56 protein-coding genes are annotated in these 57,127 nt (G+C 44.4%); 35 read left to right on the top strand and 21 right to left on the bottom strand.

Features of this window, described 5'->3' with window-relative positions:
* The first annotated feature begins 105 nt into the window (after window positions 1-105).
* Entirely contained in the window at window positions 106-525 is a 420-nt protein-coding gene (locus MARME_RS18860) for a VOC family protein (RefSeq protein WP_013662867.1), read from the top strand.
* A gap of 52 nt (window positions 526-577) precedes the next feature.
* Here MARME_RS18860 and MARME_RS18855 read toward each other — a convergent pair whose 3' ends face one another.
* The 3 genes from MARME_RS18855 to rpiA form a co-directional block, all read right to left on the bottom strand.
* A complete protein-coding gene (locus MARME_RS18855) occupies window positions 578-1,132 on the bottom strand; it encodes an outer membrane beta-barrel protein (protein WP_013662866.1) in 555 nt (184 codons plus the stop codon).
* 182 nt (window positions 1,133-1,314) lie between these two features.
* Window positions 1,315-2,274 carry a class 1 fructose-bisphosphatase gene (locus tag MARME_RS18850; RefSeq protein ID WP_013662865.1) on the bottom strand — a complete coding sequence of 320 codons (960 nt, stop codon included), beginning with the start codon at window positions 2,272-2,274 and terminating at the stop codon, window positions 1,315-1,317.
* Window positions 2,275-2,446: 172 nt separating this feature from the next.
* A complete protein-coding gene (gene rpiA / locus MARME_RS18845) occupies window positions 2,447-3,118 on the bottom strand; it encodes a ribose-5-phosphate isomerase RpiA (protein WP_013662864.1) in 672 nt (223 codons plus the stop codon).
* A 297-nt stretch (window positions 3,119-3,415) separates the two neighbouring features.
* Here rpiA and ilvA point away from each other — a divergent pair, with 297 nt between their 5' ends.
* Together ilvA and MARME_RS18835 are read left to right on the top strand one after the other, a co-directional pair.
* Window positions 3,416-4,921, top strand: coding sequence for a threonine ammonia-lyase, biosynthetic (gene ilvA, locus MARME_RS18840; RefSeq protein WP_013662863.1), 1,506 nt, complete (start codon window positions 3,416-3,418; stop codon window positions 4,919-4,921).
* Between the two features lie 315 nt (window positions 4,922-5,236).
* The gene (locus MARME_RS18835) at window positions 5,237-5,554 is read left to right on the top strand and encodes an antibiotic biosynthesis monooxygenase family protein (RefSeq protein ID WP_013662862.1); all 318 of its coding nucleotides are present in this window, start codon (window positions 5,237-5,239) and stop codon (window positions 5,552-5,554) included.
* Between the two features lie 75 nt (window positions 5,555-5,629).
* On the opposite strand, the gene MARME_RS18830 is transcribed toward MARME_RS18835, so the two are convergent.
* The 6 genes from MARME_RS18830 to MARME_RS18805 all read right to left on the bottom strand — a co-directional run bounded on the left by MARME_RS18830 (window position 5,630) and on the right by MARME_RS18805 (window position 9,485).
* Window positions 5,630-6,091 carry a hypothetical protein gene (locus tag MARME_RS18830; protein WP_013662861.1) on the bottom strand — a complete coding sequence of 154 codons (462 nt, stop codon included), beginning with the start codon at window positions 6,089-6,091 and terminating at the stop codon, window positions 5,630-5,632.
* Between the two features lie 165 nt (window positions 6,092-6,256).
* Complete coding sequence (locus MARME_RS18825; protein WP_013662860.1) at window positions 6,257-6,454, bottom strand: hypothetical protein; 198 nt, start codon at window positions 6,452-6,454, stop codon at window positions 6,257-6,259.
* Window positions 6,455-6,564: 110 nt separating this feature from the next.
* Window positions 6,565-7,344 (bottom strand): hypothetical protein, encoded by a 780-nt coding sequence (locus MARME_RS18820; RefSeq protein WP_013662859.1) that lies wholly within the window; start codon window positions 7,342-7,344, stop codon window positions 6,565-6,567.
* Window positions 7,345-7,427: 83 nt separating this feature from the next.
* Entirely contained in the window at window positions 7,428-8,207 is a 780-nt protein-coding gene (locus tag MARME_RS21655) for a toll/interleukin-1 receptor domain-containing protein (protein WP_013662858.1), read from the bottom strand.
* 57 nt (window positions 8,208-8,264) lie between these two features.
* A complete protein-coding gene (locus tag MARME_RS18810) occupies window positions 8,265-8,969 on the bottom strand; it encodes a hypothetical protein (protein ID WP_013662857.1) in 705 nt (234 codons plus the stop codon).
* Between the two features lie 33 nt (window positions 8,970-9,002).
* Window positions 9,003-9,485: a hypothetical protein gene (locus MARME_RS18805; protein WP_013662856.1), complete on the bottom strand. Its 483-nt coding sequence runs from the start codon at window positions 9,483-9,485 to the stop codon at window positions 9,003-9,005.
* A gap of 938 nt (window positions 9,486-10,423) precedes the next feature.
* Between MARME_RS18805 and argS the strand changes: the two genes are divergently transcribed.
* The 4 genes from argS (at window position 10,424) to lhgO (ending at window position 15,583) form a co-directional block, all read left to right on the top strand.
* Window positions 10,424-12,157, top strand: a complete 1,734-nt coding sequence (argS, locus tag MARME_RS18800; RefSeq protein WP_013662854.1) for an arginine--tRNA ligase — start codon at window positions 10,424-10,426, stop codon at window positions 12,155-12,157.
* Window positions 12,158-12,317: 160 nt separating this feature from the next.
* Complete coding sequence (locus tag MARME_RS18795) at window positions 12,318-13,214, top strand: DMT family transporter (protein WP_013662853.1); 897 nt, start codon at window positions 12,318-12,320, stop codon at window positions 13,212-13,214.
* Window positions 13,215-13,333: 119 nt separating this feature from the next.
* Entirely contained in the window at window positions 13,334-14,311 is a 978-nt protein-coding gene (locus MARME_RS18790) for an asparaginase domain-containing protein (RefSeq protein WP_013662852.1), read from the top strand.
* Between the two features lie 63 nt (window positions 14,312-14,374).
* Window positions 14,375-15,583, top strand: coding sequence for an L-2-hydroxyglutarate oxidase (gene lhgO, locus MARME_RS18785; protein WP_013662851.1), 1,209 nt, complete (start codon window positions 14,375-14,377; stop codon window positions 15,581-15,583).
* On the opposite strand, the gene MARME_RS18780 is transcribed toward lhgO, so the two are convergent.
* From MARME_RS18780 to MARME_RS18755, 6 genes are all read right to left on the bottom strand, one after another.
* A complete protein-coding gene (locus MARME_RS18780) occupies window positions 15,580-16,206 on the bottom strand; it encodes a ubiquinone biosynthesis accessory factor UbiJ (RefSeq protein ID WP_013662850.1) in 627 nt (208 codons plus the stop codon). The genes lhgO and MARME_RS18780 overlap by 4 nt on opposite strands.
* Window positions 16,207-16,223: 17 nt before the next feature.
* Complete coding sequence (locus tag MARME_RS18775; protein WP_013662849.1) at window positions 16,224-16,601, bottom strand: gamma-butyrobetaine hydroxylase-like domain-containing protein; 378 nt, start codon at window positions 16,599-16,601, stop codon at window positions 16,224-16,226.
* A gap of 229 nt (window positions 16,602-16,830) precedes the next feature.
* A complete protein-coding gene (gene hslU / locus MARME_RS18770; protein ID WP_013662848.1) occupies window positions 16,831-18,156 on the bottom strand; it encodes an ATP-dependent protease ATPase subunit HslU in 1,326 nt (441 codons plus the stop codon).
* Between the two features lie 31 nt (window positions 18,157-18,187).
* Window positions 18,188-18,739 carry an ATP-dependent protease subunit HslV gene (gene hslV / locus MARME_RS18765; protein WP_013662847.1) on the bottom strand — a complete coding sequence of 184 codons (552 nt, stop codon included), beginning with the start codon at window positions 18,737-18,739 and terminating at the stop codon, window positions 18,188-18,190.
* Between the two features lie 139 nt (window positions 18,740-18,878).
* Window positions 18,879-19,511, bottom strand: a complete 633-nt coding sequence (locus tag MARME_RS18760) for an SPOR domain-containing protein (protein ID WP_013662846.1) — start codon at window positions 19,509-19,511, stop codon at window positions 18,879-18,881.
* A 58-nt stretch (window positions 19,512-19,569) separates the two neighbouring features.
* Window positions 19,570-21,801 (bottom strand): primosomal protein N', encoded by a 2,232-nt coding sequence (locus MARME_RS18755; protein WP_013662845.1) that lies wholly within the window; start codon window positions 21,799-21,801, stop codon window positions 19,570-19,572.
* A 255-nt stretch (window positions 21,802-22,056) separates the two neighbouring features.
* Between MARME_RS18755 and rpmE the strand changes: the two genes are divergently transcribed.
* The 5 genes from rpmE to cqsA all read left to right on the top strand — a co-directional run bounded on the left by rpmE (window position 22,057) and on the right by cqsA (window position 27,171).
* The gene (gene rpmE / locus MARME_RS18750) at window positions 22,057-22,272 is read left to right on the top strand and encodes a 50S ribosomal protein L31 (RefSeq protein WP_013662844.1); all 216 of its coding nucleotides are present in this window, start codon (window positions 22,057-22,059) and stop codon (window positions 22,270-22,272) included.
* An 8-nt stretch (window positions 22,273-22,280) separates the two neighbouring features.
* Complete coding sequence (locus MARME_RS18745) at window positions 22,281-23,075, top strand: thermonuclease family protein (protein WP_013662843.1); 795 nt, start codon at window positions 22,281-22,283, stop codon at window positions 23,073-23,075.
* A 237-nt stretch (window positions 23,076-23,312) separates the two neighbouring features.
* Window positions 23,313-24,581, top strand: a complete 1,269-nt coding sequence (locus MARME_RS18740) for a malic enzyme-like NAD(P)-binding protein (protein ID WP_013662842.1) — start codon at window positions 23,313-23,315, stop codon at window positions 24,579-24,581.
* A 236-nt stretch (window positions 24,582-24,817) separates the two neighbouring features.
* Window positions 24,818-25,381: an LOG family protein gene (locus MARME_RS18735; protein WP_013662841.1), complete on the top strand. Its 564-nt coding sequence runs from the start codon at window positions 24,818-24,820 to the stop codon at window positions 25,379-25,381.
* Between the two features lie 566 nt (window positions 25,382-25,947).
* Window positions 25,948-27,171 (top strand): alpha-hydroxyketone-type quorum-sensing autoinducer synthase, encoded by a 1,224-nt coding sequence (gene cqsA, locus MARME_RS18730; RefSeq protein ID WP_013662838.1) that lies wholly within the window; start codon window positions 25,948-25,950, stop codon window positions 27,169-27,171.
* Between the two features lie 67 nt (window positions 27,172-27,238).
* On the opposite strand, the gene MARME_RS18725 is transcribed toward cqsA, so the two are convergent.
* From MARME_RS18725 to MARME_RS18715, 3 genes are all read right to left on the bottom strand, one after another.
* Complete coding sequence (locus MARME_RS18725) at window positions 27,239-28,273, bottom strand: response regulator transcription factor (protein WP_013662837.1); 1,035 nt, start codon at window positions 28,271-28,273, stop codon at window positions 27,239-27,241.
* 23 nt (window positions 28,274-28,296) lie between these two features.
* Window positions 28,297-29,622: a sensor histidine kinase gene (locus tag MARME_RS18720; protein WP_013662836.1), complete on the bottom strand. Its 1,326-nt coding sequence runs from the start codon at window positions 29,620-29,622 to the stop codon at window positions 28,297-28,299.
* Between the two features lie 157 nt (window positions 29,623-29,779).
* On the bottom strand, window positions 29,780-32,254 hold the full coding sequence (locus MARME_RS18715; RefSeq protein WP_013662835.1) for a penicillin-binding protein 1A: 2,475 nt from the start codon (window positions 32,252-32,254) through the stop codon (window positions 29,780-29,782).
* A 256-nt stretch (window positions 32,255-32,510) separates the two neighbouring features.
* On the opposite strand from MARME_RS18715, the gene MARME_RS18710 reads away from it, so the two are divergent.
* The 8 genes from MARME_RS18710 (at window position 32,511) to MARME_RS18675 (ending at window position 40,960) form a co-directional block, all read left to right on the top strand.
* Window positions 32,511-33,467, top strand: a complete 957-nt coding sequence (locus MARME_RS18710; RefSeq protein WP_013662834.1) for a hypothetical protein — start codon at window positions 32,511-32,513, stop codon at window positions 33,465-33,467.
* Window positions 33,442-34,161: a hypothetical protein gene (locus MARME_RS18705; protein ID WP_013662833.1), complete on the top strand. Its 720-nt coding sequence runs from the start codon at window positions 33,442-33,444 to the stop codon at window positions 34,159-34,161. Before MARME_RS18710 ends, MARME_RS18705 begins: the two co-directional genes overlap by 26 nt.
* Window positions 34,158-35,354, top strand: coding sequence for a type II and III secretion system protein (locus MARME_RS18700; protein ID WP_013662832.1), 1,197 nt, complete (start codon window positions 34,158-34,160; stop codon window positions 35,352-35,354). Before MARME_RS18705 ends, MARME_RS18700 begins: the two co-directional genes overlap by 4 nt.
* 95 nt (window positions 35,355-35,449) lie before the next feature.
* Window positions 35,450-35,998 carry a shikimate kinase AroK gene (gene aroK / locus MARME_RS18695; protein WP_013662831.1) on the top strand — a complete coding sequence of 183 codons (549 nt, stop codon included), beginning with the start codon at window positions 35,450-35,452 and terminating at the stop codon, window positions 35,996-35,998.
* Window positions 35,999-36,000: 2 nt separating this feature from the next.
* Complete coding sequence (gene aroB, locus MARME_RS18690; protein WP_013662830.1) at window positions 36,001-37,098, top strand: 3-dehydroquinate synthase; 1,098 nt, start codon at window positions 36,001-36,003, stop codon at window positions 37,096-37,098.
* 66 nt (window positions 37,099-37,164) lie between these two features.
* Complete coding sequence (locus MARME_RS18685) at window positions 37,165-38,730, top strand: SPOR domain-containing protein (protein ID WP_013662829.1); 1,566 nt, start codon at window positions 37,165-37,167, stop codon at window positions 38,728-38,730.
* A 350-nt stretch (window positions 38,731-39,080) separates the two neighbouring features.
* Window positions 39,081-40,025, top strand: coding sequence for a SphA family protein (locus MARME_RS18680; protein WP_013662828.1), 945 nt, complete (start codon window positions 39,081-39,083; stop codon window positions 40,023-40,025).
* Window positions 40,026-40,090: 65 nt separating this feature from the next.
* Window positions 40,091-40,960: an alpha/beta fold hydrolase gene (locus MARME_RS18675; RefSeq protein WP_013662827.1), complete on the top strand. Its 870-nt coding sequence runs from the start codon at window positions 40,091-40,093 to the stop codon at window positions 40,958-40,960.
* Here MARME_RS18675 and MARME_RS18670 read toward each other — a convergent pair.
* The gene (locus MARME_RS18670; RefSeq protein WP_013662826.1) at window positions 40,953-42,773 is read right to left on the bottom strand and encodes a sigma-54-dependent Fis family transcriptional regulator; all 1,821 of its coding nucleotides are present in this window, start codon (window positions 42,771-42,773) and stop codon (window positions 40,953-40,955) included. The two genes, MARME_RS18675 and MARME_RS18670, sit on opposite strands and share 8 nt — an antisense overlap.
* A 260-nt stretch (window positions 42,774-43,033) precedes the next feature.
* Between MARME_RS18670 and MARME_RS18665 the strand changes: the two genes are divergently transcribed.
* From MARME_RS18665 to MARME_RS18645, 5 genes are read left to right on the top strand one after another with little or no spacing between them, the layout of a single operon-like run.
* Window positions 43,034-44,407, top strand: coding sequence for an ABC transporter substrate-binding protein (locus MARME_RS18665; RefSeq protein WP_013662825.1), 1,374 nt, complete (start codon window positions 43,034-43,036; stop codon window positions 44,405-44,407).
* Between the two features lie 3 nt (window positions 44,408-44,410).
* Complete coding sequence (locus MARME_RS18660) at window positions 44,411-45,151, top strand: ABC transporter ATP-binding protein (protein WP_013662824.1); 741 nt, start codon at window positions 44,411-44,413, stop codon at window positions 45,149-45,151.
* Window positions 45,148-45,867 (top strand): ABC transporter ATP-binding protein, encoded by a 720-nt coding sequence (locus tag MARME_RS18655; RefSeq protein WP_013662823.1) that lies wholly within the window; start codon window positions 45,148-45,150, stop codon window positions 45,865-45,867. Before MARME_RS18660 ends, MARME_RS18655 begins: the two co-directional genes overlap by 4 nt.
* Entirely contained in the window at window positions 45,860-46,816 is a 957-nt protein-coding gene (locus MARME_RS18650) for a branched-chain amino acid ABC transporter permease (RefSeq protein ID WP_013662822.1), read from the top strand. The genes MARME_RS18655 and MARME_RS18650 overlap by 8 nt, the downstream gene beginning before the upstream one ends.
* Window positions 46,813-47,817: a branched-chain amino acid ABC transporter permease gene (locus MARME_RS18645; protein ID WP_013662821.1), complete on the top strand. Its 1,005-nt coding sequence runs from the start codon at window positions 46,813-46,815 to the stop codon at window positions 47,815-47,817. The genes MARME_RS18650 and MARME_RS18645 overlap by 4 nt, the downstream gene beginning before the upstream one ends.
* 207 nt (window positions 47,818-48,024) lie before the next feature.
* Here the strand turns inward: MARME_RS18645 and MARME_RS18640 are convergent, their stop codons facing one another.
* Together MARME_RS18640 and MARME_RS22345 are read right to left on the bottom strand one after the other, a co-directional pair.
* Window positions 48,025-48,864, bottom strand: a complete 840-nt coding sequence (locus MARME_RS18640) for a 2OG-Fe(II) oxygenase family protein (protein WP_013662820.1) — start codon at window positions 48,862-48,864, stop codon at window positions 48,025-48,027.
* Between the two features lie 80 nt (window positions 48,865-48,944).
* A complete protein-coding gene (locus tag MARME_RS22345; protein ID WP_013662819.1) occupies window positions 48,945-49,103 on the bottom strand; it encodes a hypothetical protein in 159 nt (52 codons plus the stop codon).
* Window positions 49,104-49,388: 285 nt separating this feature from the next.
* Here MARME_RS22345 and MARME_RS18635 point away from each other — a divergent pair, with 285 nt between their 5' ends.
* The 10 genes from MARME_RS18635 to MARME_RS18595 all read left to right on the top strand — a co-directional run bounded on the left by MARME_RS18635 (window position 49,389) and on the right by MARME_RS18595 (window position 57,008).
* Window positions 49,389-49,955 carry a YqgE/AlgH family protein gene (locus MARME_RS18635; protein WP_013662818.1) on the top strand — a complete coding sequence of 189 codons (567 nt, stop codon included), beginning with the start codon at window positions 49,389-49,391 and terminating at the stop codon, window positions 49,953-49,955.
* A 2-nt stretch (window positions 49,956-49,957) separates the two neighbouring features.
* Entirely contained in the window at window positions 49,958-50,437 is a 480-nt protein-coding gene (ruvX, locus tag MARME_RS18630) for a Holliday junction resolvase RuvX (RefSeq protein ID WP_013662817.1), read from the top strand.
* Between the two features lie 55 nt (window positions 50,438-50,492).
* Window positions 50,493-50,990: a bifunctional pyr operon transcriptional regulator/uracil phosphoribosyltransferase PyrR gene (gene pyrR, locus MARME_RS18625; protein ID WP_013662816.1), complete on the top strand. Its 498-nt coding sequence runs from the start codon at window positions 50,493-50,495 to the stop codon at window positions 50,988-50,990.
* An 83-nt stretch (window positions 50,991-51,073) separates the two neighbouring features.
* Window positions 51,074-51,211: a hypothetical protein gene (locus MARME_RS22340; RefSeq protein ID WP_190273410.1), complete on the top strand. Its 138-nt coding sequence runs from the start codon at window positions 51,074-51,076 to the stop codon at window positions 51,209-51,211.
* The gene (locus MARME_RS18620) at window positions 51,208-52,209 is read left to right on the top strand and encodes an aspartate carbamoyltransferase catalytic subunit (RefSeq protein WP_013662815.1); all 1,002 of its coding nucleotides are present in this window, start codon (window positions 51,208-51,210) and stop codon (window positions 52,207-52,209) included. The genes MARME_RS22340 and MARME_RS18620 overlap by 4 nt, the downstream gene beginning before the upstream one ends.
* Before the next feature lies 1 nt (window position 52,210).
* On the top strand, window positions 52,211-53,491 hold the full coding sequence (locus tag MARME_RS18615) for a dihydroorotase (protein WP_013662814.1): 1,281 nt from the start codon (window positions 52,211-52,213) through the stop codon (window positions 53,489-53,491).
* A gap of 251 nt (window positions 53,492-53,742) precedes the next feature.
* Entirely contained in the window at window positions 53,743-54,855 is a 1,113-nt protein-coding gene (locus MARME_RS18610) for a GGDEF domain-containing protein (protein ID WP_013662813.1), read from the top strand.
* A 37-nt stretch (window positions 54,856-54,892) separates the two neighbouring features.
* Complete coding sequence (locus MARME_RS18605) at window positions 54,893-55,594, top strand: YggS family pyridoxal phosphate-dependent enzyme (RefSeq protein ID WP_013662812.1); 702 nt, start codon at window positions 54,893-54,895, stop codon at window positions 55,592-55,594.
* 40 nt (window positions 55,595-55,634) lie between these two features.
* Window positions 55,635-56,456, top strand: coding sequence for a pyrroline-5-carboxylate reductase (gene proC, locus MARME_RS18600; protein WP_013662811.1), 822 nt, complete (start codon window positions 55,635-55,637; stop codon window positions 56,454-56,456).
* A gap of 9 nt (window positions 56,457-56,465) precedes the next feature.
* Window positions 56,466-57,008 (top strand): YggT family protein, encoded by a 543-nt coding sequence (locus MARME_RS18595; RefSeq protein ID WP_013662810.1) that lies wholly within the window; start codon window positions 56,466-56,468, stop codon window positions 57,006-57,008.
* Window positions 57,009-57,127: the final 119 nt, after the last annotated feature.

Here is a 57,127-nt window from a genome sequence, read left to right as displayed (position 1 = left end):
AACCTCTTACGCTAATCTTCTTTAGAAATAAATACGATTCATTTTGTTTTTAGGAAGCCTGTGTACATGTGTATAAATTTATAGAAATGTATTTGGAGACCTTAAATGAGGCAGTCGATTGTTCATATCGCACTTGTCGTAAAAGACTATGATGAAGCAATCGACTTTTACGTAAACAAACTTAAATTTGAGTTGATAGAAGACACTTATCAACCAGAACAAGATAAACGATGGGTTGTGGTATCACCACCTGGTGCGAAGGGCGTGACTTTATTGCTTGCAAGAGCATCTAAACCCGAGCAGTTCGATTTTGTGGGCAATCAAGCTGGCGGAAGAGTCTTTCTATTTCTTAATACCGATGATTTTTGGCGGGACTATAATCGTATGGTGACCGATGGAGTCAAATTTGTTCGAGAGCCAAAACAAGCGGACTACGGCATTGTCGCCGTGTTCGAAGACTTATATGGAAATCGTTGGGACTTACTTCAACTCGATCCAGACCACCCTATGGCGACCAGAGTTTAGAGTGGATGTGAGAGTAAGGTGATTTACTCTCACATCCGAATCAGAATCAGAATCAGAAATGGTAGTGGATGCCTGCTTCAAATGTTTGAATATCTGACGAGTATGCAGATGCGCCAGCAAACATAGCCCAATCTTGATTAAACTTGTAGTCTGCGCCTATACCATAAATTAACTTGGTTTCAGTTTCTTCGTTTTCGAAATAGGAAGAAGATTGTGAGCTTCCTGACGGGTAACTGATCTCCCTTTTTCCAGTGACTGTAATAAGCCCTACTCCTGCTTTTCCAAAGACAGAAAAGTTGTCCGATAAGTAATGGCTGTATTTTGCTACAGCGTAGAGAGCCGTTGCGGACACAGTGCTTATATCAAATCTATTTGGATCGTCTGCTGGTTCTGACACTTCGCCAAAAATGTGGTAGCCAGTCTCAATGCTTATTGCTTTATTAATTGGGAACCCAATGCCAACATTTATGTCTGAACTGCTAGGACTATAGCCATCATAAGAAGAGCTCGAAAGCCCTACAATAAGGTAATTGTCTAAATTTTCCCCTGCGGCAAAAAGGCTGCCACTTACTCCAATTAATATAGAGCTAGCTATTAGCTTTTTCATTTCCTGTGTCCCAATATGATAAGTTTTCTTAATGGACTGCATCGTATCAGCCCCGCAGGTAGAACAAAAGGGGAGACCTCCAAAATATAAAAGCATGGTTAATATAGCAAAAAAACGGAGCTCTTCAGCTCCGTTTTCGGTTATCCCCACTAGTCAGAAACGACATAGCTATTATTTCAATGTTAATAACTTAGGCACTTATCCACTTCGTTAGCGGCACCAAGAATAACTGGAACACGTTGGTGAATGCCTTCTGGCTGGATATCCAGAATACGTTGCGTATGAGTATGTGCTTTACCGCCTGACTGCTCGACTAGCATCGCCATTGGGTTTGCTTCATACATTAAGCGAAGTTTACCTGGCTTGCTTGGGTCTTTGCTGTCCCAAGGGTACATAAAGATGCCGCCGCGACATAGAATGCGATGTACATCGCCCACCATGGCTGCAACCCAACGCATATTAAAGTTTTTCTCACGAGGGCCTTCTTTACCTGCGACAAGGTCTTCAACATAGCTTTGCATGTTGCTAGACCAGAAACGTTGGTTAGACATGTTGATCGCAAACTCTTGAGTGTCTTTTGCTACTGCAATACCAGTTTGAGTTTCAACAAACTCGCCTTTTTCAGGATCAAGAGTGAACATGTTTACACCTTCTCCAGTGGATAAGACCAACATGCAAGAGGGGCCATAAAGCACGTAACCCGCGGCAGCTTGTTCTGAGCCTGGTTTTAGAAAGTCGGCTTCAGTTGCAGGCTGTGTACTTTGATCGTGATAGATAGAAAAAATGGTACCAACCATTGCATTAATATCAATGTTGGAAGAACCGTCTAATGGATCGAATGCGATCAAATACTCGCCGTCGGTATTTGCAGGCACTATGTCGTCTTCTTCTTCCGATGCAACAGCGCGAACCGCTGGGCAGTTCATGAGGTCGGATTTCAACATATCATTGGAAATAACATCGAGTTTCTTTTGTTCTTCTCCCTGAACATTCTCATTACCTGCAACGCCTAATATGCCAGCCAACGAACCTTTATGAAGTGCTTCGCATATATCGATGCACGTATTCGTTGTCGTGGTCAGTACGTCTTGTAGAGCAGCAGGAGCATTTGATGCTTTCAAAACTTGTGCGAGGGTTTGCATGCTGAGCATTTCCTTTTTATGAGTTGATATAGAAATTATGCCACTGCATTTAGGTAGAGTCAGCTAGAGTTCGAGATATCGGGCGGGTTTTTAAGAGAATTTTCAGCTTAATCAATTAAGTATAAGTGCTCACTGCCTACCTTTTAGCAGGCAGCGAGTAAAAACAGAGGTATTAGGCTTTCAGTGTTTTCACACCTTCTTGCGTACCTAGCAATAAAACATCCGCTGGGCGTGAAGCAAATAAGCCATTAGTAACCACACCAACAATTGAGTTGATTTGGTTCTCAAGCTTGATTGGGTCGACAATTTCTAAATTGTAAACGTCAAGAATATGGTTGCCGTTATCAGTGACAACGCCTTCACGGTAAACTGGGTCGCCTCCCAACTTAACAAGCTCACGAGCCACATAACTGCGTGCCATTGGAATGACTTCAACAGGAAGAGGGAAGTCGCCTAGAACGTTTACAAGTTTTGATTCGTCAGCAATACAGACAAACTCTTCTGCGCATGCCGCTACAATTTTTTCACGAGTCAATGCAGCACCACCACCTTTTATAAGGTGTAAATAGTGGTTAGATTCGTCTGCCCCGTCGATGTAAACGCGCATACCCGCAACGCTGTTTAGATCGTATACCGGAATACCATGACCTTTTAAACGCTCAGCAGACGCATCAGAGCTTGCGACCGTGCCGTCGAAAAGGTGTTTATGTTGTGCTAGTTCATCGATAAACAAGTTCGCGGTGGAGCCGGTGCCGATACCAACAATAGTGTCTTCTTCAAGAAGGGGAAGGATGTACTCGACAGCCGCTTGCGCAACGGCTTTTTTGAGTTCGTCTTGAGTCATGCTAAGCAGAACCTATTCATTAAGTTTGTTTAAAGAAGCACAGAGCTTCGATGGTTACCTATGGAGGTGGCGATATTATAGCCACTTAACGAGCGTAATGTTACCGCTTTGTAGAGGAAAAAAGAGGTTAATAAAGTAGGATAAAATTGCGGCATAAGCCCTGCTTCTCTTGGCCTAAAGAGCTGGAAAGAGTATATTTCTTGTTCCGTTTTTCAAGGTCAGCTTATCTCTTTAAAAAGGCAGACTGAAAAACAGCGCTATTAGGTGCAATACGTACATAATTTGTTAGGAACCCTTATGCCCCACACAATCATAAAGAAAATTCTACAGGCGCGCGTTTATGACGTCGCTGTGGAAACACCCGCATCCCGTGCCAATCAATTGTCAAAGCGATTGGGTAACGAGATTATTTTGAAAAGAGAGGACCTTCAACCTGTTTTCTCTTTCAAAATTCGTGGGGCATATAACAAAATTTGTCAGTTATCGCAGGAAGAGTTAGACCGAGGCGTTATTGCCGCATCAGCGGGGAATCATGCTCAAGGCTTAGCGCTTGCGGCGAAAAAATTAGGTGTGAAAGCAACGATTGTCATGCCAGCGACCACGCCTGATGTAAAGGTATCCGCTGTCCGTAATCACGGTGCCGAAGTGGTACTGTTTGGCGATGCGTTCGATGAAGCATCTGTCAAATCGAAAGAAATCATGGCTCAGACAGGCCAAACCTACGTTCATCCGTTTGATGACCTCGATACCATCGCAGGTCAAGGCACAATCGGCATGGAAATCTTGCACCAAATTGAAGGTGATATCGACGCGATTTTCGTTCCCGTCGGTGGCGGCGGTCTAATAGCCGGAGTCGCAGCCTACATAAAATACCTTCGTCCTGAAATCAAAGTCATTGGCGTTGAGCCAGAAGACGCAGCCTGTTTGAAGGCCGCGATGAAAGCTGGCAAACCAACCCGTCTTGATCAAGTGGGTATATTTGCCGAAGGTGTTGCCGTAGCGGAAATCGGAGAGCACACGTTTAAGATTGCAAAAGACAATGTCGATGACGTGATTACCGTGACGACAGATGAAATGTGCGCGGCCATTAAAGACATTTACGATGATACACGCTCGATAACAGAGCCTGCCGGAGCGTGTGCGCTTGCAGGTCTTAAGAAGTACGTGGAATCGACGGGCGCCAAAGATAAAAAGCTCATCGCGATCAACAGCGGTGCAAACGTGAACTTCGACCGTTTACGTCATGTTTCCGAGCGTGCTGAGTTAGGTGAAAAACGCGAAGCGATTATCGCAGTAAAAATTCCAGAAGAACCGGGCGCATTCAAAGGTTTCTGCCAGGCACTAGTCGGACGAAATATTACCGAATTCAACTACCGTTATGGTGACGCCGAGCAAGCCGTTATCTTTGTTGGTGTCGCGATAGGGAACAGCCCAGACAGTCGTCAGGAATTATTGAACGACCTTAAAGACTACGAAATTGTCGATCTGACCGACGATGAAACCACCAAAGTGCACGTACGTCACATGATTGGCGGCCACTTGCGCAGTGAAAAAGGGGAACTGTTATACAGCTTTGAATTCCCCGAACGTCCGGGAGCCTTGCTTAAATTCCTAAATACATTAGGCGGACAGTGGAACATCTCCATGTTCCACTACAGAAATCACGGCGACGCCTACGGTCGCGTGCTAGTCGGTTTGCAAGCCGTTGGTGAGGAAACAGACGTGACTCGCTACCTTGACGAACTTGGCTATCCGTACCAAGACGAAAACGACAACGCCGCGTGTGAGTTGTTCTTTAAATAAAAAGTGGGCTCTTATCTCCTTGCTCCTCACTGGGGCAACGAGCTTGAGCTCTTCGCTCCTCCCCCTTACCGAGGGTCGAGAGCTTAAGTTCTATGCTTTTCCTCCTTACCAAGGATCGAGGGTTTGAGTTCTATGCTTTCCCGCTTACCAAGGGTTGAGGGTCTGAGTTCTATGCTCCTCCCTCTTACCAAGGGGGAGGTTGGGAGGGGGTCGTACTCGCCAGAATATCTCTCCATTAAACGACAAAACCAAAGGCACCCTCCAAAACAATGAATACGCGTATTAACAAAATATAAGCTATCCAAAGGAGCAAAGATGACCCTAATAGCTAACACACCAAAGCCCCCTTACTACGCGGTTATTTTTACCTCTCTTCGAACGGAAGAGGAGAGCGGTTATGGCCAAATGGCAGATCGAATGCTCGAACTTGCTTCAAAACAAACGGGTTTTTTAGGCGTAGAGTCAGCAAGAGAAGAGGTTGGTGTTACCGTTTCATACTGGTCTGATCTGGAATCCATAAAACAGTGGAAAGCTAATGTTGAGCATCAAAATGCTCAAAAGCTTGGTCATGAAAAATGGTATTCATCCTTCAAAACTCGTATATCAAAGGTAGAGCGAGACTACGGTATTTAATCAATCCACTTATGGGAATCTAATGCCGCAAGCAAAGGCGTGCGTCAGCGTGTCCAATGGAGCGTAGCGGAACGATTATGCACTTGGACATTTAACACCACTACAATACTCTTTAATGCTCGACGTAAGGTTATTAACACCGCATTGATTTTGGAGCTTGCTTTCCATTTGAATTATAAATGGATAAATTGTGTCGATGACTTCTTGAGATGAGTAGCAATTCAGGCAACCATACCCATGCCGAAACTCTACTTTGCCATTGTACGATTCGACAAAGTAAAAATTGTTTTTTATATCTTTGTAGGTATACCAATATCGGTGAACCACGTTTGCCTTTTCAATACCATGAAGAGTTAATGGCCTACCTCCACTCTCTGTTGAGTGTTCTATTTCTGTGAGACCTTCAATAGTCTGGGCAGTAGCGATAACACATTCTTTATTTGGCACAGGCTCAAAATAAGCGACTCTGGTAACTCCCCGCAAGGTGTCACACCCTGTGACAAAGAAAATTGGAATCAAGATAAGCAGTTTCTTCATTTCTCTATTTGTCCGTTTGAGCCGTTTGTTATATGGGTACATTTTATCAATGCACATGCTCATTTATCTTGTCTGATTATTTCTTCTTTTACTAACCTACTGAACTAGAATTACTTTCCAGCCCTTTCGAAAAAACAGGTGTTCGAATCAATCTTGAATGCTTCGTTATGATTCTGTCGGTATGACCGAATGCCCCGCTTTTTCTAGCAAAAGCGTCGCCTTTTGCCCAATAAGAGCTCCTTGTAGTTTAGCTAGCTCTCTTTTAACTTTCTCAAACATTTCATCACTGGGTTGGTTATTTTCATCTAATTGATAATCCACTCCTAGTTTATTAAATAAGCTAGGAACCTTTTGCCTAATCATGGTTTCTCTATTACTTGACTAATTACACTATTATTGGCATTTAATGCCGCCAACACAGGTGAGCTTTAGCGAGTCCAGCGTAATTTGTTGAGCATTTGTGCTTGGTCTTGTTAAAGCTCTGCATCAGAATACGCTTGCTCTATTAATGATAAAATCCGCCTATAACTAAGCGGAAAAGTAACTAGCTTTAGTGTAACCTGCGCCGTACCATCCTGATCAATGTGTCGTTCACTATCCTCATGGTAACTAAAAGTTGATTGCTGTATTCGAGTGGTTAATACACCCAAGCTTTTTAGCTTTTGAACACCACTGCCAAACTCTTCATATAAACTATCTGTGCTTAGATTAACTTCCTTTGAGTTTGCCATATATGAGATATCCTCAATCACACTATGATCTAACACATATTTCAGTTCGTCGTCTTCAATATAGGCAGAGCCAGCCAGATATCCTTTACATTTACCATGCTTTGATAAGCTGAGCCAATGCTTGATTGTGCTTACTGAATCAGCCATTTCGGAATCATTTAAAGTCTCGGCCACTGAAAAAATCAGCTCTTCAAAGTCGTTAGTAGTACGATTTTCAATACAAAGCTCAGCAGTTAATATTCCTATAATTCGAGGGCCAATATCTTTAGATTTAGAAAGGCTTACTCGCCTATATGCATCAAAGACGACTTCACTACCAATATCTGTTGATAAGATTTCTTCTATTTCTTCAGATACATTTACTTGAACATCACCTTCTAAGCGATTTGCAAGTAGCTTATTTTGAAACTCGATGAAAAACTTCTCTGCACGATGCCGCGTCCATCTCTCAATAACATTCGAGGCAAAAGACTTTGCTAATGAATTAGCAACCGAATAGCCAGATTTTGATACTAAGTCCAATAATATCTCCTGAGCTTTAACACCTAAATAACCGGCGCAGCCTTGCTGCTTTCGGCGCCAAAGACGCAAAGTTGATTGAATTGTTAGATTTTACTTTCACGAATAATAATACGTACTTGTACAATAAACGCATTTGAGTTTTTAAACCCTAGTTCTTTTTTTTTAGAGCCATGAACGGCTATATTTCGCAGAGAGTTTAGTTTTTTTCGGTCTATTTCGGATTCACTATCTTTAGGAATTATGCCACCTTTAGAGTGAAGAGCATCTAAAAGTTGTAATAAAGAAAACCTTTTTATACCTTTTTTTCTAAAATACTTTGGCCCAAGCCTTTGCAATGCAATGAACTCTAGATGTTGCCTCAATGCCTTGGAAGCACTCATAACACTTAATTCAAACTCGCCATCTTTTAAGAGTTTTTGAGCCTTATCAATGAGTTCATCTATTGATGTTTCTACTGAAACTACTACCTTAATTATTTCGTCACAAACGCTACTGACCCCATTCGCTGTATTTAGAGCGTAAACATCTGCGATAGTTGGAGAAAATGAAATAACCTCTTCCTTTGCAACGTTATGCCAGACCGGTATCAGTTTATTTTGCCCTTCAACATTAAGTGCATTAAGGCCTCTTAGTTCTTTTTTTGGCCAGTTTTTACTCATAAATGCTGGACTAATTACCACTAGACCATATCTGCTATTAGCCAAGCCATAGTCAATCTTCTCCGAAAGGCTGTCTCCAGGATTCAAAGTAAATTCATCATACCAAACTGTAAGTTCAGTGTTTTCATCGAGAAACGAAGCGATTGGACGAGCCACAATCTCTTTGTCTTCACTCGCATGACTAATGAAAATATCGAAAGCCAAAATTTACTCCATGAAATCTAACGCCGCATTCAGCGACTTGTCCGCTGCAATGCTTTGTTAGAGCTTTTCTGCAATTTTACTAGCGAGCTTTGCAGTATCATCATTTCTACACTGGGGATTATCGACAACAAGTACAGTCATTTTCTTAATGCTTTCTGATTGTTTTTTAGAAACCAACTCAACATCTTGATTCTTTTCATTCAAACGAACCACTTCGTCTATAGCCATTAGTAAGCGATAAATAGTTTTAAGACGATATCCATTGATATCCGGCTTTTTCGCCAGCGCAGAAAGAAGGTTTGTTACTGCATCTAGAGCATGGAAAGCTGGTCTTACTTGCATCGCACAAGCTGCACCAAAAGCAATATGCTGCGGTGAGTTTAGGTTTAGATCACGAAATAGAAAGTCCACTGAAGAGAGACCCTTAGCTTTGCCTTTTAAACTAGTTGCCAACTTATTTAATACTTGCGGGCTAGCATCTGGATCAAACTTTTTACATTCATTCAGATAATCGTCTTCTAGCTCCGAATACCGGTGTTTTAGTAGACTTACTTCCTGCTTTGTTGCATCTAACTCTTCTTTTATTTTTCTGAATTTTGCCTCGAAATCCCCAAATTTCACACTTTCTAACCATTTAGGAGCCCAAGGTATCAAGCCAATCAATGTCAGAGCTATTACATATTGATCAATTTTGTAGTCAGTAAGTATATGTATCCCAATAAATACTGTGCATACAGCTGGAATAAAGTAAATTTTCTTCATTTTTATCTACACTTCTAGCTCTGGCTGACCTTGTTAAAAGTTGCTGCCAAGTTGCGACCAGTTTTTTGAAAAGTACGTTTCAATACCTTTACCCGGATTGTATCTTGAATAGAGTTTCTCAAACTCTAATCTAGCCACTTCATATGATGTATCAGGTATAGCAAAAACACCTTTCGCCAAAAATAACATTGCTAGTGAGGGGGCTCTCGACTCCCCCTGATTGCAATGAATTAGCAGCTTTCTATCTTGAGACCAGTGTTTATTCGCAAACGCTAAAAACTCTGTAAATAGCGGAGGCATGAACAACGGAATTGGTGGGTCAATGATATTGAGAAATAAATCATACTCCTGCTCTAGCACTAAGTAGTTTGGGTGCGTACTTGGTAACTTTCCTCGGTAGCCTACTGCACCTTGGTGGCATGGACTCTTGCAGGCGTGAACAACAGCAACCTCACTATTGCCTCTAGTGCACGATAGGTCATTTGTTACGATTACCCTTTCATGGATTTCTTGCACAGTAGCTCCTTGTGACTTTTAACATTTTACTAATAGACATGCTCAACCGCACAGGTATGATTTTTACCTGCTTCTAAGACCTTGATCTAAATAGAGTTTTAGCCTTTTAGGAAAATCGTGCCATGTCGATGAGCATGCGTCTATGTATTTATCGCTACGGCACACTATTTCGGCCATTCATTCGTTATATACCTGATATTAATTCACTTTTAGAAAGTGTAGTAGACAAAGCGAAAAAGTGAATTTTATTCACCATATAAATAGTGTGCCATTCTTGAGGTGGGTCAAAAATAGACTGGATATACACCCTGCTTTTCTATTTGGTAAGGCTGTGAGCAGCTTTGATGTTTGTGTCTCTATATTAAGTAAAGCTTAGAGCTTTAGGTCTAATTTATGCGCTATATAGTCGCTTCGGAGCATACTTTAGAAATATTATGTATTTTGAAGTAGACAAGACCCCTCCCTAACCCTCCCCTTGGTAAGGGGAGGGAATATGGCCTTTTATCTGTGTTGCTTGTGTGCAAGAACTCTCTCCAATCGTCTATGGTAAGGGGAGGGAATACGGCCTTTTATCCGTGTTGGTTGTGCGCAAACTCTCTCTAATCGTCTTTGGTAAGGGGAGGGAATATGGTCTTTTGTCGGTGTGGTAAAGCCGTTGCTTTTTAAGATGAGCTTGTCTGCGTCGTGAGGTAGATTTTCACTCGAAGGCTTGAGGGGCAGGTCGGTTGATTTCAATAGGCCATACGGGTTCTGTGGCTTTCGTGTATTTTGCGCTCTGCATTTTCGTTTGCGCTTAGATAACTGTTCTAAAATCGGGTATCATAGCGCCTATTAACAAACACAAAATACAACCCGCGTTTCGGCTTTACGATTCGCGGGTTGTAACGTTTTGATTCTGCTTAACAAAATGAGCATAACATCTAAATAAAAGGTTTTACGTGAATATTCAAACCCTTTTGAATCAACGAATTCAGGCTGCGATGATCGCAGCGGGCGCACCAGAAGAGTCTCCGGCACTGGTTCGTCAATCCGCTAAAGTACAGTTTGGCGATTATCAGGCAAACGGCATCATGGGAGTCGCGAAGAAGCTGAAAACAAACCCTCGTGCATTTGCTGAGCAGGTGCTTGAGAAGCTGGACCTGACCGATCTTGCGGATAAGGTGGAAATAGCGGGCCCTGGTTTTATTAATGTCTTCCTGAAAAATGCTTGGTTAGCGCAAGAGCAAAAGAGTTTGCGTAAAAGTGAGCGTTTGGATGTTGTTACGGTATCTGAGCCGCAAACGGTGGTTGTGGATTACTCTGCGCCAAACCTAGCAAAAGAAATGCACGTTGGTCACTTACGTTCAACGGTTATTGGTGATGCGGTTGTTCGCACTCTGGAGTTCTTAGGTCATAAGGTGGTTCGCCAGAATCACGTGGGCGACTGGGGAACTCAGTTCGGTATGCTGTTGGCGTACATGGAACGTCTGCGTGCAGAAAGCAGTGAAATTAGCATGGCGCTTTCTGATCTTGAAACCTTTTACCGTGAAGCCAAAAAATGCTTCGACGATGATGAGGCTTTCTCTGTTCGAGCTCGCGAGTTGGTGGTTAAGCTGCAATCTGGCGACGAAGAGTGTAAGGCGCTGTGGCAAGATTTTATCAATATCTCCCTAGAGCACTGTGAAGAAACGTACCAGATGTTAGGTGTCTCTCTAGAGCGTAAAAATGTTATGCCAGAGAGTGCTTACAACGATGATCTTCAAAATGTAATCAATGATCTTGATGCAAAAGGTCTGATTAAAGAAGATCAGGGCGCGAAGTGTGTTTTCCTAGAAGAGTTCGCCAATAAAGACGGTGAGATTACGCCAATTATCGTGCAAAAAACCGGTGGTGGTTTCTTGTACTCGACAACGGATTTGGCAGCGGTTCGTTACCGTCAAAACGTTCTGAAAGCCGATCGTGCGCTCTACTTTGTTGATGCGCGCCAATCTTTGCACTTTGAGCAGATCTTTACTTTGTCTCGCAAAGCGGGCTTCGCTGACGATTCTATCAGCCTTGAGCATATGCCTTTTGGTACGGTAATGGGCAGTGACGGCAAACCGTTCAAAACGCGTTCTGGCGGTGTTGCTAAGTTGTCTGCGTTATTGGAAGAAGCGCAAGAACGTGCTTATAAGCTGGTGGCTTCTAAAAACCCAGATATGGCGGAAGACGAACTTCGTAACATTGGTCGTGTAGTCGGTGTTGCGTCTGTTAAGTACGCGGATTTATCTAAAAACCGTACCAGTGATTACGTGTTCAATTGGGATACGATGCTGAGCTTTGAAGGTAACACAGCACCGTACCTTCAATACGCGTACTCTCGCGTTGCCAGCATTGTGCGTAATGCTGATATTGATGCAGCCGCTTTGCAAGGCGACATTTCCGTGATTGAAGATCAGGAAAGAGCGCTTGCGGTTAAGTTGGTTCAGTTTGAAGAAGCGATACAACAAGTTGGAAATGACGGTATGCCGCATTTCTTGTGTGCGTACTTGTACGAATTGGCGGGGACGTTCATGAGCTTCTACGAAGCTTGTCCGATTCTGAAAGCCGATGAAGAGGTGAAAAACAGTCGTTTGCAACTGGCGTTGAACACTGCTTCGACATTGAAGCTTGGGTTGTCCTTGCTGGGCATCGAGACATTAGAGCGCATGTAATCTTGCCTTGAATTAATTTATTTCAAGATGGAATAATGCGATAAAAAAGCGGCTCTTTAAAAAGAGTCGCTTTTTTATATTTGAACGTTATTTGTTCAAATAAGCTGGTATGCTCACTATAGTTATTAATAAACAATGATAAAAAGAGAGGGATCTCGCAGTGCAGATTTTCTTCGTTCTATTGGTTTTGATTTGGTCAACGGGTTTTATTACGGGTAAATTCATCGTCGGGTTGGTCGATCCGAACATTTACCTTGCTATCCGATTTGCACTGACAGGGCTTCTCTTTCTTATCGGAGCGCTTTTATTCAAGCGATCCTTTCCTTCTTTTTCTGAACTTCCTAAGCATATTTTAGCGGGCATTTTGCTTAATGGTTTGTATTTAGGCTTTGCGTATGTCGCGGTTGCTAATGGGCTTCCCGCTGGTGTTATGGCGCTGATTGGGTCGCTACAGCCGATTCTTGTGACGCTGTTGGCATTTTTAATCATGAAAGAAAAGACCTCGGCAACGGGGCTAGTTGGAATGGCGGTCGCCATCTTTGGCTTGTATCTCGTTATTGGTCCGTCATTGCATGTCGAGGATCATAGTTACGGTATTGCTATGGTGTCGCTTGGTATTTTGGCTATTTTTTGCCTTTCGTTTGGGTCTGTCTATCAGAAGATGTCCATTTCTCAATCTGATATTGTCACTACGATGGCAATACAAAATTTAGCCGCGGCGGCGGTCTCATGTGTCTTTGTCTTTGTGCTTGGTGAGCGCTTACTTATTGTCAATGCAACGTCGCTTGCCTTATTCGCTTGGGGCATTCTTGTTCTTTCATGTGGCGGTGTCTTTTTACTCGTTTGGTTATATCGTAAAGTTCAAGCCTCGTTGGTGTCGTCATTATTGCTGTTGGTGCCTCCTCTCGCTGCGATCGAAAGTTATTTTATTTTTGGTGAGAGCATGACATGGGTTCAGATTAGCGGCGTAGTGACGACTTTAGCGGGTGTGTATATGAGTCGTTTAAACATCAAATTTGGACAGGCTAAAAAAGAGCCAGTACAGCAATCTCATTGAGGATTCCCCGTAGCAATATCTTGTTTTAATAGCATATTCTCTTAAGGTCGCTAAAATATAATGAGTAACCATTATTGAAAACGCCGACCAATGAAAGACGAATGGGGAGATTAGAAACGATGAAGATATACATAGCCTACACGGGTGGGACGATTGGCATGAAAGAGTCCGATGATGGACTGATCCCTGACCCAGATTTTGCCGAGGTGCTTCAGAAGCAGCTGGAAGAGGTAACCGCAAAGTCCGATGTAAAAAATGAGTATTGTGTCTACCGCTACCCTGAGTTGATTGATTCTTCCAACGCGACACCAGAAGAGTGGCGAAAAATTGCCTTGGATGTGTCGACACGATGGGACGATTTCGATGCCTTTATCGTGCTGCATGGCACCGATACCATGGCCTATACTTCATCTGCTTTATACTACATGTTAGAAAACGCCTCTAAACCTGTTGTTGTGACGGGGTCTCAAGTCCCTATGTTTCAAGCTCGAACCGATGGCTTAAATAATGTACTGGGCGCGATTTCTGCATGCAATGAAGGTAAACATGGCGTGTCTTTATTTTTCGGCAGTCTACTCATTGCTGGCAATCGAGCACACAAAGCAAACACCACTGATTGGCAGGCATTCAGCTCACCTAATTACCCTGTTCTAGGAACATTAGGGATCGATTGGGTTTGGACTCCGCTAACAAGTGAGCACCAAGACATGACCGAGCGGTTGCCTGAAATGCAAGCGGGTGCCGTTACCTTATTACCCGTATTTCCAGGAGTGAGCGCTCAGAGTTGGTCTGGTTTATTAACTGACCAAGTAAAAGGTGCGGTTTTGTTGTCCTACGGCGCTGGCAATGCGCCAGATAAAGACGATGCGTTACTTGCAATGCTAAAGAATGCGACAGAGCGGGGAGTGTGCATTGTTAATGTTAGCCAATGTGGTGCAGGTTCTGTGGTAGCAGGCGCTTACGCTGCGGGTTCTGCATTGGTTAAAGCGGGCGTGGTTTCGGGTCAGGACATGACCTATGAAGCGGCTTTCACCAAATTGCATGTCGCAATAGGCTGTGGTTTGGAAGGCGCTGCATTGAGAGCAGAATTTGAATAGTGGTTGTATGAATCGTGTTTAAATAAAATGACAGACGTTTCTGGTCGGGGATAAGCAACGTATATGACATACGACTACATTGTGATTGGCGGTGGTATTGTTGGGGTTTCGACTGCATGGCAGTTGCAGCAACGTTTTCCGGATAAAAAAGTGCTGTTGTTAGAAAAAGAGGCTGTCTTTTCGAAGCATCAGACGGGCCACAACAGTGGTGTGATACACGCGGGTGTTTATTACGCTCCGGGTAGCCTCAAAGCAACCTTCTGTAAGGCAGGTGTGCAAGCAACGATTTCGTTTTGTGAAGAAAACGACATCCCCTATAACCAATGCGGTAAGTTGCTTGTCGCGACGACGCCTTTGGAAGTCGAGCGTATGCAGGCGCTTTTTGAGCGTTGCCAGCAAAACGAGATTGATGTTGAACTACTCAGCGCAGACCAATTAAAAAAACGTGAGCCTAACATTCAGGGGCTAGGCGCTATTTACGTCAAATCCACAGCGATAGTGAACTATCAGGAAGTCACCACAAAAATGGCTAAGTGCTTTACCGATATAGGCGGAGAAGCACGCTTAAAGCACGATGTGGTGGAACTTCAAGAATACGATGACCTTATTACGGTTGGTGCTATTCATCAGGGGTGTGAAGTCGAGTATCAAGGGAAGTTTTTGGTCACCTGTTCAGGGTTAATGGCGGATCGAACGACGAAGATGCTGGGCATCAAAACCGACTTTCAGATTATCCCTTATCGTGGTGAATACTATCAGCTGCCTGAAAAATACAATAATCTTGTCAACCACCTGATTTATCCCATTCCTGATCCTGATTTACCTTTCTTAGGCGTACATTTAACGCGCATGATTGACGGTTCTGTCACGGTTGGGCCGAATGCCGTACAAGGTTGGAAGCGAGAAGGGTATGGTCGGATTAATATCGACTTACGCGACATTTTCGATATGATTACGTTTCCTGGGTTTTGGCGCGTTACAAAAAAACATTTTAGGAGTGGGTTGGTTGAAACGAAAAATTCACTCTGGAAGCCGGGTTACCTTAAATTGGTACAAAAGTACTGCCCTCAGATTACCGTCGATGACTTAAAACGCTACCCCGCAGGCATTCGAGCTCAAGCTGTGATGCGAGACGGCACTTTGGTTCACGACTTCCTTTTTGCAGAAAGCCCACGCAGTTTGCATGTCTGCAATGCGCCATCACCAGCGGCGACATCGGCGATTCCAATCGGGGAGTATATTGTCGATAAGGTGGAGGATAAGCAGGTCTAGCTGTTTTTCTTCCGCTCAGATAATCGAAGCTTTGCCTCAAAACGATCTAGCTGAACACCGAAGCGTTCTAGATCATCGACAAGGTGGTCGAATTCGATTTTACTAGGCAGCAGTTGGCTGTTGCTTTGTAAGTGGTTTACCAGTTGGATGCGGGCTTGGGTCGAGACTTCTTTTGTTATTCCCCATTGGTAGCGAAGCAAACGCGCAAGCGTGCTTGCTGGAAGGTCGCCAATGTAGTCGGCTAGTATGCCTTCCCAGTCTAATTCAAAGTTCTCTAGCACCTTGTGTAGTGTCATTAAGGCTTGAGCATTGCCTTGAATTCTAAGGTCTCCGTCGAAGAAACCATCCCCTTCCAGTAGCTTACGGTAAGCACTGCTTGGGCCTTTTACATGGGTATCGAGTTTAGGGTCCAGTTCGACCTCTTCCATACTTTCAGGTTTAAACAGCATGACGCCTGTTTCATGAATATGGACTTGAAGTATGAGATTGAAATCGTCTACTTCCAGAAAAATCTGTTGCCCTGACAGCTTAGTAAGGCGTTCCAAAGAAGGAGAGTCTTGCTCAAGAGCAAGGTTGATGGCTTTTTCGATGGCGCTCAATGCTGAGAGGCTAATGGATTCCATAGGTTATCTTCTGACGCTTAAAGCTGGTGGATTTGTATAACGGAAGTGTCGCGCGTCTTGCCTTCTTTTTCAAGGCGACTCAGATACATTTGCCAAAGTTCTTCTTGGTTTTTACCTATGTTGTATAGGTACTCCCAAGAATAAAGCCCGGTGTCATGACCATCGTCAAAGGTGATTTTTAATGCGTAATTCCCCGCCGCTTCGATGTTTTGAATCGCGACGTCTTTTTTACCAAATTGCAGAATGGGGAGCTGCTGCCCGTGGCCTCTTACTTCAGCAGAAGGAGAATGCACCCGTAAGTACTCAGCACTCAATCGAAATGCTTGATTGTCTGAAAACACGAGTTCAAGCTCGCGTGACTTCTTATGATAGTGAATCTTCGTCGGGGTTAGCATTTAGCGTTGTCCAATATCTGCTCCTTTCCCTCACTGAGGGGTTGGGAGAGGTCTTTAGCTCTCTTATAGCTAAGAGATGAGTACATTAAATGATCTGCCATCTACTCCTTCTCCTTACTAAGGGGTTGGGAGGGGGTTATAGCTCTCTCATTGCTAAGAAAAAAGTACATTAAATGATCTGCCATCTGCTCCTCCCCCCTTACTAAGGGGTTGGGAGGGGGTCTATTATTTACAAAATATACTGACTTAGATCTTCGTCTTTCACGACTTCGCCAAGTTGCTCGTCAACATACTCCGCCGTAATATTGACTTGTTGATCGTCTGGCATGTCACTTGCTGAGTAAGAGACTTCTTCAAGCAAACGTTCCAGCACAGTATGCAAACGACGCGCACCAATGTTTTCTACCGTTTCGTTAACTTGGCAAGCAATCTCAGCAATACGAGTAATACCTTCATCCGTAAAGTTGATGTCGATGTTTTCCGTTTTGGCTAGTGCGACATACTGCTTCGTAAGTGACGCGCTTGGCTCGACAAGAATACGTTTGAAATCCTCAACCGTTAGAGCATCTAGCTCAACACGGATAGGCAAACGACCTTGAAGTTCCGGGATCAAGTCAGACGGTTTTGTCAGGTGGAAAGCGCCCGACGCGATAAACAAGATGTGATCTGTTTTGATCATGCCGTATTTCGTATTGACCGTGCAGCCTTCAACAAGAGGCAGTAGATCACGCTGTACACCTTCACGAGAGACTTCTCCACTTGAACGCTCGCCGCTTTTAGCGACTTTGTCTATCTCATCTAAGAATACAATGCCGTTTTGCTCGACGGCTTCAACAGCGCGTGCTTTAAGCTCGTCTTCGTTGACCAGTTTTGCCGCTTCTTCATCGCGAACCTGACGCAATGCATCTTTTACTTTTAGTTTACGGCGTTTTTTGCGGTCGTTGCCCATGCTAGAGAACATGTTTTGCAACTGGCTTGTCATTTCTTCCATGCCTGGAGGAGCCATGATCTCTACGCCAACTGGCGTTTCAGAAACGTCAATGTCGATCTCTTTGTCGTCAAGCTGACCTTCGCGCAGTTTTTTGCGGAATATCTGACGTGTGTTGCTTTCGTTATTCAGTTCTGGATCACCACCGCGTGCTGGTGGTAATAAAGCGTCTAGAATACGGTCTTCCGCTGCATCTTCTGCTTTATGGCGCATACGTGTTGTTTCTTGCTCACGTAACATCTTAATCGCCATTTCTACTAGATCACGGATGATTGATTCAACATCACGTCCGACATAGCCCACTTCGGTAAACTTCGTGGCTTCGATTTTGATAAAAGGCGCGTTAGATAGTTTCGCAAGTCGACGCGCGATTTCCGTTTTGCCTACCCCAGTAGGGCCGATCATTAGGATGTTTTTCGGCGTGACTTCAGCGCGCATGTCTTCAGGCAGTTGCATACGACGCCAGCGATTACGCAGTGCAATAGCGACCGCTCTTTTTGCGCTTTGTTGGCCTATGATATGTTGGTCTAATGCGTTGACGGTTTCTCTTGGCGTCATCTTACTCATAGTCAGTCTCTTTAAATCTGAATCTTTTAAGTTAGTTAGTCTGGTCTTCTAATGCAGGATCGATAGCAATGGTTTCGATCGTTAGATTGTGGTTTGTGAACACACAAATGTCAGCCGCAATATTAAGACTTTTCTCAACGATATCTTTTGCACTTAAATCCGTGTTGTCGATTAAGGCACGCGCAGCCGCTTCTGCATAATTACCACCGGAACCAATCGCTAGTGCGCCATGTTGTGGCTCAACTACGTCACCCGTTCCCGTTATAATAAGCGTGTTTTCTTTATTCGCTACGACCAGCATCGCTTCTAGTTTGCGAAGTGCTTTATCGGAGCGCCAGTCTTTTGCAAGGTCCACCGCAGCGCGGACCAAATGACCTTGATGTTTTTCCAACTGACCTTCAAAACGCTCAAATAGGGTGAAGGCGTCAGCCGTGCCTCCAGCAAAACCGGCAATGACTTCGCCTTTGTACAGACGGCGTACTTTACGGGCGTTGCCTTTCATTACTGTGTTGCCAAGTGAGACTTGACCGTCTCCACCAACAACCACTTCATTTTCTTTACGGACGGTTAAAATCGTAGTCATGTAATACTCCCGTTTCAATGTTAAACAAAATGGGGGCGATTAAGGGGATTTCAAGCCGATCAGCTGCAAGTTGCTGATCGGCTAAGTGGAAGAAGGAGAGGGCGGAAGAAGAGTCTCATTAACGCGAGATAAACGTGCGTTATTTTCCTTCTGGGCGCGGGATTTTATAGGTGTAAGATTCGATGCCTTTTGCGACTAGCTTATCTTGAGCTCGGCTTTTTTCAGAGCGTGATAGATAAGGACCAACCGTGACACGATACCAAGGGGCGCCATTTTCCCCCGTCGTTTCTCTAATCGCGGCAGGTAACCCGGACAATATTAATTCCGCTCTTAAGCGATCAGCATCGGTCGAACTTCTAAACGACGCTGCTTGAAGCATGTACAGGAAGTCTTGTTCGCCACGGGGCTCATATTCATAGGCGTCGACGTGACTGGTGTCGACTTCGCTGTCCTGTAAGATTTGATAAAATTCGAATTTATCTTTTTCTGCACGTTTTGCCGTTTCAACGGGCTTTTTCTGTGATTCAACAACCTTAGGTTTTTGTTCTGCCTTTGCGGGTGTCGAAGTGGACTTTGTTGGAGCCTGTGTCTTAACTTGCGTTTGCGGCTTGGTCGTTTGCTCAACCTGACTCAGCTGCATTAGTCCATATATAAACCCGAAAACAATAGCGGGTACAATCAACCACATCCACCATGAGGTTTTTCTTTTCGGTGGTGGTGTTGCCGCTTTTCGTGTTGCGCCCTTACGTGGACGGCTTCCTTTTGCTGCCATGAGTTAAATCAGTTACCCGTTAAACGATCAATTTGAAGCGCACATTATGCGCATATGCTCAGTAAGTTTCTAGTGGATCAACGTCAATTGCAAAGCGAATTTTTCGTGATCGAAATTCTTGCTCTAGCCATTGACTGGCGATCGCAGCTAATCGATGCAAGTTCCCTCTTTTTGGACTTTTTATACTGAGAAGAGCCCTGTGTTGACCTGCTTTTCGTACGATGATGGCGGAGTACGGACCGACAAAGCCAATGCCCGCTTCACAATACGGCATGAGCATTTCTCTTAAATGGGTTAAGAACTGGGTTGCCTCCCATTCGTCTGCCGATTCAGCTCGAACAATAATTTGATGATAGAAAGGCGGTAGTGCTAGATCGGCTCGTTCTTGTAAGCCTTCTAGAGCGAACTCTTCGTAGCTGCGCTCGCATAGACATTCAATCGCTTCGTGATCAGGGTGATAGGTTTGCAACAGTACTTGCCCAGGTTTACTGGCGCGTCCTGCACGCCCCGAAACTTGGGTAATTAACTGCGCTGTTCGTTCCATTCCTCTGAAGTCCGCCGAAAAGAGTCCCGCATCTGCGTCCATCACAACAACCAGTGTCACGTTGGGGAAATGGTGGCCTTTTGCGAGCATCTGAGTCCCGACTAGAATGGCCTGATCGTGCTCGTGTATTTTTTGCGTGATCTGCGTCAGTGCAGATTTACGCTGCGTACTGTCTCTATCAATACGTAAGATGGGGGTATCTTTGAACAGTGGAATTAACGCGGCCTCAACTTGCTCTGTCCCTTCGCCGACGGTAAATAGCTCTCTTGAATGACATTCTGGACACTCAAAGATCAGCGCTTTATGGTGGTCGCAATGGTGGCAGTGCAGTTTATTGGCTTTTCTGTGCACCGTCATGTTGACGTCGCAATGATCACAGGCCGCGATCCAGCCACATTCATGGCACATTAACGTGGGGGCAAAACCTCGACGATTTAAAAAGACCAGTACCTGCTCTTTTCGAGCTAGGCATTGTTTCATCGTTTCCAGCGTGTATTCACTCAAACCGTGGACGAGTGTTTGTCCTCTTAGGTCAACGCGTTCTATTGTCGGCATTTGCGCACTGCCAGCTCGCTTCCGTAATTTTAACCAAGCGAACTTTTGTTGTCGGGCGTTATTGAGAGATTCGAACGATGGTGTAGCGGACGCGAGAAGAACCGGTGCGTTAGCCGATTGAGCCTGTTTGATCGCCAGATCTCGAGCATGATAGCGAAAGCCGTCTTGCTGCTTGTAAGAGGCATCGTGTTCTTCATCTATGATGATCATGCCTAAATTTTTAATCGGCATAAAAACGGCTGATCGTGTTCCTATGATGACTTTTGCGTGACCTTGACGGCATAGAAGCCAAGCGTCTAAACGTTCGCGATCCGTCATGTTGGAGTGCATCAAGACGATGTCAGTGTCCAATCTGTTTTCAAATCGTTTTAAGGTTTGTGGGGTCAGCCCAATTTCGGGAACCATCACTAACACTTGTTTATCTTCTTTGATCAGTTTGTCGATGACTCGCAGAAACACTTCCGTTTTGCCGCTTCCTGTAATGCCATCTAAAAGTGAGACATGAAACGTGCCGGTATTGTGTATTATGTGATCCGTTGCAACCTGTTGCTCATCGTTCAAAATGGGCGGTACTTGCTTCTGGTGCGCGTGCGTTTCTGCCATTTTCAAAAACTGGCGTTGCTCACGATAAACGAGGCCTTTTTCTTCTAGGCTCTTGCCCGCAGCGGGCGCTAATCCCAGTGTTGAAACAACTTGCTGACTTAGTCCATTTTCATGTTGTTGTACTGCCTTTAGAAATTCCACTTGTCGCGGAGCGCGCTTTAATTCATCTAAGGGCGTTTTTAGTCCTGTTTCTGAAGGGAACCACCATGTTTCGGTTCTAAAGTCTGCCGATTCCCCTTTGCGTAAAAGAACAGGAAGAGCATGAAACAGCACTTCGCCAATAGGGTGATGATAATAACGCGCTGCCCATTCGCATATTGACAGTATTTCTGTATCGAGCACAGGGGCGTCATCAAGAAGGGCGCTAAGCGGCTTTATTTGCGCATCGTCCCAGTCTGACTCGCTCGCAAGCGATTCAATAATGCCAATGCGTTGGCTTTTTCCAAAGGGAACTTTAACTCGCATACCAGGTTGCAATATATGGCGTACAGCAATGGCTTTCGGCACTTTATAATCGAATGTACGTCGCATCGGTACAGGCAATGCTACTTTTATATAGGGCTGTGTGGTAAGCAATGTTTCCTGCATGTAAAAACTAAAACCTTGGTTTATATAGAAAAAATGTAAGTGCTCATGTGACCCGAAGAGTGTACGCCAGCTGCGGTCGCTTCGCGAGTGCGATGTCACAGGTTATTTGCAGCAAAAAACGCTTGCTGAATTGTTAATCAGTCCCTAAAATACGCCACTCTTTGGTACCACTGCGTGTTTAATGCGCGACGAATCGTGCGGTGCTTAGCAAATCGTTGACTAAGTGGCGGCACACCAAACTATAAGGTAAAGACAATGCAAAAAGAAATTCACCCAAATTACACAACAGTAACTGCAACTTGTACTTGTGGTAACACACTAACTCTTAACTCGACTCTAGGCAAAGACCTACACATCGATGTTTGCTCTCAGTGTCACCCATTCTACACTGGCCAGCAAAAAATGCTTGATACTGGTGGTCGTGTTGATCGCTTCAACAAGCGTTTCGGAGCGCGTCGTTCAACTAAATAATCTGTTGAATGAAACACTGTTTTCTAAAAAAGCGCCAATTCATCTTGGCGCTTTTTTTATGCCTGTTCGCTTTAGAAAGTTTTGGTCAGACTGTAACTATTGAACCCTTGTGCCGGGCCAATGGAAGCGTAAAATTAGCCTCAGTAAAGCGTGTTGTTGATGGTGATACCGTTTACTTTCAGGATGGAAGGAAGGTTCGGTTAGTCGGTGTAAATACACCTGAGCTGGATCATAAGCACGGTCTTCACGAGCCATTCGCGATGGAAGCAACGCTTTATCTTAAGTCATTGATTGGCAAAGAAGTGTACTGGCAAAGCGCATTAAATGACCGCGACCGTTATGGTCGAAAGTTGTACTATTTATTTGATAAGGATCGTATTTCCATAGCGAGTCGGTTACTATCGGCGGGACTTGGTTATCGTATCGCGATTCCTCCAAATACAAAATATCAGGATTGTTTGATCCAATCGGAACGGAAGGCGCGTAATGCTCATCATGGATTATGGCGAGCACCTCATAATTGGCAGCCAAAAGCTGGCTTTACAAAGGTTTCGGTAACCATTACTTCAATCACCCGAAATAGGGGCGGTTGGTGGCTAGAGACGAATCAGGATCTAGTGATTAATTTGCCAAGGCTGATATCGGAATTATGGTCCGAGCAAGATGTTTATTCGCTTAAAAATAAGCGTATAGAAGCCAGAGGCTGGCAACATCAGCGCAATAGTCAGTCGAAAAGATTTAAATCGTGGGTGCTCATTGTGAAACATCCCAATGATTTGCTGGATGTGTCGTCTGACGCTTAGCGGCATTCGTGTGTGAGTATAATCACTATAAGGTGGTTAAACTTTGAAAGGCACCGAAAGATGAACTATTCTGGCATTCATAATTAGAGGGCGTGTCGTATGAACGAATTCGAAGCCCCGTTAGCTACAAGTTAAAGTGAATAGCTAAAATAATAAAGAGCAAATTGTGAGTCTTCCAATATAAGCCGCAATATTGACTCTCAAATTCATTACACCTAAAGAGACGGAAACATCAAAATGGCAGAAGATTTAAAACAAGCCGCACTGGAATACCATGAGAATCCTGTTCCTGGTAAATTGAATATCACGATTAGCAAGCCAACTGCTACTGCTCGTGACCTTTCTTTGGCATACAGCCCGGGTGTTGCGGAGCCTTGCCGTGAAATTGCAAAAGATCCTGAAACTGCTTACCGCTACACGGGTAAAGGTAACCTTGTTGCGGTTATCTCTGATGGTTCAGCAGTATTAGGTCTAGGAAACATTGGACCTCTAGCAAGTAAGCCAGTAATGGAAGGTAAAGGCGTGTTGTTCAAACGCTTTGCTGGTGTTAACTCTGTAGACGTTGAAGTGGAATCTGAAAGCCCACAAGCGTTTATTGATACGGTTGCACGTATTGCGAATACGTACGGTGGTATTAACCTTGAAGATATCAAAGCGCCTGAGTGTTTTGAAATTGAACGTGAGTTGATCGAACGTTGTAATATCCCTGTTTTCCATGATGATCAGCACGGTACAGCAATCGTTACTGCTGCGGGTCTATTAAACGCGCTTGAGCTTCAAGAGAAGAACATTGCAGACGCTAAAATCGTTTGTCTTGGAGCAGGTGCGGCAGCAACAGCATGTATGAAACTGATCATTGCATGTGGCGCTCAAAGTGAAAACATTTACGTACTTGACCGTAAAGGCGTTATTCACTCTGGTCGTGACGACCTAAACAAATACAAGTCAATGTTCGCGATCGATACCGATGCGCGCACATTGGATGATGCGATCGATGGCGCTGATGTATTCATCGGTGTATCGGGTCCGGATCTACTTTCTGGTGATCAATTGAAAAAAATGGCACCGAAGCCAGTTGTATTTGCATGTTCTAACCCTGATCCAGAAATCAGCCCTGAAGTTGCACACTCAGTTCGTGACGATTTGATCATGGCGACAGGTCGTTCTGATTACCCGAATCAGGTGAATAACGTTCTTGGCTTCCCATTCATCTTCCGTGGCGCGCTAGATGTTCGTGCAACTAAGATCAATGAAGAAATGAAAGTAGCAGCAGTTAACGCACTGAAAGACCTAGCGAAAGAGCCAGCTCCTCAGGACGTAATTGATGCATACGGTGGCGGCGCATTGGAATTTGGTAAAGAGTACATCTTGCCTAAGCCAATGGATTCTCGTTTGCTAACAGAGGTGTCTGGTGCGGTTGCAAAAGCAGCAGTAGATTCAGGTGTTGCTTCTCTACCTTACCCTGATTTCTACCCTCTAGAAAGCTTGGATCGTTTTGAAGCGTAAGACTTTAAATGATTAATAAAAAGGCGATGCTTTAATGAGCATCGCCTTTTTTGTTTGTACTAACCCTAAAGTATTACTTGTCGCAAGGTTAAGGCAATACCGTTAGCAAAGTGACATATTTATTTTATATAGTAAGGCTTTTATCTCGTCTTAGAGCGTTCTGTATTGGAGAGCTCAGTTGTCGAGCATAGATCTTATCGTAATAGAAATCAGATGTATTTTTGTTAGAGGTGCGCATGAAAGTTGCTGTATTTTGTGGGTCTAGTTTAGGTCACTCTAAAGTATATGAGCGAGCGGTTGCTGAGCTAGGTGCGTTTTTTGCGGAAAATGGAATAGAAGTCGTATACGGAGGAGGGCATGTTGGACTCATGGGCGTTATCGCCAATGCGGTTCTGGCCGCTGGTGGGAAAGTGACCGGGGTTATACCGACTCACTTAGAGCAACGGGAAATCGCTCACCCAAGCCTGACAGAACTGCATGTCGTAACCGATATGCATGAGAGAAAAGCCAAAATGGCGGATTTAGCGGACGCTTTTGTCGCGTTACCTGGCGGCGTTGGTACCTTAGAAGAAATATTCGAGGTTTATACGTGGGCTCAAATTGGCTTACATAAAAAACCTTGTGCGTTTTACAATGTAGACGGCTACTACGATCTCATGTTTGAGATGATTGTGAGTATGCATAGAGAAGGTTTTGTGAAGAAACCCTATGTCGACATGCTAATTAAAGAAAGCCAGCCTGAGGGACTTCTAAGAGCGTTTGAAGACTATGTAGCCCCCCAAGAAAAGTGGAACTCATAACGCCGATCTTTTGGTTCTCGTAAAACTTTTTCCTGTCATTTTCGAGTTTAACTTTCATGAGAGCTTCCAATAAGGAGGCTCTCATGTGAATACCCTTCTTTTTCTGCGCTGTGCGAATTCAAATTTCAGCGACGGGATTTATTTTCTGCAAACCGTGTTTCTCCCTAATTAGATAGCCAACTTCCCCACTACACTAAATGAAGTCTCGATGAAATATTCGAGCTTTAAGGTACTCCTTTGAGTGTTATAAAGGGCCATACAGCTCGGATATGCAGTTTCTTGGAGGCGGCACTACTCTCAGAAAAGTTAGAAGGTGTGTCATTTGATGATACAAGCCTCCATGGTTTTTCTTAATAGTATGTCGCTCGTATAGGTTGAGGGAGGGCGTTTATTAAGGCGTGCTTTAAGATATTACTAATAGAATAAACCTCTTCCCAGATACGTATTTCTTCGACGAATTTAAGGCCTAACCAAGGTGGATTTATGGCTTTGACTATCATTTGGACGTTTCTCCTTTTCGTGAGTTTTTCAAAATTCAATTGGCTATTGTTAGCAGGAGAGAAATTATGTCAGTTAATTCGAAAAGCTATCCCCGTTATCTTGAAGAAAAAGTGCGTCAACATGAGCTGCGCCGCGCCGCTTTGAATGGAAGAAACATACTGCATGGGCTTACGCCTACTGCCTCGTCAATTCAACTCATCAGTAATGATTACCTTCGTTTAGCAGGTCACCCTGAAGTACGTTATGCACAGAAAAAAGTGTTGGAAAATGAAGATAACCTTGTGTTGATGTCATCGGCGTTTATGCATGGTGATAATCCTCAAATTTTTTTCGAAGAACGCATGGCAACGTTTCTGGATGCAGAGGAAACGGTACTTTGTCAGTCAGGCTACAGTGCTAATGTGGGCTTGATACAAGCGATACTTGAAGACACCGATACGCCTGTCTATATCGATATGATGGCGCATATGTCGTTATGGGACGGTGCAAAGTTTAGTGGGGCAAAAATACAACCGTTTAGGCATAACAATGTTGATCAATTGATGTATCTGATCAACAAGAATGGACCAGGTCTTGTCATCGTCGATTCCATTTATAGTACTAATGGAAGTGTTTGCCCATTACAAGAGCTAGTCGATGCAGCCTATGATAAAGGCTGTGTATTGTTAGTGGATGAGTCCCATTCTTTAGGTACGCATGGCCCGTATGGCAGGGGAATGGTTGTCCAATATGGGTTGCAGAATAAGGTTATGTTTCGGACCGCGAGTCTAGCGAAAGCGTTCGCAGGGCGGGCGGGTTTAGTGACTTGCCCGACAGGCTTTGGTGATTATTTTAAATGTACTTCTAAGCCCTCTATTTTTAGTTCGGCATTATTGCCGTATGAGATTGCTGGATTAGATATGACCTTAAATCTGATTCTTGAATCGGATTATAAACGGGAAAAACTGAGAAAAAATGCGTCCTTTCTTCGACAATCTTTAGAGGGCTTGGGGTACAACACAGATCATTCAGCCTCTCAAATTATTGCTCTTGAGTCTGGGACAGAGTGGCAAACGATGATCTTAAAAGACGCGTTGGAAAATAGAGGGGTCTTTGGTTCCGTTTTCTTAGCGCCAGCAACGGCTAAAAATAGAGCATTGGTGCGCTTTTCTGTGAACGCCGACTTGACTGATGCACAGCTGGTTAAAATCATTCAGGTATGCGAAGAAATTCGAGAAGAAGTCGATTTTCTCCAATGGCGATCAACCCGAAAAAGGAAAGTACCGCGCGCCGAAGCCGTGTTGGTATGATCGACAAAGTGACACGTTAAAGCTTTTGAGACGGTTCTAACGACTTTCTCAAAAGCTTTCTTTAACTTTAAACGTGAGTGCCCACTGTTTGTAAATAGTCGTGGAATGACGTGATTTCAGCCGCAGGGATGGAGGTGAACCGATCATCTGGGTTGGCAATAAAGGCGGCTAAGTAGGTAGCTTTTTCACCGACAATTTCAACGCAAGGGTGTAGGTAGTTCTCCCACTCTTTTTTAATATCTGGATGATAGAAGCCGTCAGCAGTCGGAAAGAAAGGGATTTTATTCCCGCTTCTTAGTTCATCTAGCAATTCATCGTCGGCGTGGGCGTCTTGAGCGACTTCTACGTGTACCGCAAGGTCGTCAGGGTCTAATACTAGCAAGCGCTTCACCTGAGCACTTTCATCCAGCAGTAAAAAGTCCAGAGATGAGGCAGTGGATTCGATTAATACTTGATATTCAAAAGTGTGGTGTTGCTTAAGAATCGAATAGAAGTACTCGATGATTGCCGGATCTTCAATAAGCGGCTTGCTTAATTTTAGACTCTCATGAATGACCTGCGTAGTCTCTCGAATATAATCCTGTTGATATTGATGAATGAGTTGATTAACGAGTTTAAAGACATCAGGCGAGCTTTTCTTAATATAGTAATCGATGACTTTGTTATTCAACGCCTCAATCGCGATTTGTTCATCGGCGACGCCCGTGAGCAGTACTTTTTTTACATTGGGGTGTTTGATAGATTCACATACTTCTAGGCCATTGAGATCATATCCCGAAAGCGCGTAGTCGGTGATTAAAACGGAAGGCTCGGCGAACCTCTCGTTAAATCGCGCCTTAGACTCAATAATGGCTGCATTTAAGGTGTAGTGATGAGCCTTACTACCATCCGTAATAAAGTCATTTTTCTGGATTAAGCTGTCATGGCACGTGTGATTGTTTATATATTCGAGTGCATTGTGGGGAGTAGAGAATGCTTGATAAGCGATGTCGTCTTCCAATGCGAGAGGAACACTGTTTAAGAAGGCTCTATGGTCATCAAGAAAGACGGCGGTTGTAGGATGGTAATACGCATTAATGACTTTCTTTTTTGGCTTCAGCATAAGTAAAATTCCTTCTTGGCTAACTACTCAAGTCTTTTACGAGGAAGACTCAAAATAAACTCAGTGTATTTCCCTACTTCAGAATGACACTTAATGTCCCCACCAAAACTTAACATAACCTTTTTGCAAAAGGCTAATCCAATACCTGAGCCTCCACCAATATGTTGTTTCCCCGATGAGTAAAAACTATCGAAAATAGAAAGGCGATCATGCAAACTAATGCCTTCGCCGTTATCCCGAAAGGATATCAGGCTGTTAGATTTGCTTTGTTTTAGGCAGATATCAATACTGGCCTCTGATGAGCTTTTTGTAAACACCAGAGCGTTTTTTATTAGATTGAAAATTACGTGAGTCATAAGAATTTCAGAGCCTACGAATTCGAAATCCTGTACCACTTTGATATTAATGGCGCTGCTTTCTGCTTCTGAATCGAAAGGGTATCGCTCTTTTGCATTAATCATGACCTCTGATGCCAGAAGCACTTCGAACTGTGTTGTATCGATTTGTGTCTTGTTTAGGTTCATAAGCAACATATCAATAATAGTATTCGAGTGCTTTACCTCATTCTCAATGTGCTCAATAGCATGTTCGAGTGCTTTAAAAATATCAGGTCTAATCGGCTTTTTGATTAGGTTGTTACTTTTTGCGAGCTCATAAGACTGAGTCAGTACTGGAAAATGTTTATGCAGCCCTGATGTATTGTTTTGAATGGTCATAAGCGGCGTTCGCAGTTCATGACATATCTCTGCGCCGACTGAGCGCAGTACCTTGAGCTTTTCCTCTTTGATTCTATTGGGGTAGTAAAAGGTCACACTCCCTGTCGTAATTAAAAATAGATAGACCGAAAGCTGCGATAGGTAATGTTCAGACAGTATTGAGTGATCGGAAGAAAGAGAAAACGCGGCGATAGCTAATGTGGTTCCGGTGGTTAGCATAAAGGCAAATAATGCCCAGTCATAAGCCACCATAATGAGCAGTGCTAATCCGCCCATGGTCGACATGGCCCAAGCCGTGTTTCCTTGATTCATCAGTAACATATAAACAAAGAAAAAAGGCAGTGCGAAGGTCATGATAATAAGCCAATAAAGACTTTTAAAACGACGTAACTGATTGGGCCAAATAGGAATTAAGGCTAAGCCGAGAAAAAGAACACAGCCAATGAGGCGCAGTGTTAATGTCTCATAAGGTTGAGGAAAAACGTAGGACCAAATAATAAAGTAGAGAGGGAATCCCACGATACCAATCAGTCCAATATAAAATGCGTAAGGGAGATAATAGCCCGCGCTGTGATCGCAAGCATTTTTAAGGCGACTAACCAATATGTGGAACCACAATTTCATGGGGAGCATAAGGTTCTTCCTTGCCTAGTTATTGATTAGTTTATACTCGTCTCACTTAATACTCTAGGGAAGGTGTGAACAAGTCCACTGGCTTGAGCATGTTGACGACTCATAGTTATTCGTACCTTCCCTGGTAATATGCTGCAGAGTTTCATTGTCTTTTTGATTAGAACAGGTTTTCCAAGGCGGATTCTGTTTTCTTTTCTTGCTGCGTTTCACTCACGGTGGATTGCGTTTCTGTTTTTTGAACGGCTACGATGCGTTTTGCTGGCACATTAGCTTGTCTGAATACTTCAAATATAGCATTTTTTTGCCCTGGTAAGGCACGCTCACCTGTTTTCGGGTCGATGCGCACGGTAATCAATGAGGAAGGCTTATCAATGTAAGACTTAGGCTCTTCAGTGAGCACGTGACGCATATATGAGATCCAAGAAGGTAACGAGACGGATCCGCCCCATTCTACACGCCCTAGTGGTGAAGAGTTGTCGAATCCGCTCCAGACCGACGTTACAATATGGCCATTAAAGCCTGAGAACCAAGCATCTCGTCCATCGTTTGTTGTTCCGGTTTTACCCGCAATGTCGTCGCGTTTTAGTACTCGCGCGCGGCGGCCTGTACCGTATTTTATAACGTCACGCATGATGTCATAAATAATGTAAGTAACATCTGGATCAAGAACACGTGGCGCGACGGGTAAGGTAGCGAAGCTGCCATTGACGTTAAATAACCCCATTTGAGCGTCTTCTTCTGAGGCTTTATCAAGCAGAGTACATTGTTTGCATACCGTCATCGGTTCAGATTGGAACAGTACCTTACCATTACGATCTTCAACACGATCGATTAGGAAGGGCTGAACTCGAAAGCCGCCATTTGAAAATACAGCGTAGCCCGTAGCGATTTGAAGCGGAGACAAGTTTGCGCTTCCTAATGATAGCGAGAGGTTATGAGGTAGCTTCTCAGAGTCGAACCCAAATCGTTTTAAAAATTCAAGCGTGGGTTTAATCCCCATCTCATCCAAAAGGCGAACAGAGACAACGTTTTGAGAGCGATATAGAGCCTGTCTTAAGCGTGTAGGACCATAAAACTTACCACCATCGTTTGTTGGACGCCAAGCAGTGGCTAAGTTTTTATCGTGAAAGACAACAGGAGCATCATTGATGATACTTGCGGCCGTATAGCCGCGGCTTAACGCGCTAGAATAAACGAATGGTTTGAAGTTAGAGCCGGGCTGACGCTTTGATTGCGTGACCCGATTGAACTTGTTTTGATAATAATCGAAGCCGCCAACCAAGGACTGAATCGCGCCGTTTCGACTGTCGAGAGAGACCAGTGCGCTTTGTGCTGCGGGCGTTTGAGCTAACCGCCAGCTTTGTTGAGTTTCACCTGTTTCTTTATCCGTGATTTCGACAGGGCGCAGTTGGATGACATCCCCCGCAACGACAATGTCGGCTACTGTTTTTGGCTCTGGCCCAGTTTTATTCTCATCGATATAAGGTTTCGCCCACTTCAACGCATCCCAAGTCAAAGCGACTTGCTTTCCTGATTCTAACCGCGCATCTAGTCCTTGTTCTTCCGTGTTAATGACAATAGCGGTTTGCCAGCCTTTAACATTGGATATTTTTTTGAGCTCTTTCGTTTGTTCTTTTAGGTCCGCTGCTACCAAGTCTGGACGGGATTCCAGTGGGCCTCGATAACCGTGCCTTTCGTCGTAACTGAGAACACCGTTATAGATGGCTTTGTTTGCCGCTTCTTGGCGATCCGAGATGATCGTCGTGTAAACCTTTAACCCTTCGTTGTATAAATCTTTGCCGAATGTTTCATACAGTTCTGAACGAACCATTTCGGACACATAGCTGGCTTCGATATCAGGAGAGACACCGTGGTTCTTCGCCGATATGGTCGCTTCAACCGCCTCTTGATAAGACTGCTTATCGATCATGCCAAGCGACAACATACGTTGAAGAATCCAATTTCGACGAATCAGGGCTCTGGATGGGTTAACAATGGGGTTGTAAAGCGATGGCGCTTTTGGAAGTCCAGCAATCATTGCGATTTGAGCAAGGCTGAGTTCAGCCAGCGGTTTACCATAATAGACCTGAGCGGCTGCTTCGAACCCGTAGGCTCGTTTACCCAAATAAATCTTGTTGACGTAGAGCTCTAAAATTTCCTGCTTAGAAAGCTCTTGCTCCATTTTTAAAGAAATTAAAATTTCGGTAAATTTACGGGTAAAGGTTTGCTCAAAAGAAAGGAAATAGTTTCGAGCAACCTGCATTGTAATCGTACTACCGCCACCGCGAATGCGTCCTGAACTTACTAATTGGAAGGCTGCCCGTCCCATGCCCATTATGTCGATTCCAGGGTGGTGATAGAAGTTTGTGTCTTCTGCTGCCAGTATGGCGCTTTCCAGTTCTTTAGGAATCTGATCAAAGTTGATGGGGGTGCGTCGTTGCTCGCCGTATTCGCCGATCAGTTTTTCATCGGCAGTATAAATACGTAAAGGGATTTGAAGCTCGATGTCTTTTAATTCGGCAACCGTGGGGATTTTGTCTTTTACTTGGTAGTACATTCCAACGGCAATACCCACACCAGCTAATGTTCCGACTAATCCCAGTGCAAGGACAATTTTTATAAACTTTGACATAGTTACCCAAATTATTAGAAATCTAAATGCGCGCGCCATTATAGCGGAAATATTATACAATACGCTGGTCTAGTTTAGGGTGAATCGTGTATTCTTGTTATCGTTTTTGACGAATTTTGCGATAAAAAGTTCGATAGAAAAAGAACATTACATTGCGGGCAGAAGATGCCCACTTGCCTATCGTGATATTTTAGACCGTACATAACAGGATGATATGTACGAACCATGAATTTTTATTTATCAAGGATGATGAATAGTGTCTCGAACTACATGGCTGGCTTCATACCAGCAGGGGGATTGGTGTCTTCAAACGGCCCCTAATACTTCTCCCATACCTTTTCCCGAGTTAGAAACTTCCTTTAGTGCTGCTAATACGACTCTCATTGTTGCGATTCCAGACGCTTGGATTGTTCACTATCAAGAAGAAGTCGATCCTGCTTACGACGACGAACTTTGTTATCTTGCCGCCGCGACCTTTGCGAGTGAGGTTTGCGCTGTCACGAAAGAGTCTCTGCTGTTTCGATATCAATTAAATCGCGCTGAATCGAATTCTCCAATACTCTCTATTGAAGCCGTCGCCATGGAGCGATTAGATGGCTTAAGTCGCTACTTTGATTTGACTCACGATGTATCGTCTTTCTTGCTAGAAAGCGACGTCTCTCAATTGGATATTAGAACCGATGCGGTTCGGTTCAATGCTTTTAAATCCAGCTCTTCTAAATCCAACTCTTCTAAATTCAGTGCTGATGGCACGGCGCTTCAAAGCCAGCTAGTGTTTGAGCGCTATGATCCCGTAATGAAAAACAGGGCTCAGTGGTGGAAGAAAACTAAGCGTTTTATGTGCGCTAGTGTTTTACTTCATGCTTCTTTTGCGAGTTTCTATTGTTACGCTCAACACTTTATTCCCAATCCTCCTGCTTACGTTTCCCCATGGGCGTCATCGGATGTGAAATCTGCTTCGTTGTCGGAACAGGACATTTTAGGTTTGATAAGAGGTATTTCTAAAACAATACGTTTAGATGCCTTTTCATGGATTGAACAAACGGCGACGGTTCGGCTAACAGGCACACAAGACAGTCTTTCTGCTCTAGAGGCGCAGTTTCGAAAACAATTAGGTGACCAGCAATTGGCCGTGAGTACGACGCCTATCATCCGTTCGTTCGCTCGTGCCAAACCGGAGTCGCTTTATGAAGCAACGTTTGAAATTTATTGACTATGTGTCGCAACCTTTCTCGAATGCGCCTTTGACGCAAGCGCAATGGCGTTTGCTTTTTCTGCTTCAGGTTTCAATTTGGTGGTTGCCTTTTTCTTCGTTATTAGAAGACGTGAATAAACGTGAGCGAGAGATCGCTCAGTACGATTTGAAACAGATGCGCGATCAACGTCAGGGGCTTGCTTTAGATCGATGGCAAGCACCTGAAGGTAGCCATGTTGAACTAGAAGTACATAAAACCGCCCAAAACGACATCTCACTAATCACGTTGGAAGGCTCGTTAGACTTATTGCAATGGGAGTCGCTATTTGAGTCACTTCAATCCATTGCTTCCTTGTCCGTGACTGGGATGAACTGGCGGCGAGAGTCTGATCGTTGGCATGCGATATTGGAACTGGCCGTTCTTCCCCCTCAATCCAATCGCTCTTTTATCAATTGGCTTCCGATTGATAGTCGCATCAACTCGTTCTCAGAGGTGCCCGCTATTCAACTCATTAGTACTTTGACGAAAAAGAATGAACATTGGGTAAAGGTAGAGCACTTCGGAAAACAATTTTGGGTCAAAAACGGTGACTGGATTCCAATGATTCAAGCAACGTTAATGGCTCAACAGCAGCGAAGCGCGACGTTTGTTAGGGAGAATGGCGTGCCATGGACGGTGAGCCTTACGCGCAGAGTGAGTGTTGAACAATGATAAAACAAACCTTTCTTGTGTGGGCTCGTGTATGGACTTGCGTGTTGCTTGCAAGTTCTAGCGCGTCTGCCATGGACATCATGATTGATCGCCAGCCAGTGCATACCATTCTTCCCGAAATAGCAACCCAAATGGGTGCAAGTATTGTTATTCACCCTGAGATAGAGGGGCTTTTGTCTCTCTCCATTATTGATGCAACTTGGGACGTTGTCGTATCGTCCGCGGCTCTGCAGTTAGGCGTCGATTTGATCTGGCAAGATAATATCGCGTTGCTTTTACCAAAGAGAGAGAAACCAGTTGACGAGAAAACAGCAAAGAATGCCCCCAAAGACTGTAAACCCACGCTTTGGACCTTAAAGCACGCTCGTGCAGAAGAGGTCGGTAAACAAATTATTGCCTTTTTTTCGAAAACGAAATTGATCGTGGATAAACGTACGAACTCTATTGCCGCTAAATATTGTCTAGACGATGGGGTATTTGAACAAACCATTGCATGGCTAGATGCGCCTGTGCGTCAAATTGAAATTCAGGCGCACATTGCTCAAGTGCATCGGTCAGCTCAAAAAACATTGGGGGTAAATTGGCAAACAGTCATTGAGGACGGTACTCGCCAAGCGCTAACCGGTATGGTGAATTTGAACGCCATCGGCGCAACTTCCAGTTTGGCTGTGGAGACGACGCGGGGAAGCAGCCGATTGTCTTTACTGCTTGATGCGTTGGAAACGGATGGTTTTGCTAACGTTATTTCTAAACCGAAAATTGTGACGGCGGAAGGACAGTCGGCAAGAATAGAATCTGGAACCGAAATTCCGTATCAAGTACAGCACGATGATGTGACAACGGTTGAGTTTCGACAGGCTGGTTTGATGTTGGAAGTGACGCCGATTGTGAAAGAGCAGGGCGTTCTGCGTCTCGACCTCAATATTCATCAGGACTCCGTAGGGGAAATGGTTAATGGTGTCCCCAGCCTCGAAACCAATCGTTTGAATACTCAAGTCGAAGTTAAAGACGGAGAAACATTGGTTTTAGGCGGGATTTTTCGCCAAGAAAAATTTGAGAATATCTCAAAAGTTCCCGTGTTTGGAGACCTTCCTGTGTTGGGGGCTCTGTTTCGACATAGGTCAGATAAAACAGAAAAGGTTGAATTACTTGTATTTATTACGCCAAAACTGCTACAAATGACGATAAAATAGGTCAGACACGGTCAAAAACAAAGATATTAGACGCAATTTTTTTGTTTTTGGCTCTCTCGAGGCCCGAGACAGCAGATATTTTGACGTAAAATAAAATGAAAAATGCCCCCAACATTGTATTAGTTGGCCCGATGGGAGCAGGAAAAACGACCATAGGCCGTTTACTGTCCCAGACTTTGGAAAGAGAGTTTTTTGACTCGGATCGAGTGATCGAGGAAAAAGCGGGCGCAGACATTCCCTGGATCTTCGACAAGGAGGGCGAGGATGGATTTCGCCGCAGGGAAACCCATGTATTACAAGAGATGCTTGAAGAGCCTGAGCAACGAGTTGTATTGGCGACAGGCGGCGGTATTGTAATGCGAGAAGAGAATCGAGCGTTGCTCAGAAAAGAGACGATGGTGGTGTATTTATACGCCTCCGTAGAGCAGCAGCTGCATAGAACGTCGAAGAGTAATCATCGGCCCTTGCTAAAGAAAGGCAACCCGAAAGAGACATTAACCAATTTGTTTAAGATACGTGATCCACTTTATAGGGACGTCGCCTCCCTTATTGTGGAAACGGATGCACGCCATCCGAGAGCGGTCGCGAACAAAGTGCTTGATGCGATAAAAAATCAATTTGAGAATTCAGAGAGTCCAGTATAACTATGCGAACCTTAACGGTTGATTTAGGAGATCGAAGTTACCCAATATACATTGGTGCGGGTATACGTAAACAAAAATCGCTGTTTGCTGATGCGATTAAAGGCAAACAAGTGATGATCGTTACCAATGAGACCATTGCGCCCCTGTATTTGGACGATATGGTCGCCTTACTCTCTTCTGATTACCAAGTTGATACCTGTATCCTAGCAGATGGTGAAAAGTACAAGACGCTCGATACGTATGGCCAGATTATGACGTCTTTACTGGAGGCGAAGCATAACCGAACCACCACCATCATTGCATTGGGTGGTGGTGTGATTGGTGACATGGCAGGTTACGCAGCAGCGACCTATCAACGAGGTGTCGATTTTATCCAGGTACCGACGACCTTATTGTCTCAGGTTGACTCTTCTGTTGGCGGAAAAACGGGCGTTAACCACCCTCTTGGCAAAAATATGATAGGTGCGTTTTACCAGCCTCAAGCGGTGGTTATCGACACGGATTCGCTCAAAACGCTGCCAATGAAGGAGTTATCCGCTGGTATGGCGGAAGTGATCAAATATGGTTTGATTTGTGACAAGCCATTCTTTGAATGGTTGGAAAACGAAATCGAAGCGTTAATGTCGCTCGACGCTGAGCGTATTACCGAGTCCATTTATAAATCTTGTGAAGCCAAAGCGAAGGTTGTTGCGCTAGATGAGAGAGAAGGTGGCATTCGAGCTATCTTGAACTTGGGGCACACATTTGGTCATGCGATTGAAACTGAAATGGGTTACGGTGCGTGGCTTCATGGCGAAGCGGTTGCGGCGGGCATGGTATTAGCAGTAGACCTTTCATGTCGAATGGGGAATGTTTCTTCTGAAGAGCTAGTAAGAACGGTAAATCTTTTAAAAGCAGCAAATTTACCTGTTTTACCCCCGCAAAATATGACGAAAGACGCGTTTTTATCGCGTATGATTTTAGATAAAAAGGTACTAGACGGTAATTTACGGCTAGTATTACTTGAGTCATTAGGTGATGCGATTACGACGTCAGATTTTCCAGAAGACTATTTTAATGCGTGTCTTGAAGATGCATTAGAAGCGAGTCGTCTTAATTAAATACACGGACTGTCGCTGTCGCATTTGTATTGCGCATGATCAGTCGTTTATGGAGTAAGGAAGTCTATGGCAGAGACCAGCTTTCAGTTTGATTTAGAGGATGCGCTGGAGCAGCAGCAACCGAAAGTCATGCTGAGAAACCCTTTCAGTCAAGAAGGGGGGGCTTTCTTTGCCTCGGAGGAGCGTAATCAGCAGCTCGCGTTGCTTGAGCACCTTAGTCGATACAGTAATTTACTTTCTATTATTGAAGGGGAGAGCGGTAGCGGAAAATCGCGCTTTCTAGAAGAGTTTATTAGAGCGCAAGGCGACGTTGCCGAGATTAGTCGTGTAAAAGCGACTATGCTAATGACGGCGGGACAATTGTTGGAAGCGATCTACACAGGCTTCGCAAGCGCTCTGCCTAATGTCGAATCGCGAACCTCGTTTGGCCCCTTGCTGAAGTTTGCTCATGAGCTAGAAGGAAATGGCAGTAAAGCCATTATCTTGATCGATAATGCTCAGGAACTGAATACTGACGCGATCATTATGCTCATGGACATGATGTCTTTGGCTACTGAGGCTCAAGAAGTACCTCATGTTGCTTTGTTCAGTGAATTTCCCGTTTCAAGAAACCTTGACCAATATCAAACCAGTCGTTACGAACAACTCAGTCATGTACTGACCTTAGCGCCTTTCTCATACGAACAAACCAAAGCTTATTTATTACACCGCGTTAGAGCGGTCGGTGGTGGTATTAATCTGCCGTTTAGCGACAAACAAATAAAAGCCATTTATCAAGAGTCAGGCGGGCAGCCTGGTCAGATAAATGCCGTGGCCCAGCGTCTTATGGGGATGGGATCGGCAGGTAAAGCGAAGAAAAAACGCAAGTTCAGCTTGAGCCTTGGTTTCCCATTGGTCCATATGGCGCTCCTGTCTTTGGTTATGCTCGGGATTTTAATGATGGTGTTGTTCAGTGACGATACGCCTGAATCACCTCAGACTGCATCGGAATCCATTCCGCCTATTGCCGCGTCGCCCAACGCTGTGCGCCAAAGCAACAGTGAAACCATAAAGCGTATCGAAGATATGCAGCGTAAACTTCAAGAAGACGCGCCCGTTGCATTGCCCCCTATTCCTGCGGATGTACTTCAACCGAGTGCGAATGATCAAGTGGCTGAAACACAAAGAGCGCCTTCTGCGCAGCCTTCTAGTGTCGCTGTTGCACCCGTGAGAGAAAATACGGTCGGGCAAAGCAATAACACTCCAGTCGTTGCAAACATTCAGCCAATTGCTTCCGCCCCCGTTGTCGAAAAGCAAGCGGAACCGGAAGTGGTTGTTGAAAGAGACCCGTTTGATAAGACCCAGTTTTGGAAAGCTCAAACACCGACACGCTATACTTTGCAGCTTTTAGGAACTCACAATCTTAACACTGTAAAAGACTTCATTCGTGATCAAGGAAGTATTGACGAATTCAGCTATTTCAGGGCAATTCACAAAGGCAAGGCGTGGTTTGTTGTTGTCTACGGTAGCTATCGAAACCGAAGTGAAGCCATTGCTGCGGTTGAAGCGTTGCCTAATGATCTACGTAGTTTAAACCCTTGGGCTCGCAGTATTCGCGGGATTCAGCAAGACATCGTAAAGGCGGGAAGTTAGAGGCGTCTAAAAACGCAGTTGAGCCCTCCTAATGTGTCACTCTTTACTTTCTCAAATCATTAATCACCTATGCAGTGATTGATCATTTGATAAATTTCTTTTCTCCTATTCTTTATTGCGTATTTTTAAACTCTCGTTATATTCGCTCTAAGTTTTTGAATAAAATGGATTTTTTATTTAACTCTTTTTGATTCCCAACTCGGCATGATCTTCGCTATATCGTATTTGATTGGCCAACTTGAATTCAGTTCGCGTATTTTATGAAGGGCTTCTTCCCCGAGCTTCTTCATGATTAGTGCGACTTTTTTTCTTGTTGCCGTCCTCATAACAAAAATAAAATGGGCCAAATTATGATCAAATCGAGAGCACTCATAGCAACAGGCTTAATGACGTTGCCTTACTCAGTATTCGCCTACGACCTTCCTGGTATAAATCTAGGTGCAACCAGTTTTTATGACGCAGCGCCGCCGCCAACGGGTCCAGGACTGTACTTCGTCGAATACCTGCAATTCTCTACAGCAAATACGTTGAATGGCGCAAACGGTGAGCCGTTGACGCTGCCTAAGCAAGACCTTGATGTGTTTGTGCCACTGACCCAATTGATTTATCTTTCTGATACAAAAATTGGCAATGCAAGTTTAGGCTTCACTGGATTACTTCCCTATTTGGCAAAAGCAGATGTTGATGACGGGTTAAATAATGTGGCACTAGATTCGACCACAGGGGTGGGAGATTTAACTCTAGGTGCCTTTTTGCAGTTTGACCCCGTTATGGGCACTAACGGCCCAGTTTTCTCTCAGCGAGTGGAGTTTGATATATCGATACCGACGGGAGAATATGATTCGTCGAAGGCAATTAACCCAAGTAGTAACAGCGTATATATCAACCCGTACTACGCTTTGACCTATTGGTTGTCTCCTCGATGGACGGCATCTACCCGAATTTCCTATTTATGGAATGGAAAAAATGACGATCCATCACCAACATATAGCAATCTAGGCGCTACTGAAACACAGGCCGGACAGGCGTTCCATATCAATTTCGCCAGTGCTTACGCGGTATCTAATCGTCTCAGTGTTGGATTGAGTGGTTATGTGCTCAATCAAATCACGAATACGAAAGCGAACGGTAGTGACGTCGCTGACACAAAAGAAGAAGTTTGGGCCATCGGCCCTGGTTTTCAGTACGTTTTAAATCCTAATAATAGCATTGTCGCCAATGTCTACTTTGAACAAGATGCGAAAAATCGTGCGGAAAGCGATCGATTCATTTTACGTTTTAACCATCACTTTTAAGATCGTGATATTGTGTCAGACGAAAGGGGCTTCTACTCTGAAGCTCCTTTCAAAGGAGGTTTATTGTGTTGGATAAGTATAAAAATATCGATGGTTACAATATTCGCTATCGAGATACCGAAGGTGATGGGCCAGTCCTTTTTATGACTCATGGCATTGGTGCGTCTTTGGAAACGTGGGATCTCGTTGCTGAAAGGCTTCCAGACACGGTGCGAGTTATTTCTTGGGATGTCGTTAATCATGGCTTGTCAGACTTCTCTAAGCAACCTTATGGTCCAGATGACTATGCAACTCTAGGATGGTCTTTGTTGAATGCGTTAGGTGTTTCGCAGGTCAGCTTAATGGGTAATTCAATGGGAGGGGCTATTAGCATTAGAATGCTGTCCTTAGCGCCAGAGCGAGTTACACATATAGCTTTGTTGAATGCAGCAACACTAGGTGTTGAGACTCCTATGCCATTTCGTTTGATGACATTGCCTATTTTGAGTGGCCTTCTATCAAAACCTGGAAAAATTGCCATTGATAATCAAATTAAGGCTATTTTCCACTCGAGTTATAACGCTTCAATTGACGTTAAAAAAGTGATTCATCGTAATGTTATGCGAGACGGAGCGCAAAAAGCATTTGCTGATACGTTAAAGGTGATGACGAATATAAAAGGGCAGAAACGTGAATTGGTCGAGCATTCTTTGTCTATCCTAAGCTCGACTTCCGCCCCAGTCCTTTTTATTCATGGTCAAGAGGACAGTGTGATTCCTATCCGTCACTCTATAGAGGCAGCCGCGCAAACGTCAAATGCGGAAATGATTTCGATTGATCAATGTGGCCATACACCACAACTCGAAATGCCTCAAAAGATAGTGGATTCGTTAATGCCATTTATTGCCGACACGATGCCAGAATCGAAGCGGGCTGTTGGCCCAGCTCCTATTTAAACTTTTTAATGCGATATGCCAGTTGAGGGCGACTTAGGCCAACGCGGCGAGCCGCCTCGGATAAGTTGCCGTTCGCTTCAGTGACAGCATCTGACAATATCTGCTGTTCGAGCATCTCTAAATCCAATGCTTCATTGCTGCCTGTCAGGTTATGGAGTGTGTCCAATAAGGATGTGGGGCTGTTGGTTAAGCTTGTATGTGCGTTTTTAAGTTCGCCATTTGAGCTGATAGAGAACAAGGTCTCCGCGGGTGAGATCTCCTCGTTCTGGAATAGGTGCGCTAAATCTACTGGGTTGCCGTCTTCTGTCGCAATGACACCGCGCTCGATCAGGTTCTGTAATTCTCGAATATTGCCAGGGAAGCGATAATTTAGCAGCGCTCGTGTTGCCGATTGGGTAATACCAGAGGGAGAACGTTGGTGCAGCTTACAGAAATGCTGGTAAAAATAGCTCGTTAGCAATGGAATGTCGGCTCTTCGTTCTCTAAGAGGCGGTAAGGAAATGGGGTAAACGTTAAGACGAAAATAGAGGTCTTCACGGAATTCCCCATTGCGAACGGCTTCTATCAGATCTACATTGGTCGCCGCGATAACGCGTACATCGACTTTAATAGAGCGTGTTCCACCGACACGTTCAATCTCTTTTTCCTGTAATACGCGTAGTAGTTTACTTTGACCTGACGCGTTGAGGTCGCCGATTTCATCAAGAAATAGTGTTCCGCCATTTGCGCGTTCAAAACGCCCAGGTCGACTCGTGTTTGCTCCGGTATACGCCCCTTTTTCTACACCAAATAGTTCTGCTTCCATTAGGTTGTCAGGTATTGCAGCGCAGTTGAAGGCAACAAAAGGAGCGTCTTTTCGAGGGCTGAGTGAATGTACCGAGTTGGCAAACAGCTCTTTCCCGACACCGGATTCCCCAGAGAACAAAACGGTTGCTTGTGTCGGGGCGACCTTACTTATGGCTTGATAAGCCGTATTAAAAGCCGCCGATACGCCGATCATTTTATTGTGTTTTAGAATCTCAATGGTGGGGGAGTGGGTTGGTGAAAAGTCAGGTAAATCGGCGGTTGTTTCCTCGTTTACCTTTGATTCGACAGCAGCGGTGTTTGCTTGGCTTTGAGGTGCGTCTTTCGCAGTATTTAAGTAGCGTAAGTCTTCTTCAATATCGGACCAAAGTTCTGCTGATTTACCGATAACGCGGCATACATCGTGTCCCATTGCTGCGCATTCGACTTCTCTGAAAACAACCAGTGTTCCGACTAAACCAGAAACGTAGCCCATCGCATAACCGAGTTCCATCCAACAGACGGGGTGAGGGCTTTTTCCAAAGTGGGTGATGTGCTCTTCGACTTCCGTGCTGTGGTGCCAAATAAACTCCCCTTCGTACAGACCTTTGTCAGTATCAAATTCAAAGTGAACGGTTTCAACTTTCACAACCCCTTCAAGTCCATGAAGGCGTGTACCTGCACTAAACATGGAGACAGGATCTGAATCAGACCATTGATTGCGAACCAATTCGGCGTCTCGCATTCCTGACATGTAGCCTGTTCGAGTGAAGAGTCCTCTGCTTTTTTCGTAGCCCAATGTATCGATTAATTCGCTACGCATAAAACCAAAGGAAGAGCTGTGTATAAGCAGCATTCGTTGATCTTCGAGCCATATACGGCCATCGCCAGGTGAAAAGTGCAGACTCTCCGTGAGATCTTTTAGCGTAGGACTGTGCTGGCTTTCAAAGTTTCTCGAACTGCCTTTTAGTGCTGATTTATCCCTGCTTTGGGTTAACTCAGCTAATGAAATTCTCTCTGAACGTGTCATTTTTATTTTTATCCTCGACATGATGAAATCATCAAAATGTTCACACTCAGTGTTTATTAGGATTGATGATATGGTCAAATTACTTTTTTCTTGCTGCTATAAAAAATAGTTCATGGAATTTTATAATTGACATATAAATCAATAGGTTAATATTTTACTGACACCGCGTTTAGATTGGGATAATAAATCGGCACAGTGCTTGCTGACATGCTTTCGTGTCCACTAGGACTTTCCAATAATAAAAATAACGGAGTTCACCTATGTCAGATAGAGACTTGCCCAATAGACAAATGTCAGATTGCAACACGTCAGATAAGGCGTTGAAGCAGTCACCTCTCTCCCGCCGTAAATTTTTAGGGGGTATGGGGGTTGCCTTAGGTAGCAGCGTATTGCCAGCTGGTTTTACGGTTTTTTCCTCTGCAGCACGTGCTAGCTCAGATCCAGTGATCAAAATTGGCTTTATCAGCCCGCGCTCTGGACCGCTTAGTGTATTTGGAGAGGGGGACGAGTTTTTAGTAGAGCAAGTAATGCGTCAATTTTCTCAGGGCTTAACGATTGACGGCGTGAAATACGCGTTAGACATTATTATAGGTGATACGCGTTCTGATTCCATTGGCGCTAGTTTAAAAGCTAAGGAACTGATCGATGGGGACCACATTGATTTTATGCTCACGTCGTCGACACCTGAAACTGTAAACCCAGTGGCTGATGCTTGTGAAGCCGCCGGTGTTCCTTGTCTTTCAACAACGGCACCGTGGGAGAGTTTCTATTTTGGCCGAGGAGGAATTCCAGGGCAGGCGTCTCCTTTTAAATGGACCTATCATTTCTGTTTCGGTGTGATGGATTTTGCACAGCTTTATATTGATCAGTGGCAGAAAGTGGATACGAATAAGCGAGTGGGAGCCTTATTGCCAAACGATGCGGACGGTAATGCCATCCGAGGGCTATTGTTGCCAGCCTTGGAAAAAGAAGGGTTTACTGTCGTAGATGCTGGATTGTATGAAAACGGCACAAGTGATTTTACTCAGCAAATTAATCTGTTTAAAAAAGAAAAATGTGAAATATTTAATACCTTTCCATTCCCCCCAGATTTTCCTGTCTTTTGGCGTCAAGCCGCCCAAAAAGGTCTTGCGAAAAAAGTGAAGGTAGCACAGCTCGCAAAAGCGGGTTTATTTCCGGCTGAGATTGAGTCAATGGGGAAACTGGGTTACGGCTTACATTCAGGTGCTTATTGGCATAAAGATTTTCCATTTACCTCTCTGTCTACAGGCCTTAGTTGTGCAGAAATAGCCGATGGCTTTGAGAAAACGATGGATAAGCAATGGAATCAGCAAGTCGGTGCCAATGCAGCACTCTTTGATGCTGCCATCAGTGCCTTAGTTCAATCTAATGATCCTAAAAATAAAGTCGCACTAGCGACGGCTTTGTCCCAGCTCCAAGCGGATACAGCGGTGGGCCGTGTTGACTTTAAAAATGGCCCTGCGCCGAACTGTGCCAGAGCGGGTTTGGTCGGGGTTCAGTGGATGAAATCCAAGCAAGGACCTTGGCCTCTTGAGTTGCCGATTGTATCAAATGCGAACCTTCCTTCTGTTCCGCTGACCGGTACGATGACGCGCTATAAGCTGGGAGGCTAATGTATGCGAAACACGTGTTTGATTAACGCGAAGGGAATCAATAAGTATTTCGGTGCGTTTCAAGTGCTGGCGGACGTCGATCTTGAAGTCCATAAAGGTGAGGCGGTTGGCATTGTTGGCCCAAATGGCGCGGGTAAAACAACGCTGTTTGGGGTATTGGCTGGGGCGTTAGATCCTTCGTCAGGTGATATTCAACTAGGAGGCAATTCAATACTAAAGCACGACTCGGCTCGCCGATGTCGGCTTGGTATTGCTCGTACCCATCAAATACCACGACCTTTTCTTGGAATGAGTGTATTTGAGAACGTGATGGTCGCAGCGAATTTTGGTAGTGGGCGTAAGTTGACTAAAACAAAAATAGAATGTCTTGCAATTGACGCGCTGGAAAAGGCTGGCATGACGGCGATTGCGAATCGTCCAGCGACATCTTTAGGGCTTTTAGATCGAAAGCGCCTAGAGTTGGCTAGGGCACTAGCAACGTCGCCTGACATATTATTGCTGGATGAAATTGGTGGTGGGTTAACCGAAGCGGAATTACAACAGTTAGTGTCACTGATCTTAGAGCTCAAACAGGATGGTATTACTGTTGTTTGGATAGAGCACATACTCCATGCCTTGTTAAAAGTGATTGACCGACTTGTGTGTATGGACTCTGGGCAAGTGATTGCGCAAGGGCTGCCCAAAGAGGTGATGGCTGATAAGCAAGTTATGCAGGCGTACCTCGGCTCGGAGGTGGCTCAATGAGTATGTTAAGTATAGAGAACCTTGTTGCCAATCATGGCTTACTCAACGCTGTAAAAGGCGTTTCGTTTTCCGTTGAAAAAGGAGATGTGCTGTCTATTGTCGGCTCTAACGGTGCAGGGAAAACGACGCTGTTTAGAGCGATTTCTGGGGTTCATCCCATTGTTTCTGGTTCCGTCCTATTGGATGGAGACGCTATTGATAATGTGAGCGCGAATCGTCGAGTTGAGAAGGGGCTTGTGATGGTGCCCGAAGGGCGGCGGCTGTTTTCGGATATGACGGTCAAAGAAAACCTCATGGTGGCTGCTGAACATGGTCGTAAAGGCGACTGGGTGTTAGATAAAGTCGTTGACGCACTGCCGGGACTTAAGTCGATCGTTAATAAACGCGCTGGTGGCCTCTCTGGTGGTCAGCGCCAAAGTGTTGCAATAGGACGAGCGTTAATGAGCAACCCTACGATTTTGCTGATAGATGAGGTTTCGCTTGGGCTGTCACCCATCGCCATTGGTGAATTATATGAGTCGCTGGATCATTTGAAACAAAAGCTCGATGTTACTTTTATTATAGTGGAGCAAGATTTGAACCGAGCCATTACGTTTTCTGATCATACGATTTGCATGTTAGAAGGAAGCATTGAGCTGGAAGGGAAGTCATCGACACTCGATAAAAAAGATATTTACGCCGCGTATTTCGGTGTTGAGGAGGGTGCGGATGCTTGATGCTCTATTGCAAGGAACCTTGTTAGGTGGGTATTACGCCATTCTGGCAGCTGGGCTTTCTCTTATGTTTGGTGTGGCGCGTTTTATTAACCTTGCACACGGAGATAATGCAATTCTTGGTGCGTTTATCGTGCTCTTGGGAGTTGAGTATTTCAATATGTCGCCTTGGTTTGCAATGATAGGCGCTATTCCAATCATGTATGTACTGGGCTGGTTAACACAGAAATACGTGTTTGATCGGACTCAAAGGGGCGGTTTTCTTCTGCCACTTTTGACGACTTTTGGTCTGGCTGCGGTTATTCAAAATGGATTGTTTGCAGGTTTCGGTTCGGATATTCGTTCTCTTGCTGATTATATTGGCGACCTTTCTTGGGACAGTTGGGATTTGACCGACGAAATTAGTGTCGGGAAACTGCCTGTTATCGTATTTGTTATTGCTGTCGTGACTCTGGTGGGATTGCAGATCGTATTGAGCTTGTCTAGGTTTGGTCGAGCGGTTCGCGCAACCGCGTTAGACCCTGAAGCGGCTCAACTATGTGGCATTGACTCGGCAGAGGTGTATCGAAAAATTACAGGCATCGCATTTGTTTTGTCTGCAATTGCCGGGGTAATGCTCGCTATGCGCGCTTCTATTGCGCCTTATTCAGGTCCGGCTCAGCTTATTTTTGCATTTGAGGCGGTTGTTATTGGCGGTATCGGCTCACTATGGGGAACCTTGTTAGGAGGCATTGCACTTGGTGTGGCACAAAGTGTCGGTGCGTTCTTCGATCCTCAATGGTTTCAGTTAGCAGGGCATTCTCTTTTTCTCCTTGTATTAGGTGTTCGATTCTTAAATCAAAAAGCGCTTCATGTCGGTGGCTGGAGAGCATATCTATCTTCTTTCTCTTCTGACAAACGTACCGCTGAGAAAAACATAACGCCTGTAAAAGAGCGAGGGGCTTCACAATGATAAATAAACAATCAATGACGGTGGAGTCATGGGACGCAAAAGGCAGACTGACGTTTAAAGTGGCTGCGCTCATTGTTGTGTGTCTTGCGTTGTTACCTTTTTATGCTGACGGTCAGATTATCGATAAAGTCACTATGTTGATGATTTATATCGTTCTTGCCATGATGTGGAACCTTTTGGCGGGCTTCGCTGGGTTAGTTTCAGTTGGTCAACAAGCTTTCTTTGGTCTAGGCGCGTACTTTGCTATTCGCCTTGTTATGGCTGATATGAACCCCTATGGCGCGTTTATTATAGGATCGTTAGCTGTTGCTGTTATCGCTTATCTCATATCCTTTTTCGTTTTAAACCTGAAAGGCGGTGAGTTCGCGATTGCTATGTGGGTCATCGCTGAGGTTATTCGTATCTTTGTGATGTTTGACCCGATTATTCAGGGAGAAACAGGTACTTCTTTATTGGCTATGAATGCCTATGAACCAGAGCTTCGGCGTAGTTTGAATTTTTGGTTTAGCTTGAGTGTATTTGTGGTGTTTTCTGGAGGCGTGTTGGTGTTATTAAAAAGCCGCCTTGGTGCGGCGGCTCAGGCAATCAGGGACGATGAGGAAGCGGCGCGATCTGTCGGGATTAAAGTTGAATCTACCAAGCGGATTATCTTTGTGATTGCTGCGGTAGGATGTGCTTTTGCAGGTTGTATTTGGCTTTCTACAGCGATCACGTTTCAGCCTCGTACCAATTTTGGTGTTCAATGGACTGTCTTTATGCTATTTATGGTATTGGTTGGCGGCTTAGGGACGTTTGAAGGGCCTATTATTGGCGCGATTTTGTTCTTTATACTCCAAGAAGTGTTTGGTGATTTTGGTGCTTGGTATTTGGCTGGACTGGGGGCCGTAGCAGTCCTATTCGCTTTGTACTTACCGAAAGGCATTTGCGGGGAGTTGCAAGCGCGTAAAGGTGTCTCTCTGATTCAAACTGGTGTGAAATTGGTTCGTCGAAGTAAACCGTAAAACCTTCATCCTTCTAATGCCGCGTTAGCTTGAACTAGGACACAGTTGTTTAAGGGGCACGGTTGTTTAAGCACACAGTCGCATCGGTGATGTTAAGACAAAGGCGCGACTGTGTTCCATTTCTGATCGTAGTTGGTTTACCTTAAGTTCAATTGTGCTAGGCGAAGCTCAATTGAACTTAAGGTTATTGTGACGAGAGAAAGCGGATCAAATGACCCCAAGCTCCACTAATCGTTCGTGTAAGTAGCTACCCGCTGTATGGCGCTTGGAAAGAACGACTTCTGGTTTTGGGTGAAGGAACAGAGGCAAAGAAATACGAGATTTCGTTTTGTCTGCACCTTCTGGGTTGATAACGCGGTGGGAGGTAGATGGGAAATAGCCGGCAGACGCTTCTTGTAGCATGTCTCCGATGTTAACGATTAACGTGCCGAAGTCACACGGAACATCCATCCAACTACCATCTTTCGCTTTTACCTGCAGCCCTGGCTCGTTTGCTGAGGGTAAGATAGTCAGTAAGTTTATGTCTTCATGTGCTCCTGCTCGAATCGCACCCAGTTCTTCGTCACCTTTAAGTGGTGGATAGTGCAGCACACGCAGTAGGGTTTGATCACTGTTTTCAATCATGCTCGACAGGGATTGGGAATAATGTTGTGCGATGTCTGTAGGCGTATACTGTTCTACCCATTTTAGTAATTCTTCCGCTAGGGTATTGGCTTCTGAGTAGTATTGCGCTAATTCGTCTTTATGTTCTTTCGGACACTGCCCCCAAGGGTAGTAATGGAAATACTCTTTAATGTCTTTTTTAGAATGACCTTTAGCGGTTTCAGAGACATCAGGTGGAAAGTATCCATCCTGTGTCCCAACATTATAACGGTAGTTTTCTTTGTCCGCGCTGTTGTAAAAAGATTGCCAATTATCGTATATGGAAGAGACAAGCTCTTTTCGGATAGGGTGATTTTTAAGGACGCCAAATCCTGTTTCTCTCAGTGACGTTACAAACTCTTCTGCGGCGTTGGGGCTTTGATAATCGATCGCTTCTAATTTCATGGTTTTTAAATCCTAATCGGCTTCGAGCAAGTGCTCGTGTCATTGTTTTTTGTTTCATAGCTAGGAAAAAAACAGAGGTTCTAGGATGACCACCCTTTGTGAAAAAAGTAACGCAAATCGACTGTCTCAGCCTGATATTGATGCGACCACAACGACATAACCAAACTTTTTTCGCAACGCAATGCATAGGCCATATAAGGTCGTGTCGCTTGCTGTTGTTTGACGGTTAGTAAAGACATTGCAATTTGTGCTCGCTATGTTTGTTCGCTGATTTAATGTTGTCCGAATGGTCATATTAAAGGCTATTGTGTCAGATTTGAAGAGGGCTGAGTCCTCGTTTAAGAAAAAATACACTATTTCTTATGGGGTTATCTCAAGCTTAGCCTATACTCGGATTTAAGGCAGGTGCTAGACAGTCGCCTACTTTCGTAGAGTATAGAGAAGCTTACAAAATTGTTTTTATTGAGGTAGTTAAAAATTGACCCTGACGAAACGCTTTCGTCTCACAGTATAGAGGGTAGTTTATGAACAATACATTCCAGTCTTTAAAGAACTATTTTTTGATCTCCATGCCACATTTGAATGACCCAGATTTCGAGCATACCGTGGTGTATTTATGTGAACATACAGAAGAGGGAGCGATGGGAATCGTCATTAATCGCCCTTCTAGCATTGATTTTACCGAACTCGCTGATCATTTAGGAATGAAAGTAGAAGCGCCTAGATTAGCGTCTGAACCCATTTATGTTGGCGGCCCTGTCGAATCAGAGCGAGGCTTTATATTGCATACGTCGGATAAAAGTTGGGGCAACTCGCTGTGCGTCACTGATGAAGTGAATTTGTCAGCGGCTCTTGAGACTTTAGAAAATATTGCGATTGGCAATGGCCCATCCATGTATCGAATTGCGCTCGGATGTGCCGGCTGGGACGAAGGACAGCTAGAAAGTGAAATAGCCAATAATGATTGGCTGGTATGTGAGGCCGACTTAGACGTATTATTTAATACCCCAAGTGATATGCAGTTCAGTGCGGCAACTAAGGTACTTGGTGTGGATATGACTTGGTTATCGCCAGATATGGGACACAGTTAAAAATGATAGAAGAATCATCTTCGATACAAGGTGAAAAAACAAATGAAGCAAGCCCCAATATAGCGAAAACTGTATTGGGGTTTGATTTTGGTACAACGCGAATTGGTGTTGCTATTGGGCAGAATGTAACAATGTCGGCCCGCCCTTTGTCACCATTAAAGGCCAATGAAGGTATTCCCAACTGGGATACTATTGCGAAACTCGTTGCTGAATGGGAGCCAGATTGTTTTGTTGTTGGCTTGCCATTAAATATGGATGGCAGCGAAAATGAGATGTGTCAAAGAGCTCGTAAGTTTGCTAAACGATTGCATGGACGTTATAACCGTCCATACCATATGATGGACGAGAGGCTATCGTCGTATGACGCTAAAGGTCAGGTTATTGCTCAGGGTGGTCATCGAAATTTCAAAGAAAATTCGGTCGATGGGTTAGCTGCTCAGTTGATTATAGAAACCTGGTTTGCCGAACAAACTAATCAGTGAAAAGACGAGTCAGTTTAATCGACTTATCTGTTTAATAGACAAGGTAACAGTATTAATGAATTTGGATTTAGACAAAGCGCTTACGTCAATGAAAGATCAGATTGCGAAGTACTGTCAGGAAAAGGATATCGATAATCCTGTCCTGGTTGGTATTCATTCTGGTGGTGTTTGGGTCGCCAATGAGTTGATAGACAGTGTAAAAACACAAGAACCTCTAGCGACGCTGGATATTACGTTTTATCGGGATGACTTTACTCGAGCAGGTCTAAACCCGAAAGTAGGTCATACACAGCTACCCGCATTGGAAGACCGTCACGTGATCTTGGTTGACGATGTTTTAATGTCGGGACGGACAATACGAGCAGCCATGAATGAGATATTCGATTTTGGTCGACCAGCAAGTATATCGTTGGCCATTTTGTACGACTTGAATCATCGTGAACTGCCTATTCAAGCGGATATTGTTGGTGAGAAATTAACGCTTTCAGCTGACCAAAGAGTCAAGTTGAGCGGGCCTGATCCACTTACTGTGTCGATAATCGATACAAAGTGATAGAAACCGTTTAAAGCTATTAATCTCGCTTTATTTTTTGCACGCCACGTACGACAATATAGGTATAAACATGTGGTGATCAGATGTACCACTTAATGCCCAGCTTCTTTATCGTATTGTTAGTCATCACGTTGATGGCGTCATATCAAAATGATGCTGGGCATTTTCCTATCTACACAGTAATGAATACTGTATTGCAGTTTGAGGAAAGCAAATTATGATGCGATCCGACCCTAGGGCGTTACAATTAAACGAACATGGTCAGCTAAAGCACTTTTTAACCTTGGACGGGTTGAATAAAACCATTCTAACTGAAATTCTTGATCGGGCTGACTCGTTTCTCTCAATGGGAGAACAATCGGTTAAGAAAGTCCCTCTTCTTCGTGGGAAGACAGTCGTAAACCTTTTCTTTGAAAACTCCACTCGTACTCGAACTACATTTGAACTGGCAGCTAAGCGTTTGTCTGCTGACGTTATTAATCTCAACATTGAGACATCAGCGACGTCAAAAGGAGAATCTTTGTTGGATACACTTCAAAACCTTGAAGCAATGCAAAGTGATATGTTCGTTGTTCGACATTCGGACAGTGGAGCGGCGCATTTTATTGCGGAGCACTGCACTCCCAATGTCGCTATCATCAATGCGGGAGACGGTCGTCATGCGCACCCGACTCAGGCGATGTTAGATATGTTGACTATTCGCCGCCATAAAGGTCAGTTTGAAGGTCTTAAAGTCGCGATTGTCGGAGATATTCTTCATTCACGTGTTGCCCGCTCTCAGATCCATGCCCTCACCACCTTGGGCGTTGAAGAGGTTCGTCTAGTTGGACCGAAGACCTTGGTTCCTTCTTACTTTAAAGATCTTGGTGCAACGATTTGTCATGATATGTCTGCGGGTTTGGATGACGTTGATGTCATCGTAATGCTACGACTTCAAAAAGAACGTATGTCTGGTGCCTTGTTACCGAGTGAAAGCGAATTTTACCGTCTTTACGGTTTAACAGAAGAGGCACTATCTTGGGCTAAACCTGATGCCATCGTTATGCACCCAGGGCCAATTAATCGCGGTGTTGAGATATCCTCAGAAGTGGCAGATGGCGAAAAGTCGGTGATTCTCAATCAAGTGACCAATGGTATCGCTGTTCGAATGGCCGTATTGTCGATGGCTATGAGTGGTCAGGTGCAAGAACAACAAGGTGGATTGGGAGTAGAAGCTTAAGATGAAACTTCGGATTATAAATGGTCGTGTAATCGACCCAAGCCAAGACCTTGATGCTGTGATCGATGTATTTATTGAAGATCATAAAGTAGTCAGTATTGGTGAAGCTCCTGAGGGCTTTGACGCGGATGAAATCATTGACGCTGCTGATCGATGGGTTTTACCTGGGCTGGTGGATATTGCCGTTGCGTTACGAGAACCTGGCTATACGCAAAAAGGCAACATAGCGACTGAAGGGCGTGCTGCGATTTCGGGCGGTGTGACAACATTGGTGTCGCCTCCAGATACAAAGCCTATTGTCGATACCCCAGCGGTTGCCGCGTTAATTCAAGACAAAGCCGATCAGGCTGGAATGGCCAATGTATTTCCTATTGGTGCGTTAACCAAAGGTTTGCAAGGCGATCAGCTTAGCAATATGGTTGCGCTAACGGATGCAGGTTGTGTCGCGCTTTCAAATCACAGAAGGCCCATGCGTAATACTTTAGTACTGTCTCGTGCTTTAGAGTACGCAGCGACTCACGATTTGCTGGTTGTTTTTCATCCAGACGAGTCTAGTCTGTCTGAGGGCGGTTGCGCTCATGAAGGCATGATGTCTACGGTTCACGGCTTGGCAGGTATTCCTGAAACGGCAGAGACAATTGCCTTGATGCGTGATCTGTTGTTGGTAGAAAAAACAGGCGTAAGAGCGCACTTCGCTCGTTTATCATGTGCGAAGTCTGTTGAAATGATAGCGGATGCACAAGAATCTGGTTTGCCTGTCACGGCAGATGTTGCGCTTCATAATTTGTTGCTGACAGATGAAGTTCTGAATGAGTTTGACGGTCAATTCCATGTGATACCGCCTTTACGTTCAGAAAATGATCGTTTGACTCTTATCGAAGGGATAAAGCGGGGGGCAATTCGTTCCATTTGCTCCGACCATCAGCCACATGAAAAAATGGCGAAAGTCGCCCCATTTGCTGCGACAGAGCCTGGCATGGCAAATGTGGAAATCTTACTGCCTTTGGCGTTACAGCTGATGGATGAAGGGGATTTGAGTTTGACGGATGTGATTAAAACGCTAACTTGTGGCCCTGCCTCGTGTTTTGGTTTAGAAGCAGGCTCTTTGAAACCGGGCAGCTTTGCAGATTTTATCTTATTTGATAGTACGCAAACGTGGGTATGGGATGATAGTTCTCGACGTTCTAAAGGTCATAATTCGGCCTTTGATGGCGTAGAATTAACGGGACGAGTCACGCAAACTTATGTGTCCGGTCAATGTATTTATAGTTTTCATGGTTAAGTCTAATCGTGTATCGTCGATAATAAGAATATGAAGTAAGCTATAAATCGTAAATACGCCAATCTTTTTTGTAGATAAAGAGACCACTCCGTATACATATTGTTACGGAGTGTCTTCTCAATAAATAGTCAATATGATTACTGTTATTGGTTACAAAACCTTGCGTATTCTTGATCGGTTTCATTGCTTTACTTTTTATTTGAGCATATTAACCTATGAGTATTGTGAACTAATAAGGCTGATAAACGTACATGGTAGACAATTCGCCAGAGCTATTGCACTCCACTTCGAGTAGGTCTGAAGCCGAGGATATTCATCGCCTGAAGCTGGAACTCGATTTCCTTAGCAACGTAAGGAGGCAGGAAGAAGAACTGCTTTACATGGTTGCAAGAGGAGCTCGTCAAGATTCAATGCTGTCCTTTCTTGTAGAGAAATTTAAGCAATTCTTTCCTCGTGTCAGGCCGTGTTTGCTTTGGTGTGATAAAGACTTGGCGCACTGGCGTATTGAGAACCATAAAGAATGGTCAAATAGCGTATGTAATACGATTGGTGAGGTCATTAGTGTTCCTCAAGCGTTGCTTACATTTGCCGCTAGCCCTTCTCGTCCGTTTGTTCGCATAGATAACCTCAGTAGTCAGTCGGATTGGATAGATTGGCATCAATTTCTATCAAATGAAGGCATTTCGGGCTGTTGGATGCACAGTGTTCAGGATCATGACGGGAATTGGTTAACCGTCGCTCTCTTTTTTGATCACGAGACGCTGTCTGAGAACATTACTGAGTTCATGGTTGAGCAAAGCCTCAAAGGAATGGGGAAGTGGATCAAGGCCGGTTTTGAACGAAAAAATGCTGATCGAAAGTTATTGATCTCTGAGCATTATGATGAACAAACTGGCTTGTTACGTGATGCGATGTTTGACACCAGTCTTGAATTGATTCTTAAGGATGCTCGACGGAATTTTCAACGATTGGCGGTACTGTGCGTGAAGCTGCATGGCCCTGTGTTGTCAGAAAACCTAAAAACTTTATCCACCGTTTTACAAGAAACATTACGTGATAATGATTTGATTTCACGTTATAGCGACAATGTCTTTTTAACCGGTGTTCGAATCGGGCACTTAGACGACGCTGAGATCATTGCGAACAAAATCTATAAAGCCTTATCAAGTGAAGCATTCCGAAAAGACAGCTCTTTTCGAGGTAATGTCGGAATAGGCGTTGCTTTTTATCCTGAACAATCTACCCTAGATGCGCTGTACATTGCTGCACATGCAGCGGCAGATCAGGTGGATCAGCCAGTTGGGTATCGTATTGAGTATCATGGGCGTTTTCTAAAGACGATGGATGATGCTTACGACCTATAGTGGCTTTTCGTTAGAGTGTGTTCATAGGGCATGAGTCATGACTCAGATCTCAGATAATCTTTCTCGTGTTAAACACGATATTCATACGCTTGAGACCCGCTATAATCGTATCGAAGATAGCGTTAATCTGCTTGCCGTAAGTAAAACTAAACCAATAGAAGCCATTATTGAAGCGTACGAAGCTGGACAGCGTTTGTTTGGTGAAAATTATGTTCAAGAAGCGGTGTCCAAGTACGGAGAACTGCAAAATTATCCAGGCATAGTGTGGCATTTTATTGGGCCTATCCAATCGAATAAGTCGCGTCAAATAGCGGAAACAATGGATTGGGTTCATACCGTTGACAGGGAAAAAATTGCTCGACGTTTAAGTGAACAGCGACCCATATCTAAGCCACCGCTAAATGTACTCATTCAGGTTAATATTAGCCAAGAATCAAGTAAATCAGGAATTGCGTTAAGTGAGTTGGGTGAGATGGTTGATTTAGTCAATTCTTTACCTAATATAGTCCTTCGTGGGCTGATGGCAATTCCTGCTCCTCAAGAAAGTGAAGCAGCACAAATTGATGTTTACCGACCACTTACTGAGGCGTATGAAGCGCTAGTTGAAGCGTTCTTACACGTCGATACGCTGTCGATCGGCATGTCTGGAGACCTTCCTGCTGCTATTGCTTCAAAAAGCTCTTTAGTACGTGTAGGAACGTCCATTTTTGGGGCGCGTGATTACTCAACATCTAACTGATAATTCGCCCTAGAACTTAAAAATTATTAAAGGATACTGAATGTCTTTACGTATAGCGTTTATTGGTGTGGGTAATATGGCCTCTGCCATTATTGGTGGTTTGGTCTCAAGTGGTTATCCCAGTGATAAAATCTGCGGTACATCGCTTAATACCGACTCTTTCGCCGCACTCGAAGAAAAATTCGGCCTAACCATGATGACGTCGAATACCGATGCCATTGCAGCGGCCGATGTTGTGTTTTTATGCGTGAAGCCGAATCAGGTTCGAAGTGTCTTAGAGCAAGCTGCTGAGGTTATTACGCCCCGCCAAATGTTTGTCTCTGTTGCGGCAGGCGTAGAGATTGGGTCCATTGAGTCTTGGTTACCAGTATCAGCTGCTGTAGTCAGAAGTATGCCAAATACACCTGCGTTGGTTAATTGTGGAGCGAGCGGATTAGTTGCGAACACAGTTGCTTCGGTTGAGCAAAAAGAATGGATTTCGACGGTGTTTAAAAGCTTTGGTGACTGTGTTTGGGTCAACAATGAAGAGCAAATGCATCAAGTAACGGCGTTGTCTGGCAGTGCACCAGCCTATTTTTTCCGAGTGTTGGAATCTATGATTAAATCAGGCGTAGATCAGGGCATGACCGAAGAAGACAGTCGAAAACTCGCGTCGTTAACTATGTTAGGTGCTGCAAAAATGGCGACCGAATTGGACGAATCTATTGCCCAGCTACGTATCAATATTACGTCGCCAAATGGAACAACCGAACAGGCATTGAATTCTCTCAACGACGCCAATATAGATAAAGTAATGGACGATGCGATGCGTGCTTGCGTAAAGCGTTCTAAAGAATTAGCCGAAGAAATGGCGAAAAGTTAGGAGTGTGTCATGGGCGGTGATCCGTTTATTTTAGTCGTAAAAACCTTAGGTAGCCTGTATCTTTTTGTTGTAATGCTAAGGCTGCTTTTGCAATTAAGTCGAGCTGATTTTTACAACCCAATTAGTCAGGCGATTGTGAAAGCAACCAGCCCAATATTGTTGCCCTTGCGTAAAGTTATCCCTCCAATTGGACGTCTTGATACCGCATCTGTTGTGTTGGCTTTGGCTGTCCAGTTTGCAATGGTCTTCTTGATTTTAATGATTGCGGGATTTAATTCGACGCCTGCTCATTACGTTATCTATACTATCGCGGGCTTGTTTTATAACCTTCTGCAGTTGTATTTTTGGGCTGTTATTATTACGGTTATCTTAAGCTGGATTGCTCCGCATGCGGATCACCCAGGTGCAATGATTGTTCGTCAAATATGTGAACCACTTTACCGTGCTTGCCATAAAGTTTTGCCGAGTCTAGGCGGGTTGGATTTATCGCCAATCTTTATTTTTCTCGCTATTACGATATTGCAGAATTTCATAAGACCGTATGTGATCTAAACTGTATTAAGCACGGTATTGAATTTTTGTATGCTCAGTATCTAGCATAGGAATTGAGAAGCGGGGCGTAATCCTTTATGATGCGCCCCTTAAATTGGGAATGTCACGCGACGATAGTT

This window comes from Marinomonas mediterranea MMB-1, assembly GCF_000192865.1.
GTDB lineage: Bacteria > Pseudomonadota > Gammaproteobacteria > Pseudomonadales > Marinomonadaceae > Marinomonas > Marinomonas mediterranea.
This window is presented reverse-complemented; position numbering and strand designations above follow the sequence as displayed.

What these genes read in the sequence shown, in the direction of transcription:
- MARME_RS18685 (WP_013662829.1), top strand. Translation starts at nt 37,165, where the DNA reads ATGGCAGAGACCAGCTTTCAGTTTGATTTAGAGGATGCGCTGGAGCAG.
- MARME_RS18665 (WP_013662825.1), top strand. Translation starts at nt 43,034, where the DNA reads ATGTCAGATAGAGACTTGCCCAATAGACAAATGTCAGATTGCAACACG.
- MARME_RS18825 (WP_013662860.1), bottom strand. Translation starts at nt 6,454, where the DNA reads ATGATTAGGCAAAAGGTTCCTAGCTTATTTAATAAACTAGGAGTGGAT.
- rpmE (WP_013662844.1), top strand. Translation starts at nt 22,057, where the DNA reads ATGCAAAAAGAAATTCACCCAAATTACACAACAGTAACTGCAACTTGT.
- MARME_RS22345 (WP_013662819.1), bottom strand. Translation starts at nt 49,103, where the DNA reads ATGTCTTTACTAACCGTCAAACAACAGCAAGCGACACGACCTTATATG.
- MARME_RS18755 (WP_013662845.1), bottom strand. Translation starts at nt 21,801, where the DNA reads ATGCAGGAAACATTGCTTACCACACAGCCCTATATAAAAGTAGCATTG.
- MARME_RS18715 (WP_013662835.1), bottom strand. Translation starts at nt 32,254, where the DNA reads ATGTCAAAGTTTATAAAAATTGTCCTTGCACTGGGATTAGTCGGAACA.
- aroK (WP_013662831.1), top strand. Translation starts at nt 35,450, where the DNA reads ATGAAAAATGCCCCCAACATTGTATTAGTTGGCCCGATGGGAGCAGGA.
- proC (WP_013662811.1), top strand. Translation starts at nt 55,635, where the DNA reads ATGTCTTTACGTATAGCGTTTATTGGTGTGGGTAATATGGCCTCTGCC.
- MARME_RS18650 (WP_013662822.1), top strand. Translation starts at nt 45,860, where the DNA reads ATGCTTGATGCTCTATTGCAAGGAACCTTGTTAGGTGGGTATTACGCC.
- MARME_RS22340 (WP_190273410.1), top strand. Translation starts at nt 51,074, where the DNA reads ATGTACCACTTAATGCCCAGCTTCTTTATCGTATTGTTAGTCATCACG.
- MARME_RS18610 (WP_013662813.1), top strand. Translation starts at nt 53,743, where the DNA reads ATGGTAGACAATTCGCCAGAGCTATTGCACTCCACTTCGAGTAGGTCT.
- MARME_RS18700 (WP_013662832.1), top strand. Translation starts at nt 34,158, where the DNA reads ATGATAAAACAAACCTTTCTTGTGTGGGCTCGTGTATGGACTTGCGTG.
- MARME_RS18605 (WP_013662812.1), top strand. Translation starts at nt 54,893, where the DNA reads ATGACTCAGATCTCAGATAATCTTTCTCGTGTTAAACACGATATTCAT.
- MARME_RS18720 (WP_013662836.1), bottom strand. Translation starts at nt 29,622, where the DNA reads ATGCTCCCCATGAAATTGTGGTTCCACATATTGGTTAGTCGCCTTAAA.
- MARME_RS18790 (WP_013662852.1), top strand. Translation starts at nt 13,334, where the DNA reads ATGAAGATATACATAGCCTACACGGGTGGGACGATTGGCATGAAAGAG.
- MARME_RS18860 (WP_013662867.1), top strand. Translation starts at nt 106, where the DNA reads ATGAGGCAGTCGATTGTTCATATCGCACTTGTCGTAAAAGACTATGAT.
- MARME_RS18620 (WP_013662815.1), top strand. Translation starts at nt 51,208, where the DNA reads ATGATGCGATCCGACCCTAGGGCGTTACAATTAAACGAACATGGTCAG.
- cqsA (WP_013662838.1), top strand. Translation starts at nt 25,948, where the DNA reads ATGTCAGTTAATTCGAAAAGCTATCCCCGTTATCTTGAAGAAAAAGTG.
- MARME_RS18810 (WP_013662857.1), bottom strand. Translation starts at nt 8,969, where the DNA reads ATGAAGAAAATTTACTTTATTCCAGCTGTATGCACAGTATTTATTGGG.
- MARME_RS18595 (WP_013662810.1), top strand. Translation starts at nt 56,466, where the DNA reads ATGGGCGGTGATCCGTTTATTTTAGTCGTAAAAACCTTAGGTAGCCTG.
- ilvA (WP_013662863.1), top strand. Translation starts at nt 3,416, where the DNA reads ATGCCCCACACAATCATAAAGAAAATTCTACAGGCGCGCGTTTATGAC.
- MARME_RS18645 (WP_013662821.1), top strand. Translation starts at nt 46,813, where the DNA reads ATGATAAATAAACAATCAATGACGGTGGAGTCATGGGACGCAAAAGGC.
- hslV (WP_013662847.1), bottom strand. Translation starts at nt 18,739, where the DNA reads ATGACTACGATTTTAACCGTCCGTAAAGAAAATGAAGTGGTTGTTGGT.
- MARME_RS18735 (WP_013662841.1), top strand. Translation starts at nt 24,818, where the DNA reads ATGAAAGTTGCTGTATTTTGTGGGTCTAGTTTAGGTCACTCTAAAGTA.
- aroB (WP_013662830.1), top strand. Translation starts at nt 36,001, where the DNA reads ATGCGAACCTTAACGGTTGATTTAGGAGATCGAAGTTACCCAATATAC.
- MARME_RS18680 (WP_013662828.1), top strand. Translation starts at nt 39,081, where the DNA reads ATGATCAAATCGAGAGCACTCATAGCAACAGGCTTAATGACGTTGCCT.
- MARME_RS18670 (WP_013662826.1), bottom strand. Translation starts at nt 42,773, where the DNA reads ATGACACGTTCAGAGAGAATTTCATTAGCTGAGTTAACCCAAAGCAGG.
- MARME_RS18705 (WP_013662833.1), top strand. Translation starts at nt 33,442, where the DNA reads ATGAAGCAACGTTTGAAATTTATTGACTATGTGTCGCAACCTTTCTCG.
- MARME_RS18830 (WP_013662861.1), bottom strand. Translation starts at nt 6,091, where the DNA reads ATGAAGAAACTGCTTATCTTGATTCCAATTTTCTTTGTCACAGGGTGT.
- MARME_RS18760 (WP_013662846.1), bottom strand. Translation starts at nt 19,511, where the DNA reads ATGGCAGCAAAAGGAAGCCGTCCACGTAAGGGCGCAACACGAAAAGCG.
- MARME_RS18835 (WP_013662862.1), top strand. Translation starts at nt 5,237, where the DNA reads ATGACCCTAATAGCTAACACACCAAAGCCCCCTTACTACGCGGTTATT.
- MARME_RS18640 (WP_013662820.1), bottom strand. Translation starts at nt 48,864, where the DNA reads ATGAAATTAGAAGCGATCGATTATCAAAGCCCCAACGCCGCAGAAGAG.
- MARME_RS18660 (WP_013662824.1), top strand. Translation starts at nt 44,411, where the DNA reads ATGCGAAACACGTGTTTGATTAACGCGAAGGGAATCAATAAGTATTTC.
- MARME_RS18780 (WP_013662850.1), bottom strand. Translation starts at nt 16,206, where the DNA reads ATGGAATCCATTAGCCTCTCAGCATTGAGCGCCATCGAAAAAGCCATC.
- rpiA (WP_013662864.1), bottom strand. Translation starts at nt 3,118, where the DNA reads ATGACTCAAGACGAACTCAAAAAAGCCGTTGCGCAAGCGGCTGTCGAG.
- MARME_RS18775 (WP_013662849.1), bottom strand. Translation starts at nt 16,601, where the DNA reads ATGCTAACCCCGACGAAGATTCACTATCATAAGAAGTCACGCGAGCTT.
- MARME_RS18635 (WP_013662818.1), top strand. Translation starts at nt 49,389, where the DNA reads ATGAACAATACATTCCAGTCTTTAAAGAACTATTTTTTGATCTCCATG.
- lhgO (WP_013662851.1), top strand. Translation starts at nt 14,375, where the DNA reads ATGACATACGACTACATTGTGATTGGCGGTGGTATTGTTGGGGTTTCG.
- MARME_RS18655 (WP_013662823.1), top strand. Translation starts at nt 45,148, where the DNA reads ATGAGTATGTTAAGTATAGAGAACCTTGTTGCCAATCATGGCTTACTC.
- MARME_RS18725 (WP_013662837.1), bottom strand. Translation starts at nt 28,273, where the DNA reads ATGCTGAAGCCAAAAAAGAAAGTCATTAATGCGTATTACCATCCTACA.
- hslU (WP_013662848.1), bottom strand. Translation starts at nt 18,156, where the DNA reads ATGAGTAAGATGACGCCAAGAGAAACCGTCAACGCATTAGACCAACAT.
- pyrR (WP_013662816.1), top strand. Translation starts at nt 50,493, where the DNA reads ATGAATTTGGATTTAGACAAAGCGCTTACGTCAATGAAAGATCAGATT.
- ruvX (WP_013662817.1), top strand. Translation starts at nt 49,958, where the DNA reads ATGATAGAAGAATCATCTTCGATACAAGGTGAAAAAACAAATGAAGCA.
- MARME_RS18855 (WP_013662866.1), bottom strand. Translation starts at nt 1,132, where the DNA reads ATGAAAAAGCTAATAGCTAGCTCTATATTAATTGGAGTAAGTGGCAGC.
- MARME_RS18850 (WP_013662865.1), bottom strand. Translation starts at nt 2,274, where the DNA reads ATGCAAACCCTCGCACAAGTTTTGAAAGCATCAAATGCTCCTGCTGCT.
- MARME_RS18615 (WP_013662814.1), top strand. Translation starts at nt 52,211, where the DNA reads ATGAAACTTCGGATTATAAATGGTCGTGTAATCGACCCAAGCCAAGAC.
- MARME_RS18745 (WP_013662843.1), top strand. Translation starts at nt 22,281, where the DNA reads ATGAAACACTGTTTTCTAAAAAAGCGCCAATTCATCTTGGCGCTTTTT.
- MARME_RS18740 (WP_013662842.1), top strand. Translation starts at nt 23,313, where the DNA reads ATGGCAGAAGATTTAAAACAAGCCGCACTGGAATACCATGAGAATCCT.